The organism is Pseudomonas sp. W15Feb9B (assembly GCF_000828175.1).
GTDB classification, from domain to species: Bacteria; Pseudomonadota; Gammaproteobacteria; order Pseudomonadales; family Pseudomonadaceae; genus Aquipseudomonas; species Aquipseudomonas parakoreensis.
Window position 1 is genome coordinate 56,284 of the sequence record NZ_JTKF01000023.1, and the last position, 56,927, is coordinate 113,210.

Here is a 56,927-nt window from a genome sequence, read left to right on the forward strand (position 1 = left end):
ACGGTGCGGGGGATGCGCATGCCGGGGTGTTTGTCGCCGGGTTGGCGCAGGGCTTGGATGCGCATGAGGCGGCGCGGCGGGCGAATGCGGCGGCGGCTTTGGCAGTCACGCGATGGGGGCCGGCGACAGCGCCGGGGGCGGCTGAAGTGGATGGGTTTATCCGCGAGTCCTGCGGCGGCTGAACTGACGCTTTCGCTGGCAAGCCAGCTCCCACAGGTTTACAGGGTGAAACGCAAATTTGTGTACCCCGGAGTCACTGTGGGAGCTGGCTTGCCAGCGATAAGGCCATCAGCCTCACAACAAATATCAGCCGGCTTTGCGCAACGCCGCAATCAACTCATCCTTGCGCATCGAAGACCGCCCGGCGATATCCTTCGCCCGCGCCTCTTTCCTCAGACTGTCCACAGTCTGCGTCTCGCGCGACGCCTTGCTGTCGCGCGCATGTCCCTCGCGACTGGCCACCGCTCGCCGCGATGATTCTTTGCGATCTTCGGACTTGGCACTCGCCGGTTTCCTGCGTCCGGAGCCGCCAGCCTTTTCGCCACCGCCCGACTGTTTATTGACCGTCGCCCAGGCCCGCGCCTCGGCTGCATCCTTCGACACGCCTTTTTTCTCATAGCTGTCTTCGATGTGTTCGGCCTTGCGCTTCTGCTCGGCGGTGTATTTGTCTTTGCTTCCACGAGGCATGGGATTTCTCCTTGCACCAGTAGATGGGTTTCATGTGTAGGAGCTGCCGAAGGCTGCGATCTTTTGATTTTAAAAAGCAAGATCAAAAGATCGCCGCCAGCGGCAGCTCCTAAAAGATCATGTGTTCACACAACCACCGCTTCTAGACATCCAGCTTTCTCGCCGCTTCAACGCCCGCGGCACTGAGCTTGATCGGCAGATTCAACGAGTGTTCGCCGGCCTCGTTGCAGGTCACATGACCATGGTGAATCAGTCCGCGATCCTGCAGGGCGGCGAGGGCGCTGGCCACGACTTTCTCACCGCGATAGTTGTCCAGCACCTCTTTGCCCAATCCACTCGGATGGGCGTGCAGCAGGCGGGTAAGGACTTCTTTTTCCAGGTTTTTATCGACGTTCATGGTTACCTCTTCATGGATGTGAATAGGACGCTCGCGTCGGCGAACTACTGACCGCTGCCTTCGGAACCCGAGCCACCGGTGGTGGTTTTCGAGCCGATGCCGGGGCCGGCGTTATCGGGTGTTGCGGGGGCGTCGGGGGTGTTCATGCCACCCTGGCGGCCGGGGTCACTGCCTTGTGTGCGTGGGTCGGTGCCAGTCGCAGGTGGCTGGTTGATCAACGGAACCCCGGAGCCATCGGTGTTCATGCCTGGGGCACTGTTAATGGCCGGGGCGCGCGGTGATGGAACCGGATCGGCAGGACCGGTGCCCGCTGCAGTGGTAGAAGCGGCGAAAACCGCAGGGCTCAGCAGGGCGGCGAAAACGAGGGCAGTCAACCTTGACGGGATCATAGGGCTTCTCCAGTGATTGGAATCCTTACCTGTGTTTGGTCTGCCCCTGAATCGGATTGGTGCCTGATGATCGACGAACGGTCTATTGGCGAAGTGCGGCATCAATGCCGATCTCTTCCTTGAACTGCTCCATGAAACCCTTCAGACGCTGATGGCGGATCTGCGCCAGACGCTGACCAGCGCCAGTCTGGAAACCGTCGGCCAGGTGCAGCAGCTTGGTCTGAAAGTGGTCGAGGCAGAAGCGTGTGTCGTCGTAGTCGCGCTCCTTGGCTTCAGGGTCCAGCGGGTCATACAACGCACTGCCCATGCGCCCGGCGACGTAGAAGGTGCGGGCAACGCCGAGCATGCCCAGCGAGTCGAGCCGATCGGCGTCCTGGACCAGTTTCGCTTCGAGGGTCAGCGGGGTGATGTTGGCGGAAAAACTGTGGGCTTCGATGGCGTGGCTGACGGCGGCGATTTTGCTTTCGGGCCAATCCAGATCGGCCAACACGTTGGCGGCTTTGTCAGCGGCAAGGCGCGAGGCCTGCGAGCGCAGCGGCGAGTTCTTTTCGACAGCTACGCAGTCGTGCAGCAGCACGGCGGCGAGCAATACTTCGAAGTCGCCGCCTTCCTCGGCCTGCAAGGTGCGCACGGTGTGCCAGACCCGTTGCAAGTGAGGGAGGTCGTGGGCACCGTCGTCGGAGGTCTCCAGAGCGTGGGGCAGCAACTCGGCGGCGAGTGAGGTGAGCGGCGCAAAAGCAGTGGCGTTCATGAACATCCTTGCAGACTTACCTGAATTTTGAAGCCCATGATACTTCTGTGGTGAGGGGATTTATCCCCGATGGAGTGCAAAGCACTCCCCTTTTTCAAGGCTGCTGCGCACCCCATCGGGGATAAATCCCCTCACCACAAGGTTCTCTACCAGGTATGGAATGTGACGAGCGCCGCCCACGGCTTTAGTATGGCGCTTTCCCTTTTCCGACAAGGCCCGTTCATGACGATCGAAATCCGCCCGGCGACCCCCAGCGATGCGCCGCAAATCCTCGCCTTCATCACCGAACTGGCAGATTTCGAAAAGGCCCGCCACGAAGTGATCGCCAGCGTCACCGATATCGAGCGCAGCCTGTTCAGTGAAGGCGCCACGGCCCATGGTCTGATCTGCCTGCGTGACGGTGTGCCGATCGGTTTTGCGGTGTTCTTCTTCAGCTATTCGACGTGGCTCGGCAGCAATTGCCTGTACCTCGAAGACCTCTACATCACCCCCGAACAACGCGGCGGCGGTGCCGGTAAAACCCTGCTGCGGCATCTGGCGAAAATCGCCTGCGACAACGACTGCGGCCGCTTCGAATGGAGTGTGCTGGACTGGAACACCCCGGCCATCGAATTCTACAAATCCCTTGGTGCGCAGCCGCAGGAAGAGTGGGTGCGCTATCGCATGGATGGCAAGGTGTTGCGTGAGTTTGCCGAAGGGTAGTTAACCTGTAAGAAAAGATCGCAGCCTTCGGCAGCTCCTGCACTGATCCTTGTAGGAGCTGCCGAAGGCTGCGATCTTTTTTGCTTCAATCCCACAATGTGGGAATGATATTTATATATTGAGATTTTCCTTCGCCAAGGTTTATAGTCCGTCGCACTCACTGCCAAAAACAAAACAGGTGATGCGATGCAGGCGCAATTGATCGCGCTCGATTGGGGGACGACCTCATTACGTGCTTACAAACTCGCGGCGGGCGCAGTGGTGCTGGAGCAGCGTGCGCTGTCGTCCGGAATCATGCAGTTACCGAAGACGCCGCGAGTCATCAACGGTGGTGAATGCGCCGACGGTTTTGAATTGGCCTTCGAAGAGGCGTGTGGCGACTGGCTTGATGCGCAGCCGGATCTGCCGGTGATCGCCTGCGGCATGGTGGGCAGCGCCCAGGGCTGGCGCGAGGCGGCCTACTGCGAAACGCCGGCAAACGTCGCCAATCTCGGAAACTCCCTACAAACGCTGGTCAGCCTGCGCGGCACACGGGTGCATATAGTGCCGGGCGTGATCCAGCGCTCTCGTCTGCCCAATGTCATGCGCGGTGAAGAAACCCAAGTCCTCGGCGTACTGCAGAATCTGTCGGCCGAGGCGGGCGGCGATCTGTTGATCGGTCTGCCGGGCAGCCATTCCAAGTGGGTGGAAGTGATCGACGGCTGCATCACGCATTTCGATACGTTCATGACCGGCGAAGTGTTCGCCGTGCTCAGTGAACACAGCATTCTCGGGCGTACCCAGCAACAGGGTGCAGCATTCGATGGGCTGGCGTTTGACCGTGGCGTGCAAGTGGCGCTGTCGGCGGACGGCGAACTGGGTGTGCTCTCCACATTATTCAGTGCACGCACCTTGGGCCTGACCGGCGAACTGGCCCCGACGGCGCAAGCGGATTACCTGTCCGGGCTGATGATCGGCCATGAACTGGCGGCGCTTGCTGCGGTGCAGCGGCGTCGGCGCCACAGCGTGCATCTGCCCGCAATCATCCTTATTGGCAACGCGCAACTCTGCGCCCGTTACGGCCGTGCCCTCGAGGCTTGCGGTTTCGCTCGCGTCACGCTGGCCGAGCAGGCCACCGAGCGTGGCCTGTGGCAACTGGCTCTGGCCGCCGGGCTGCTCGATTCCTCATCCCGTTAACCCTGACTGGAGGCCTGACATGCTCAAGCAAGCATTGGCACAAAACGGTCTGATCGCAATCCTGCGTGGCCTGCATCCGCAGGAAGCCGCTGCTGTCGGAGAAGTCCTGTATGCCGCCGGATTTCGCGTCATCGAAGTACCGCTCAATTCCCCATCGCCGTATGAAAGTATCCGCATCCTGCGTCAGACCTTGCCCGCCGATTGCCTGATCGGTGCCGGTACGGTGCTGACCCCGGAGCAGGTCGAACTGGTGAAAGAGGCTGGCGGCCAGGTGATCGTCATGCCGCACAGCGATGCCAAGGTGTTGCGTGCAGCGAAAGCGGCGGGGCTTTACCTGTCGCCGGGTGTCGCCACGCCGACCGAAGCCTTCGCGGCGCTGGAGGAGGGCGCGGACATTCTCAAGCTGTTCCCGGCCGAGCAGATGGGCCCGGCGGTGGTCAAGGCGTGGCTCGCGGTGTTGCCTTCCGGAACGGTGCTGGCGCCGGTCGGCGGGATCACCCCGGACAACATGCAAGCGTTCATCGACGCCGGCGTGAAAGGTTTCGGCCTCGGTTCCGGACTGTTCAAACCGGGCATGACGGTTGAACAAGTGGCGGCCAACGCCAAGGCCTACGTGGCTGCCTGGAAGGCCCTTCGCTGAGATTTATCCGGCGCTGCGTGCGCTGCATCTAACAAGAGAGACAAACAGATGAAAATCACCAAACTCACCACCTTCATCGTCCCGCCGCGCTGGTGCTTCCTCAAGGTTGAAACCGATGAGGGCGTGACCGGTTGGGGCGAACCCGTGGTTGAAGGCCGCGCGCACACCGTCGCGGCTGCCGTTGAAGAATTGTCCGACTACCTGATCGGCAAAGACCCACGCAACATCGAGGACATCTGGACTGTGCTGTACCGCGGTGGCTTCTACCGTGGCGGTGCGATCCACATGAGTGCGCTGGCCGGTATCGACCAGGCGCTGTGGGACATCAAGGGCAAGGCCCTTGGTGTGTCGGTCAGCGATCTGCTCGGCGGTCAGGTGCGTGACAAGATCCGCGTGTATTCGTGGATCGGTGGCGACCGTCCGGCCGACACCGCACGTGCCGCGAAAGAGGCAGTGAGCCGTGGCTTTACGGCAGTCAAAATGAACGGTACCGAAGAACTGCAGTTCCTTGATTCCTTCGAGAAAGTCGATTTGGCCCTGGCCAATGTCGCCGCCGTGCGCGATGCGGTCGGGCCGAACGTCGGTATCGGTGTCGACTTCCACGGTCGGGTGCACAAGCCGATGGCCAAGGTGCTGATGAAGGAGCTCGACCCGTACAAACTGATGTTCATCGAGGAGCCGGTGCTCAGTGAAAACTACGAAGCGCTGAAGGAGCTGGCGCCGTTGACCAGCACGCCGATTGCCCTCGGTGAGCGGCTGTTCTCGCGCTGGGACTTTAAACGGGTGTTGAGCGAAGGTTACGTCGACATCATCCAGCCGGATGCCTCCCACGCCGGCGGCATTACCGAAACCCGCAAGATCGCCAACATGGCCGAAGCCTACGATGTGGCGCTGGCGCTGCATTGCCCGCTGGGGCCGATTGCGCTGGCGGCGTGTCTGCAACTCGACGCGGCTTGTTACAACGCGTTTATCCAGGAACAGAGCCTGGGTATCCATTACAACGAGAGCAACGATTTGCTCGACTACGTGAAGGATCCGCGGGTGTTCGACTACGACCAGGGCTTCGTGAAGATTCCGAACGGGCCGGGGCTGGGTATCGAGATCAACGAGGAATACGTGATCGAGCGTGCCGCCGTCGGCCACCGCTGGCGTAATCCGATCTGGCGCCATGCCGATGGCAGTTTTGCCGAGTGGTGAGTCTCTTCTGACCTACCCAAAATCCACTGTGGGAGCTGGCTTGCCAGCGATGACGGCGGCACATCCGACATTGATGTAACAGATGCACCGCTATCGCTGGCAAGCCAGCTCCCACAGGGTTCGGCGCAAGTTTTACGACTGTCCTCAAATAATCATAAAAAGAGGCACCCCCATGCCAACGCAAACCCTCACCGGGCAGGCGTCTTTAGTCACGCCCAGCCGCAAGCGATTTTTCATCATGGTGCTGCTGTTCATCACCGTGGTCATCAACTACCTCGACCGCAGCAACCTGTCGATTGCCGCGCCCGCGCTGACCAGTGAACTGGGCATCGACCCGGTTCACGTCGGGCTGATTTTCTCCGCATTCGGCTGGACCTACGCCGCGATGCAGATCCCCGGCGGCTGGCTGGTGGATCGGGTGCCGCCGCGCATTCTCTACAGCGTCGCGCTGCTGTTGTGGTCGCTGGCCACGGTGCTGCTCGGCTTCGCCGCGAGTTTCATTGCGCTGTTCGTGCTGCGCATGGCGGTCGGCGCGCTGGAAGCACCGGCCTATCCGATCAACAGCCGCGTGGTCACCACCTGGTTTCCCGAGCGCGAGCGGGCCACGGCAATTGGTTTCTACACCTCCGGGCAGTTTGTCGGCCTGGCGTTTCTGACCCCGGTGCTGGCCTGGCTGCAACATGAGTTCGGCTGGCACATGGTGTTCGTCGCGACCGGCGCGGCGGGCATTATCTGGGCGGCGATCTGGTACGCGGTGTATCGCGAACCGCGAGACTTCAAGGGCGCCAACAACGCGGAGATTGACCTGATCCGCGAGGGTGGCGGACTGGTAGACATCCAAGCGCAAGCAACCAAGGCCTCATTCAGCTGGACCGATCTCGGCATCGTCCTGAGCAAACGCAAGTTGTGGGGCATCTACCTCGGCCAGTTCTGTCTGAACTCGACGCTGTGGTTCTTCCTGACGTGGTTCCCGACCTACCTGGTGAAATATCGCGGCATGGACTTCATCAAATCCGGCCTGTTGGCGTCGCTGCCGTTTCTTGCCGCGTTCATTGGCGTGCTGTGTTCGGGGTTCTTTTCCGACCTGTTGATCCGCCGTGGCTGCAGCGTCGGCTTTGCGCGCAAGTTGCCGATCATTGGCGGGCTGCTGATTTCCACCTCGATCATCGGTGCCAACTTCGTTGAATCGACACCGCTGGTGATTGCCTTCCTGGCGCTGGCGTTTTTCGGCAACGGGCTGGCGTCGATCACCTGGTCGCTGGTCTCGACCCTCGCTCCGGCGCGGTTGCTGGGGCTGACCGGCGGGGTGTTCAACTTCATCGGCAACCTGTCGGCAATTGCCACGCCGATTGTCATCGGTTTCCTCGCCAGCGGTGATTCGTTCGCCCCGGCGATTACTTACATCGCGGTTCTGGCGCTGATCGGTGCATTGTCCTACGTGCTGCTGGTGGGCAAGGTCGAGCGTATCGAGTTGTAGTCGTCTGCGTCGGGCGACCATAATGCCGCCCGTTCCCTCGCTCAACGGTAAAGGCTGGATATGCAGGAAGACGCCCCGGAAAAAACCAAGGACGCCGCACCCACCGGCACCCAGACGCTGCTTCGCGGCCTGGGCGTGGTGCACGCGGTGGCCAGTGGCGCCCGCGATCTGAAAGAGATTGCCCGGCTGATCGGCACCACGCGCAGCACCACCCATCGTCTGGCCAGTTGCCTGGTGGACGAGCGCTATTTGCGCGTAGTGCCGCAAATCGGCTATCTGCTGGGGCCCAAGCTGATCGAGCTGGGGTTTCAGGCGCGTGAAGAGTTGCCGCTGGTGAGTCTGGCCGGGCCGTATCTGGACGAGTTGTCGGCGCTGACCGGCGACACCGTGCATCTGGGCATTCGCGAAGGCGACGAGGTCTTGTACCTGCTGAAGAATCCGGGGCGCAACGGCCCGGAAATGCGTTCGCGTGTCGGCCACCGCATGCCGTTGGCGCGCACCGGGATCGGCAAGGCGTTGATGCTCGATGATGCGCCGCAGGATTGGCAGCGCCTGTACGACATCAGCCTGCCGGCGGGTGGGAAAAGTCAGTTCTGGCCGCAGCATCCCCAGCAATCGTGGGAACAGCTCGAGCAGCGCATGACCGAGTACGTGGCCGGCGGCTACGCCTTCGATCTGGAGGACAACGAACCGTCGATCCGCTGCGTGGCGGCGCCGATTCGCGATGCGAGCAAGCGCATTGTCGCGGCGATCAGTATCGCCAGCACCGTGCCGTACATGCCGCTGGAAAAAATGGCCGAGCTGATCCCCCTGATCAAAGGGGTCACAGCCCGGCTCTCGGCGGAGCTTGGCTTGAAGGTTTAAAGCTTCAAGGTCGCCATGTCGATCACGAAGCGGTACTTCACGTCACCGGCAATCATCCGCGCGTAAGCTTCGTTGATCTGGCGGATGTCGAGCATTTCGATGTCGCAGGTGATGTTGTGCTCGGCGCAGAAATCCAGCACTTCCTGGGTTTCGGCGATGCCGCCGATCAACGAACCGGCCAGCACGCGGCGGCCCAGCACCAGGTTGGCAGCATGCACCGGCGGGTCGATCGGTTCGATCAGGCCGACCAGAATGTGCACGCCATCAAAGCGCAGGGTTTGCAGGTACGGGTTGAGGTCGTGCTGCACCGGAATGGTGTCCAGCAGGAAGTCGAAACGGCCCGCAGCGGCGGCCATTTGCTCGGCATCGGTGGAGACGATCACATGATCGGCGCCCTGACGACGGCCTTCTTCGGCCTTGCTCGCCGAACGGGTGAACAGCGTGACTTCCGCACCCATGGCCTTGGCGAACTTGATGCCCATGTGGCCGAGGCCGCCCATGCCGAGAATCCCGACCTTGTCGCCGGCCTTGACCCCGTAGTGCTTGAGCGGCGAGTAGGTGGTGATGCCGGCACAGAGGATCGGCGCGGCGCTGGCCAGATCCAGCTTTTCCGGAATGCGTACCACGAAGTGCTCGCTGACGACGATGCTGTCCGAATAACCGCCCATGGTGTTGCTGCCGTCGACCCGGTCCGGGGTGGCGTAGGTCATGGTCGGGCCTTCGAGGCAGTATTGCTCGAGGTTCTGCTGGCAGGCGGCGCAGGTGCGGCAAGAGTCGACCATGCAACCGACACCGACCAGGTCGCCGACTTTATGTTGAGTGACGTTGGCACCGATGGCGGTGACTTTGCCGACGATTTCGTGGCCGGGCATCAACGGATACACGGCGATGCCCCATTCGTTGCGCGCCTGGTGGATGTCGGAGTGGCAGACGCCGCAGTACAGGATCTCGATCGCCACGTCGTCGGCGCGCGGGCTGCGGCGTTCGAATTTCATCGGGGCGAGGGGAGTGGTGGCCGATTGAGCGGCATAACCGATAGCGGTGTACATAAGAAACCTCGCAGAAGCAGTGACAGGTGAGGTGGCGCATTTTGGGCGCCGACTGCCGCTGCGGCCATGACGATTCCTCCGGGTCTCATGCCTAATCCTCCGGCATGCAGGTCTGGGCAAGCGCATTGGCAAAAGGATCTGCGATGATGCTTGCATGCCTTTTTCCGTGACTTTTTTGAAGACCCCTCCGATGCAGTTGACTCGCCACCTTGATGCCAATGCCACGCTGGTTTCGCTGATCGAGCCGCTGGCGCTTTGCGACGGTTACAGCCAGACCGGGTTACCTGGTGTGCAGGTGCTGCGCGCCAGTTGCGACGTGGCGCGTGGCCCGCACATTTATGAGCCGAGCCTGATGATCATCGCCCAAGGCAGCAAACTGGCGTTCCTCGGCCCGCGCACCATGGAATATGGCGCCGGGCACTACCTGATTCAGGCGCTGCCGGTGCCGTTCGAGTGTGAAACCTTTGCCTTGCCGGATGCGCCGTTGCTGGGTGTATCGGTGGCCATCGACCGGGTGTTGCTCGGCGAACTGGTGCTGGCCATGGGGCTGGCGCCGGGGCGGCACATTCCGGCGCAGACACCGGAGTCGATGACCTCGGTGGTGCTCGACGATGACATGCGTGGCTGTGTCGAACGCTTGCTGCGTTGCCTGCACGATCCGCTGGAACGGCAGATTCTCGGACCGGCGCGGGTCCGCGAATTGTTGTTCACTGCGTTGCGCGGGCCGCAGGCCGATGTGTTGCGCGCACTGGTCGAACAGCAGGGGCAGTTCGCCCGGGTCGCGGCGTCGATCAGCCATCTGCATGCGCATTACACCGAGCCGCTGAATGTCGAGACGTTGGCCAGTTGCGCGAACATGAGCGTGTCGTCTTTTCACGAGCACTTCAAGCGCAGCACGCTGTTGTCGCCGGTGCAGTATCTCAAGCGCCTGCGCTTGCTCAAGGCGCAGACCTTGCTGGTCGCCGAAGGGCTGGGCGTGGCGCAGGTGGCGCATCGGGTGGGGTATCAGAGCACGTCGCAGTTCAGTCGCGAATACAAGCGCTACTTCGAGCGTAGCCCTGGTGATGAGCGCGTTGCCTGAGAGTTTGCGTAACCCTGTGGGAGCTGACTTGCCAGCGAAGGCGGTGATCCAGGCTGCCAAGATGTCGACTGACATGGCCCCATCGCTGGCAAGCCAGCTCCCACAGGGGATGATGTGATGCATTAAATTTTGGGCAACAAAAAGGCCCCCATTTCGGGAGCCTCGTTGTTCAGCGATGCGACTTACATGTTCGGGTAAGTCGGGCCGCCAGCGCCTTCCGGCGTGACCCAGGTGATGTTCTGCGAAGGGTCCTTGATGTCACAGGTCTTGCAGTGCACGCAGTTCTGGGCGTTGATCTGGAAGCGCTTTTCACCGTCTTCCTTGGTGATCACTTCATATACACCGGCCGGGCAGTAGCGCTGTGCCGGTTCGTCGTACATCGGCAGGTTGCGGCTCAGCGGAATGCTCGGGTCGGTCAGCTTAAGGTGGCACGGTTGCTCTTCTTCGTGGTTGGTACCGGAGATGAACACCGAGCTCAGTTTGTCGAAGCTGAGTTTGCCGTCCGGCTTCGGATAGTCGATCTTCTTGCAGTCGGCCGCGAGCTTCAGGCAGGCGTAGTCCGGTTTGGTGTCGTGCAGGGTGAACGGCAGTTTGCCGCCGAAGATATTCTGGTCCAGCCAGTTGAAGCCACCGCCGACAATCGCGCCGAACTTGTGGATCGCCGGGCCGAAGTTGCGGCTGGCAAACAGTTCGTCGTAGAGCCAGCTCTTCTTGAACGCGTCGACGTAAGTGGTCAGCTCTTCAGTGCCATCCTTCTCGGCGAACAGGGCGTCGGCCACCGATTCAGCGGCGAGCATGCCCGACTTCATTGCGGTGTGACTGCCTTTGATCTTGGCGAAGTTCAGGGTGCCGAGGTCGCAGCCGATCAGCGCGCCGCCCTTGAAGACCATTTTCGGCAGCGAGTTCAGGCCACCTTTGCAGATCGCACGGGCGCCGTAGCTGACGCGTTTGCCGCCTTCCAGGTACTGCGCCAGCACCGGGTGATGCTTGAGGCGCTGGAACTCGTCGAACGGCGACAGGTAAGTGTTGCTGTACGACAGGTCGACGATCAGACCGACCACGACCTGGTTGTTTTCCAGGTGATAGAGGAACGAGCCGCCGGTGTTTTCGGTGCCCATGATGTCCAGCGGCCAACCGGCGGTGTGCACCACCAGGCCTGGCTGGTGTTTGGCCGGGTCGATTTCCCAGATTTCTTTCAGGCCGATGCCGTAGTGTTGGGCGTCGGCATCGCTGTCGAGGTTGTAGCGCTTGATCAGTTGCTTGCCGATGTGGCCACGACAGCCCTCGGCGAACAGCGTGTACTTGCCACGCAGTTCCATACCCGGGGTGTACAGGCCTTCTTTCGGGTTGCCTTCGCGGTCGACGCCCAGATCACCGGTGATGATACCGCGCACGATGCCGTTGTCGTCGATCAGCGCTTCCTGAGCGGCGAAGCCCGGGTAGATTTCCACGCCCAGGTTCTCGGCCTGCTGGGCCAGCCAGCGGCACAGGTTGCCCAAAGAAATAATGTAGTTGCCTTCGTTGTGCATGGTCTTGGGCACAAAGAAGTCAGGGATTTTCTGCGCGCTGTCGGCGTTTTTCAGCACGAAAATGTCATCGCGGGTGACCGGCGTGTTCAGCGGGGCGCCGAGTTCTTTCCAGTCCGGGAACAGTTCGTTCAGAGCGCGTGGTTCGAACACGGCACCGGACAGGATGTGTGCGCCGACTTCGGAGCCTTTTTCGACCACGCAGACGCTGATTTCCTTACCGGCTTCGGCGGCCTTCTGCTTCAGACGGCAGGCGGCGGACAGGCCAGCGGGGCCGGCACCGACGATGACCACGTCGAATTCCATGTATTCGCGTTCCACAGGCTATCTCCTACTCAAGGCTCAACAGTTTTTTTTCTAATTTGGAGGTTCGGCGTCGCATCCGTTATTGCCTTTACGTTAACGTCAAGGGTAATAATGGGTAAACCACCTTTCTCTCTAGGCGGCGCATTATATCTACACCACTCGGAGCGTCCAATACAAACGTTTGTTTGAATCGGCTCCAGCCCAGAGAAATCAAAGAAGCGCGGCTTATGAACGGCCATTTTGCCGTATTGACCGGAATAGGCGTTCCGGTCAAGATACGGGCGGTTTTGCGCTCGCCGTAGGCAGACTGGCGGTTTCAAGAGCACCTCTAAAGACAGGGCACAGGCAGTTCAAGGTGATGCGCAGCGCAAGTCCGGCGCGCAGTTTACACACCGTGCGATTCAATGACCCGTTGGTCACCACTGACGAACGGTCATCGGCCCCCAGCCGGCGTTTTTAGAGGTGCCCTTGTGCCCGATGAGCATCAACCGCCAGGTTCGCCTAGGCGACTTTCTTTTCACCGGAGAGTAACGAGGAATCCATGAAGGTTCTTGTAGCTGTCAAACGCGTTGTGGATTACAACGTCAAGGTTCGCGTCAAGGCGGACAATTCCGGCGTAGACCTCGCCAACGTCAAGATGTCGATGAACCCGTTCTGCGAAATCGCAGTGGAAGAAGCCGTACGCCTGAAAGAGAAAGGTGTTGCGACTGAAATCGTCGTCGTCTCCATCGGCCCGTCCACCGCTCAGGAACAGCTGCGTACCGCACTGGCTCTGGGTGCCGACCGTGCCATCCTCGTCGAATCCGCTGAAGACCTGACTTCGTTGGCCGTGGCCAAGCTGCTCAAGGCTGTGGTAGACAAGGAACAGCCTCAGCTGGTGATCCTGGGCAAACAGGCGATCGACAGCGACAACAACCAGACCGGCCAGATGCTCGCTGCACTGAGCGGCTACGGTCAGGGCACTTTCGCTTCGAAAGTCGAAGTCTCCGGCGACAGCGTTGCCGTGACCCGCGAAATCGACGGCGGCGCGCAGACCGTTTCCCTGAAACTGCCGGCCATCGTCACCACCGACCTGCGTTTGAACGAGCCGCGCTACGCGTCCCTGCCAAACATCATGAAAGCCAAGAAGAAGCCTCTCGAAGTGCTGACTCCGGACGCTTTGGGCGTTTCCACCGCCTCCACCAACAAGACCCTGAAAGTCGAAGCGCCGGCTGCACGCAGCGCGGGTATCAAGGTCAAGTCGGTGGCTGAACTGGTCGAGAAACTGAAAAACGAAGCGAAGGTAATCTAAAAATGACTATCTTGGTAATCGCTGAACACGACAACAAAGTGCTGGCCCCGGCCACGCTGAATACCGTGGCTGCTGCTGCCAAAATCGGCGGCGACATTCACGTACTGGTTGCAGGTCAGGGCGCTGGCGCCGTGGCCGAAGCTGCGGCGAAAATCGCAGGCGTGAGCAAAGTCCTGAATGCTGACAATGCCGCTTACGCGCATCAGTTGCCGGAAAACGTTGCTCCGCTGGTAGCAGAGCTGGGCGCTGGTTACAGCCACATCCTGGCTGCCGCCACGTCCAACGGCAAAAACATCCTGCCGCGCGTTGCCGCTGCACTGGACGTTGACCAGATCTCCGAGATCATCTCGGTAGAAAGCGCCGACACCTTCAAGCGTCCGATCTACGCCGGTAACGCCATCGCTACCGTGCAATCGACCGCTGCGATCAAAGTGATCACCGTGCGTGCCACCGGTTTCGACCCGGTTGCTGCTGAAGGTGGTTCGGCGGCTGTTGAGGCCGTTGCTGCTGCGCACGACGCCGGCACTTCCAGCTTCGTCAGCGAAGAACTGGCCAAGTCGGATCGTCCTGAGCTGACCGCTGCCAAGATCGTGGTTTCCGGCGGTCGTGGCATGCAGAACGGTGACAACTTCAAACACCTGTACGCCCTGGCCGACAAGCTGGGCGCTGCCGTGGGCGCTTCGCGCGCTGCGGTCGACGCAGGTTTCGTACCAAACGACATGCAGGTCGGTCAGACCGGCAAGATCGTTGCGCCACAGCTGTACATCGCCGTCGGTATCTCCGGCGCGATCCAGCACCTGGCCGGCATGAAAGACTCCAAAGTGATCGTTGCGATCAACAAGGACGAAGAAGCGCCGATCTTCCAGGTGGCCGATTACGGTCTGGTGGCGGATCTGTTCGAAGCAGTCCCTGAGCTGGAGAAGCTGGTCTAATCCAGCGGCTTCACTTATAAAGAGCCCGGCCTTCTGGTCGGGCTTTTTTTTGTCTCGAATTTGAGTGGGAGCGTTTGCCATGGATCTGCGCCGCAGGTTGTTATTGGGATTGATCCTGTTGCCGGGGATGGCTGCGGCTGCCGGCAAATGCGAGCGCCTCGTCGTTACCGGCAGTCCGGACGCGCCGCCGTACTTGTGGCAGGACCCGCAGAATCCCAAACATCTGATCGGCGCCAGTGCCGACCTGTTGCAGCAAGTGGCCAAGGATCTGGGGATCAAGGTCGAGCTGCTCTACGCCGGCAAACGCGCGCAGGCCCTCGACGAAGTGCGCAGCGGGCGCATGGACATGCTGGCGGACACGCCGCTGATGTTCAATGAGCTGGAGAACCTCGACTACGTCTATCCACCGTTGCTCGAAAACGACTACCTGGTGTGGACGCGCAAAGGCTCGACGCTCGCCTACAGCGAAGCAAAAGACCTGCACGGGCACGCTGGCGGGTTGTCGGAAAAGTCTCGAATGACCCAGGCTTTTGGCACCTTCGCCGAGCAGAATCTGACCCTGACCCGGACGGCAAACATCACTCAGGCCTTTCAGAAACTTCTGCTGGGCGAAGTGGAATATGTACTCGCTGGGCGCTATTCGGGCATGGCTGCCGCGCAGGCATTAGGCATGGCCAATGATCTGCTGGCGTTCGAACAGCCGATCGACCGACCGGGATTGTTCCTCGCGGTTTCGCATAACTCGGCCTGCAACGATCCGTGGTTGCGCGGACAGCTCGCTAAAAAGATGACAGAATTGCCCGCGTCCGGACTGACCGAGGCCGCGCTGCAACGCAATATCGAGCGCTGGAAGGCCCAGCAGCAACAACCGCAGCCACCTGTCAGTGCCCCAAAACAGTAGGGATTCTTAGTGAGTATTCGACCTCTTTTCGCGGCCATGGCCGTTCTGGCCCTGGCCGGCTGCGCCAACGATCCGGCACCCCATGAGCAAATGCGCCTGACCGAGCAGGCCATCACCCAGGCCAAGGCTGTCGGTGCGACCGCCGATGAAATGCCGGAAATGAAACTGGCCGAAGACAAGTTCAACCGGGCCAAGGGCAACATGGCCGACGAGTCTTTCAAGAACGCCCGCATGCGCGCCGAACAGGCCGAGCTGGATGCGCGTCTGGCCGAAGCCAAAGTGCTGACGCAAAAAAGCGAAGAGCAACTCAACGTGCTCAACACCCGCATCATCCGTCTGCGCAAGCAACTGGGAGATGCCCAATGAGCCTCAAGTCCAAAATCCTCGGCGGGATGATTCTGGCCGGATGCGCAAGCCTCTATGGCTGCGCCGGTCAACACGGCGAAGCCGCATTGCAACAGGCTGGCAGTGACTTTCAGAAGGTCAAGGAAGATTCCAATGTGCTGCGTATCGCGCCGAAGGATGTGATCCGCGCCGGTGAGTCGCTGGCCCGCGCCGATCGCCTGTCCACCTATTGGGGCAGTGGCGCGGACGTGGTGCATTACGCCTACTTGAGTCAGCGCTACAGCGAAATCGCTCGCGAACACACCAATCTGGTGCTCAACGAAGAGCGCGCGGCGAAGCTTGAACTGGAGCGTCAGCGTCTGCAGCTGGCCCTGCGCGAGTCCAAACTGCTGAGCGTGCAGCAGCAGGGTAAATGGCTTGAGGAACAGATCGTGGCGTTGGCCACTACGCAGACCGATCGCGGCCTGGTGATGACCCTCGGCGATGTACTGTTCGACACTGGCGAGGCGGAGCTTAAGAACTCGGCCAATCGCGTGGTGTTGAAGATTGTGCAGTTCCTGCAACTCAACCCGAAACGTGTGGTGCGTATCGAGGGTTACACCGACAGCACCGGTGGCAAACAGGAAAACCTCAAGCTGTCGCGTGATCGCGCGCAAGCAGTAGCTGATGTGTTGATGGACCTGGGGATTGAGGACAAGCGGATTCAGGTCGAAGGTTACGGTGACGAATACCCGGTAGACGCCAACGCTTCCGAGCGCGGTCGGGCACAGAACCGTCGGGTGGAAATTGTCTTCTCCGACGAAAAAGGCCAGCTCGGCGCCGCCCGTTGAGGGCTGCGTCTCTGGAAAGCCCGGCCTGTCATGCAGCGCCGGGCTTTTTTACGACTGTCGAATAGCACGCAAATCCGTACAGTTTTGGCTGACACTGCACTGTACGGTCGACTATGGTGGCAACTGTCCCAGTACACTTCTAAACTGTTCCGGTATTGTTTCACACAAGAATAAAATGCCCGTGAAATCGAGTGCTGCGTCATGACCAATCTCTTGCTCTACCAACGTATTGCTCAACAATTGGCGGAAGACATCCGGCGCGGTGTCTATCAACCCGGAGAACGCGTGCCGTCGGTGCGCAAGATGAGTTCGCAGCTCAATGTCAGCCATGCGACGGTGTTGCAGGCTTATGCCAATCTCGAAGATCAGGGCCTGATCCGCGCACGGCCGCAATCCGGTTACTACGTGCACCAGACCCCGGCACTGACGGCGCCGACCCCGGACATCGCCCGGGTCGAGCGCCCAGGCCTGGTCACCCGCGCCAGTATTATTCAGCAAGTGTTGGTCGAGTCTCGCCGCGAGGGGGTCTTCCCGTTGGGCGCTGCGGTGCCGAGTGTCGATTACCTCCCGGTTCGCGCACTGCATCAGCAACTGGCCAAGGTCACCCGATTCCACAGCCCACGCGCCTTCAGCTACATGTTCAGCCCGGGTTTCGAACCGTTGCGCCGGCAAGTGGCAATCCGCATGCGCGACGCCGGGGTGGTGGTCGATCCGTCGGAAGTGGTCATTACCCACGGCTGTGTCGATGCGCTGCAGATGTCGCTGCGGGTGCTGACCCGTCCGGGAGATCTGATCGCTGCCGAATCGCCGACCTATTACGGTTTGCTGCAACTGGCCGATCTGTTGGGCCTGAAAGTGATCGAGATTCCCAGCGATCCGGCCACCGGCATGAGCCTCGAAGCTTTGCAGCTGGCGGCCAACCAATGGTCGATCAAGGCTTTGGTTCTGACCACGCGCCTGAGCAATCCGCTGGGCGGCACCATGCCGGAAGAACGGCAGAAACAACTGCTGCGTCTGGCCTCGGACTTTGATATCCAGATCGTCGAAGACGATATCTATGGTGAGTTGATGTTCGAACAGGGCCGCACCAAAGCCCTCAAGGCTTACGATCGACTGGATCGGGTGATTTACTGCTCGAGCTTTTCCAAAACATTGTCGCCGGGCGTGCGCGTTGGCTGGATGATTGCCGGCAAATATCAGCAGGAAATCCAGCGTCTGCAGACCTTCACCACGCATTCGGCGTGCAGCGTGACGCAGATGGCGATTGCCGCTTATCTGGAAAATGGCGGTTATGACCGGCATTTACGGTACATCCGCCAGGAATACCGGAAAAATCTCAGCGCGTTCCAGTTGGCGGTGCAGCAGTACTTTCCCGAAGGTACACAGATGACCCGGCCCACGGGCGGTTTCATCCTCTGGGTGAGTCTGCCGGGCAGGGTCAATACCCAGGAATTGCATGTCCGCGCATTGCAGCAGGGCATCAGCATTGCACCGGGGCTGATCTTCAGTAATACCGAGCAGTTCAATCACTGCATCCGCCTGAACTGCGGCACACCGTGGAATCGCGAGGCGGAAAGGGCGCTGATGACCCTCGGTCTGCTGGCGACTCAACTGTGTCAGGAAACGGCTGGCGGTTTCTGAACGGGGCGCGCGTCGTGCTTGTCTTGTGGCGCTCAACAGGCGAGCATATGGCCCTCTGCCGTTAGTGTTGTAGGGTTCATGAAAGCGATTTTGCCTGCTGCCTGGATATTGCTTGGTGTGTTGATGATGGGCCATGCGCCCGGTGTCATGGCAGCTGCCGTTCAGGAAAAGCCCGCAACGTCCGCGCCGGCAAACAAACCGGCGGCGAGCAAAAAAGCCGTTGCGGATAACAAAGCTGCGGCTAAAAAAGCCCCACAGAAGAAAGCCGCCGCGGTGAAGAAACGGCCCCCGGTCGCGTCCAAGTCGAAACCGGCCAGTGAGGTGGTGAAAACCAGATTGCCGCCGGCCAAGCTGGATCTGAGCCTGCCCAAGGACATGGTCCAGCAGCTAAAACCCGCCGGTACTGTATCGCTGCCCAAACACGAGGCGATCCTGCCGCAGATGTTCGGCGAGAAGAACAGCGGCTTCCAGCTCAATGGTCGCCTGCTCAGCAACGAAATGCAGTTGCAGCTGCGCAACGATGAGCGCCGTGATATCGAAGGCGCAGCACTGGATTTCGAGTTCAAGCAATAAATTCAATCGATCCGTGACCCGCGAACCAGACGCTTTGTCGGAGACTGGTCAGTCACATTCAGTTATCGGTAAAAACCCCGGTGCAGGGAATTTGAAACAACCGTTTTAGCGGTTACTCTGTCCGTGTCTCTTTAACACATTGCCCGTCGCGAGGACTTGCTCGTCATGAAATGCCGTGAAGGCTGTGGCGCTTGCTGTATTGCCCCCTCCATCAGTTCTGCCATTCCAGGCATGCCCAACGGCAAACCTGCCGGCGAACGTTGCGTGCAACTCTCGGTCGAAAACCTGTGCAGCATTTTCGGCCAGCCGGAGCGTCCGGCGGTTTGTTCAGGATTTGCCGCCGATGTCGAAGTCTGCGGCAGCAGCTCCGAGGAAGCGATCAAACTGATCGGCTGGTGGGAGCAGATGACGGCGGCGTGATGTGTCAAACGAACGGAACTTCAACAATAAGGAATAAGACTATGGGTTCGCTGCATCGTATCGCTGTGTTGTGTGGTTTGACCGCTGTGCTGGCTACTTCGGTGGCTCAGGCCGAGGACTGGAAGGTCGCCAAGGAACAGGACGGGATCAAGGTCTCGCTGGCTGAAGTACCGGGCTCGGATTACAAGTCCTATCAGGGCGTGACTCTGATGAAGACCACCGTGGCCAAACTGCGTGCCTTGCAGGAAGACGTGTCCGGAGCCTGTGCGTGGATCTACGAGTGCAAGGCCCAGAAGCTGCTCAAGCACGAGGGCGATCAGAGTTGGACCTATACGCAGTTCAACACGCCGTGGCCAGTCACTTCGCGTGATTCGGTGCTGCACATCACCACCGTGGAAGGTGCCGATGGCAGCCTGACCCGCAACCTCGAAGGCTTGCCGAAGTACGTTCCTGAAGAGAAAGGTTTTGTGCGCGTCACTCAGGTCAAAGGCTTCTGGAAGTTCGTGCCGAAAGGTGATCAGGTCGAAGTGACCTATCAAGTGCACACTGAGCCAGGCGGCAGCGTACCGGCCATGGTTGCCAACAAGTTTGTGGTTGATGCGCCGTTCAACACCCTTAAAGCCCTGAAAGAGCGCGCCGAGAAGTAATCCGCGCGCTTTGCGCAAAAACGCCCCGATCGATTCGGGGCGTTTTGTTTTGTCGTTATATTGTGTTTCCAGATATGCGCTGCACGAAATTTTCACAAAGCGTTCCTGACAATTCGCCCGCGCAATGCGTGCTGTCTGCGAACGATTGCCTTTATGAAAGAGTCGGGCAGCGGGGCACTAATCAATGGCAATGCTGCCGGTGATCGTGCAACATTTGCGCACCGCGCACGCCCCGGGGCCTGGAATGGCCAATAGAGGGCATGGCGCCGCTGTATTTTGCAACTTCAACTTCCAATGGGTCCTAAAACGACATGGCAAACCCGGACGCCCTGAATCAGCAGCGATCTTCCACTCGCCTGCTGCAACCGACCGTCAAATCGCATCTGGCCTACACCCTGTTGTGTGCCCTGGTCATGATGGTGATGTTTTCCGTGCTGCGCCTCGCGCTGCTGGTCTACAACCGCGAGATGATCCTCGATACCCCGGCTTCGACCTTCCTCGAAGCTTTCGCCAACGGCCTGCGTTTCGACCTGCGCCTGGTGGTCTACGTCTGCGTCCCGTTGCTGCTGGCACTGTTCAGTGCGCGGGCGATGGCTGCGCGTGGCTTCTTCCGTCTGTGGCTGACCGTGGCGTCCAGCATCGCGCTGTTCCTCGGCCTGATGGAGATGGACTTCTACCGTGAGTTCCACCAGCGCCTCAATGGCCTGGTATTTCAGTACGTGAAAGAAGACCCGAAAACCGTGATGAGCATGCTCTGGTACGGTTTCCCGGTGGTGCGCTACCTGCTGGCGTGGGTGATCGGCACCGTGATCCTGACCCTGGCTTTCAAGGGCGCCGATCGTGCAACCCGTCCGCGCGGCCCGTTCAGCGGCGGCAACGTCGGCACCCGCCAGGTGGCGCCGTGGTACACGCGTCTGGCGGTGTTTGTGGTGTGCCTGCTGATCTGCGTCGTGGCGGCCCGTGGCACCCTGCGTCAGGGCCCGCCGCTGCGCTGGGGTGACGTGTACACCACCGAATCGAACTTCGCCAACCAGCTTGGCCTCAACGGCACGCTGTCGCTGATCGCCGCCGCCAAGGACCGCATGGGTGAAGATCGCAACAACATCTGGAAAGCCACCCTGCCGCAGGAACAGGCGCAGAAAGTGGTGCGCGAGATGCTGGTGATGCCGGACGACAAACTGGTCGATGCCGACATTGCGGCGGTGCGTCGTGACTACACGCCACCGGCCGACAAGACCCTGCCGATCAAGAATGTGGTCGTGATCCTGATGGAAAGCATGGCCGGTCACTCGGTGGGCGCTCTGGGCGCGCCGGGCAACATCACGCCGTACCTCGACAAACTGTCGAAGGAAGGCCTGCTGTTCGACCGTTTCTTCTCCAACGGCACCCATACCCACCAGGGCATGTTTGCGACCATGGCGTGCTTCCCGAACCTGCCGGGTTTCGAATACCTGATGCAGACACCGGAAGGCAGCCACAAACTCTCCGGCCTGCCGCAGTTGCTCAGTGCGCGCAAGTATGACGACGTGTATGTCTACAACGGCGACTTCGCCTGGGACAACCAGTCGGGCTTCTTCAGCAACCAGGGCATGACCAACTTCGTTGGCCGTAACGACTTCGTCAACCCGGTGTTCTCCGATCCGACCTGGGGCGTGTCCGACCAGGACATGTTCGACCGTGGTCTGGTGGAACTGAAGGCGCGGGAAAACGGCAAGCCGTTCTATGCGCTGCTGCAAACCCTGTCCAACCACACGCCGTACGCCTTGCCAACGCCTTTGCCGGTGGAGCGCGTGACGGATCGCGGCACGCTCAACGAACACCTCACGGCCATGCGTTACGCCGACTGGGCCCTGGGTCAGTTCTTCGAGAAGGCGCGCAAAGAGCCGTACTTCAAGGAAACCCTGTTCGTTATCGTCGGCGACCACGGTTTCGGCAACGAGCGTCAGATCACCGAAATGGACCTGGGCCGCTTCAACGTGCCGATGCTGATGATTGCGCCGGGCATTCAGGAGAAGTTCGGTACCCGTGACCACACCGTGGGCACCCAGATCGACATCGTGCCGACCATCATGGGTCGTCTGGGTGGCGAAGTGCGTCACCAGTGCTGGGGCCGTGACCTGCTCAACCTGCCGGCCGGCGACACCGGTTTCGGTGTGATCAAGCCGTCGGGCAGCGAGCAGACCACTGCCATCGTCACCGCTGACCAGATCCTGGTCTTGCCGAAAGAGAAGGAAATGGCACCGAAGATCTACCAGTACCAACTGGGCGCGAACCCTTCTGCCGAGATCATTCCGGACGCACCGCGTACCGCCGAATTGAAACTCAAGCTTGAAGCGTTCCTGCAAACGGCGACCAAGAGCCTGATGGACAACACGGCCGGTGTGATCAACGGCAAGCCGGACTGATAAAACCGCTGCATAAAAAAGAGGCCCCTGAGGGCCTCTTTTTTTTGTCTTGGGGTTTTATATCCTGCCAAGTAACAGCAAGACCAACAGCACCACCAACACCACGCCAATAATGCCCGAAGGGCCATAACCCCAACTTCTGGAGTGCGGGAAGACCGGCAGACCACCGATCAGCAACAGGATCAGGATAATGATAAGAATTGTGCCCATGTCGATTTCCTTGTTTATAGCGTTCGAGAAGTCTTGGTATTCAAGGGCGACTGGAGGCTAACTAATTCCAGACGGCTTACAAATTCCGACCGGTGCGTATGAAAGAAAATTCAATGTTTTTTTAATGTATTTGGATGACTCGTTTATTTCCTTTGAAGCGCAAGACCAAAAGATCGCAGCCTTCGGCAGCTCCTACAGGGAACTGATGTAGGCGCTGCGGAAGGCTGCGATCTTTTGATCCTGTATTCAGCATTCTGATGGAGCGTGGGTGGCCAGTGTTCCTTCGCTACACTCCGCGCATCTCCTACAGAACAACAAGGCTGTCTGCTATGCAAAATCGCATGATGATCACGGGTGCGGGCTCAGGTTTAGGTCGCGAACTTGCACTGCGCTGGGCGCGTGAAGGCTGGCAGCTGGCCTTGTCCGACGTCAGCGAACCTGGCCTGCAGGAAACCCTGAAGCGGGTGCGCGAGGCCGGTGGCGACGGGTTCATCCAGCGCTGTGATGTGCGTGATTACAGCCAGCTCACCGCGTTTGCCCAGGCCTGCGAAGAGAAGCTCGGCGGCATCGACATCATCGTCAACAACGCCGGTGTGGCGTCCGGCGGGTTCTTCAGCGAACTGTCGCTGGAGGACTGGGACTGGCAGATCGCGATCAACCTGATGGGCGTGGTCAAAGGCTGCAAGGCCTTCCTGCCGCTGCTGGAACAGAGCAAAGGCAAGATCATCAACATTGCTTCGATGGCGGCATTGATGCAGGGCCCGGCGATGAGCAATTACAACGTGGCCAAGGCCGGTGTGGTGGCGCTGTCTGAAAGTTTGCTGGTGGAACTGGCGCAGCAGGAAGTCGGGGTGCATGTGGTCTGCCCGTCGTTCTTCCAGACCAACTTGCTCGACTCGTTCCGTGGCCCGACGCCAGCCATGAAAGCTCAGGTTGGCAAGTTGCTGGAAAGTTCGCCGATCAGCGCAGCCGACATCGCCGACTACATTTATCAGCAAGTGGCCGCCGGCGAGTTCATGATCCTGCCGCACGAGCAGGGACGCATGGCCTGGGCGATCAAGCAGAAGAACCCGCAACTGATCTACAACGAAATGACCACCATGGCCGATAAAATGCGCGCCAAGGCCAAACAAACCAACGGCTGAACTTGCCCCATGGGTGTCGCGTCGTTAGGGTGGCCGCAATAGTCACCCTGTCGAGAGGCATCAATGCTCAATTACCTGTGGTTCTTCCTCGCGGCGCTGTTTGAAATCGCCGGTTGTTTCGCCTTTTTCATGTGGTTGCGCCAGGGCAAAAGTGCCTTGTGGGTGATCCCGGCGCTGCTCAGCCTGACGCTGTTCGCCCTGTTGCTGACCCGTGTCGAAGCGGCTTACGCCGGTCGCGCCTATGCCGCCTATGGCGGGATCTATATCGTCGCGTCGATTGGCTGGCTGGCAGTGGTTGAACGGATACGTCCCTTGGGTTCGGACTGGATCGGCGTGGCGCTGTGCGTGATCGGCGCCAGTGTGATCCTGTTCGGGCCGCGGTTTAGCGCCGCGTGAGGCGAGACTGTTTAGCGATTTGCAGGAAACGTCTGACGGGCGCAGCGCTTGCGAGTGTAGGGCAAGACTGAATTGCTCACCACGCATTGTAGAGCGGGCGCGCACCGCGCATCTTCAGGGCTGGCTAACCCTTGAAGGACGAACTCCATGCTTGTACTCAGCCGTGTTGTGGGCGAGTTGATTTCCATCGGTGACGACATTTCCCTGCGGGTGTTGTCCGTCAACGGCTCCAGTGTGCGCTTTGGTGTCGAAGCGCCGCAGAAGATCAATGTGCACCGTTCGGAGGTCTACGAGCGGATTCAGCGCAAACAGGCCACCGAGAAGGTCCGCTAGTCGAACAGGTGCTTGGGCACGTCGTGTTTGAGCATCAGTTGGCATTGTTCGCTTTCCGGGTCGAAGACGATCAGCGCCTGGCCTTTGGTCAACGCCTGGCGTACGCGCAGCACGCGGGTTTCCAGCGGCGTGTCATCACCGTTGTCGGTGCCATCGCGGGTGACAAAGTCCTCGATCAGGCGGGTGAGGGTGTCGACTTCTAGAGCGTCGTAGGGAATCAGCATGGGCACCTCGGTTCAATCAATGGCGGGATGCTACGGCGATTGGTGGCTGGCTGCCAGTTTTGTGTGGGCAGTATCGGCCCTATCGCTGGCAAGCCAGCTCCCACAGAGTTTGATGGTGTACACAAACAACTGAGCCACCCCAAAAACTGTGGGAGCTGGCTTGCCAGCGATGGGGCCAGTCCAGCCACCACGGAAGCCCGGATCAGCTGTCGGAGCGCTGCCCCACCAGACTGTCCACCGACGGCACTCGCGTATCGCTCTCCATCTGCGTGTCGTGCTCGATCTGGTGACTGAAGCGATCCAGCGAAGCATTGGCCGGCGCGGCATCGCTGGCAAATACCGGCGGACTCAGAATGTACGCTCCAAGCAAACGACTGAGCGCCGCCAGACTGTCGATGTGCGTGCGCTCGTAACCATGGGTTGCATCACAACCGAAGGCGAGCAGGGCCGTGCGAATGTCGTGCCCGGCGGTCACCGCCGAATGTGCGTCGCTGAAGTAATAGCGGAACAGGTCGCGCCTTACCGGCAGTTCGTTTTCGCTGGCCAGCCGCAGCAAATGCCGCGACAGGTGATAGTCGTATGGCCCGCCGGAATCCTGCATCGCTACGCTCACCGCGTGCTCACTGGAATGCTGGCCCGGCGCGACCGGTGCAATGTCGATGCCGACGAATTCGCTGACATCCCACGGCAAGGCTGCTGCCGCGCCGCTGCCGGTTTCTTCGGTGATGGTGAACAGCGGATGACAGTCGATCATCAATTCCTGACCGCTGTCGACGATGGCTTTGAGCGCGGCGAGCAGCGCGGCGACACCCGCCTTGTCGTCGAGGTGACGGGCGCTGATGTGGCCGCTGTCGGTGAACTCCGGCAACGGGTCGAACGCCACCACGTCGCCGACACTGATGCCCAGTGAGTCGCAATCGGCCTTGGTTGCGCAGTAGGCATCCAGACGCAGTTCGACGTGATCCCAACTGATCGGCATTTCGTCCACGGCGGTGTTGAACGCGTGCCCGGAGGCCATCAATGGCAACACGCTGCCGCGAATCACACCGTTGTCGGTGAACAGGCTGACCCGGCTGCCTTCGGCAAACCGACTCGACCAGCAACCGACCGGAGCCAGGGTCAGACGGCCGTTGTCTTTCACTGCTCGCACGGCTGCGCCAATGGTGTCGAGGTGCGCGGAAACGGCGCGGTCGGGGCTGTTTTTCTTGCCCTTGAGCGTGGCGCGGATGGTGCCGCGACGGGTCATTTCGAAAGGGATACCGAGTTCTTCCAGACGCTCGGCGACGTAGCGCACGATGGTGTCGGTGAAGCCGGTGGGGCTGGGAATGGCGAGCATTTCCAGCAGGACTTTTTGCAGGTAGTTCAGATCCGGTTCGGGGATTTGAGTGGTCATGGAAACTCCTGATGAGTTGAGGCGCATCGATGGTTTCGATGAGGGAATTTGTGTTGCCTGTCAGGCCCTCATCGCTGGCAAGCCAGCTCCCACAGTGATGGGGTACACCGGTAAACGTGTGGGAGCTGGCTTGCCAGCGATGGGGCCGGTTCAGGCTCTAAATGATCAAGAAACAGCCGGCTGACTGTGCGGAAACAACAGATCGACAAACCGCTCCGCCGTCGGCTGCGGCTCGTGATTGGCCAGGCCAGCGCGTTCGTTGGCTTCGATAAACACGTACTCCGCTTGATCCGCTGCCGGCACCATCAAATCGAGGCCGACCATTGGAATATCCAGTGCCCGCGCTGCACGAACGGCGGCATCGACCAGAGTCGGGTGCAGAATCGCCGTGACGTCTTCCAGCGTGCCGCCGGTGTGGAGATTGGCGGTGCGGCGCACAAACAGGTGTTCGCCTGCCGGCAAGACAGTGCTGTAGTCATAACCGGCCGCATGCAGAGTGCGTTGGGTTTCGTGATCCAGCGGGATCTTGCTCTCGCCCCCAGTCGCGGCTTGCCGGCGTCGACTCTGCGCCTCGATCAATGCACCGATCGAATGATGGCCGTCACCGACCACCTCGGCGGGACGACGAATCGCTGCCGCCACCACTTCAAAACCGATCACCAGAATCCGCAGGTCGAGGCCTTCGTGGAAGCTTTCGAGCAGTACGCGGCTGTCAAAACGCTTGGCGGCTTCGATGGCCTGCTGCACCTCTTCGATGCTCTGCAAATCCACCGCCACGCCTTGGCCCTGTTCACCGTCGAGCGGCTTGACCACCACCCGCTGATGCTCATCGAGAAACGCCAGATTGTCGTCGGCGTTGCCTGCCAATTGCTGCGAGGGCAGCTTCAGTCCGGCGCCTTTCAACACTTTGTGGGTCAGGCTTTTGTCTTGGCACAAACTCATGCTGATCGCGCTGGTCAAGTCGCTCAACGATTCGCGGCAACGCACCCGACGTCCGCCATGGCTGAGGGTGAACAGCCCGGCTTCGGCATCATCCACCTGCACGTCGATGCCGCGCCGATGCGCTTCCTCGACGATGATCCGCGCATAAGGGTTGAAATTGGCTTCCGGCCCGGGCCCGAGGAACAGCGTCTGGTTAATGCCGTTCTTGCGTTTGATGGCGAAGGTCGAGAGGTTGCGAAAACCGAGTTTGGCGTACAGGTTCTTCGCCTGGCGGTTGTCATGCAGTACCGACAGATCCAGATAACTCAGGCCGCGACTCATGAAGTGTTCGATCAAGTGCCGCACCAGCACTTCGCCGACGCCGGGCCGCGAACATTGCGGATCCACCGCCAGGCACCACAGGCTGCTGCCGTGTTCCGGATCGTTGAAGGCTTTCTGGTGATTGAGGCCCATGACACTGCCGATTACCGCGCCGCTGTCTTCATCTTCGGCGAGCCAGTACACCGGGCCGCCCTGATGATGCGGAGTCAGGCGCGTGGCATCGATCGGCAGCATGCCGCGTGCCTGATACAGCAGATTGATTGCTTGCCAGTCGGCTTCGCTTTGTGCCCGGCGAATGCGGAAGCCGCGAAATACCCGGGTGGCCTGGCGGTAATCGCTGAACCACAGGCGCAGAGTATCGGACGGATCGAGAAACAGTTGCGTCGGTTCCAGCCCGAGAATCTGTTGCGGTGCGGCAACGTACAGGGCGATATCGCGCTCGCCGGGCTGCTCGTTGAGCAGTTCCTGCGCCAGCGTCGCCGGGTCAGGAAAGGTGTGACCGATCAGCAGCCGGCCCCAACCGCAATGCACGGCGATGGGGTCGGCGCCGAGTTCGCTGCCGTCTTCGGCCAGACGCGCCTGCAAACGTTCATACGACGGTGTCTGGCCGCGCAACAGGCGTTGGTTGATAGCCGTGGCGTGAGGTTTCATCAATCAGATTCCTTGTTCACTGAGCCACAGGTTCAGGGCCGCCAGTTGCCACAGTTTCGAGCCGCGCAAAGGCGTCAGTTGGCCTTGCGGATCAGTCAGCAGTTTGTCGAGCATGGCCGGGTTGAACAGGCCGCGATCCTGGCTAGGATCCAGCAGCAGTTCACGCACCCAGTTCAGGGTGTCGCCTTGCAAATGCTTGAGGCCCGGCACTGGGAAGTAACCTTTCTTGCGGTCGATCACTTCGCTTGGAATCACCAGACGCGCCGCTTCTTTGAGCACTTGTTTACCACCGTCCGGCAGCTTGAACTGACCGGGAATCCTTGCGGAGAGCTCAACCAGTCGATAATCGAGAAACGGCGTGCGCGCTTCCAGACCCCAGGCCATGGTCATGTTGTCGACGCGTTTGACCGGGTCGTCCACCAGCATCACCGTGCTGTCCAGACGCAGGGCTTTATCGACGGCAGCATCGGCGCCGGGTTGGGCGAAGTGTTCTTTCACGAAGTCGCCGGCCGCGTCATTCGCGGTCAACCATTTCGGTTGCACGGTGGCGGCGTAGTCGTCGTAGCTGCGGTCGAAGAACGCCGCGCGATAGGCTGCGTATGGATCCGCCGCACCGTCGACTTGCGGGTACCAGTGATAACCGGCGAACAACTCGTCCGCACCCTGGCCGCTTTGCACCACTTTGCAGTGCTTGGCCACTTCGCGCGACAGCAGGTAGAAGGCGATGCAGTCGTGGCTGACCATCGGCTCGCTCATCGCGCGGAACGCCGCGGGCAGTTGCTCGATGATCTCTTTTTCGTCGATGCGCAATTGATGGTGCTGCGTGCCGTAGTGTCTGGCGATCAGATCGGAATACTGGAATTCGTCACCGCGCTCGCCGCCAGCGTCCTGGAAGCCGATGGAAAAGGTCGACAGGTTCTCCACGCCGACTTCACGCAACAGGCCGACAAGCATGCTCGAATCGACACCGCCGGAAAGCAGCACGCCGACATCCACCGCCGCCCGTTGACGAATCGCTACCGCCTCGCGGGTGCTGTCGAGCACGCGGTCGCGCCAGTCTTCGAGGGTCAGGTTTTTCTCGTCGTCGTGCGGGCCGTAGGGCAGGGTCCACCAGGTTTTCTGCTCGGTGCGGCCATCGGCTTCGACGCGCATCCAGGTCGCTGGCGGCAGCTTTTCGATGCCCGCGAGCAAAGTGCGTGGAGCCGGCACCACCGCATGGAAATTCAGGTAGTGATTGAGCGCCACCGGATCGAGGATCGGGTTGATGTCGCCGCCCTTGAGCAGCGCCGGCAGGGCCGAGGCGAAGCGCAAACGCTGGCCGGTGCGCGACAGGTACAAAGGCTTCACGCCGAGGCGGTCACGAGCGATGAACAGGCGCTGGGCATCGCGTTCCCAGATGGCGAAGGCGAACATGCCGTTGAGTTTTGGCAGCAGCGCTTCACCCCAGGCGTGGTAGCCCTTGAGCAGCACTTCGGTGTCGCCACCGGAATAGAAGGCATAGCCGAGCGCTTCGAGTTCGGCACGCAGTTCCGGGAAGTTGTAGATCGCGCCGTTGAAGGCGAGGGACAAGCCCAGCTGGCTGTCGATCATCGGCTGAGCCGAGCCGTCCGACAGGTCCATGATTTTCAGGCGACGATGGCCGAGGGCAATCGGCCCTTGGGCATGGAAGCCCCACGCGTCGGGGCCGCGAGGGGCCAGGTGATGGGTGATTCGCTCTACCGCTGCAAGGTCTGCAGGTTGATGATCAAAACGTAACTCGCCAGCTAATCCGCACATAAAGTCCTTACCGGTTTTTCCGTTGGGGAGGGGGCATTCAAGTCTGGCCAAAATGGCCGGTACTCAGAAACTGACCCGCTGCAGATGTGGGAGTTTTAGAACGATGAGTTATAAGAGGCGGCGACTGACCAGCGGCCAGCCGCCGTTTTTCATTTGCCGCGGATTAACGTGCGCAAGGCGAAACGATTGGGATGGCAGGCCTCGGCGACGCTTTTGGGCAGCGGCAGCGGCTCGTTGTCCAGCCACGCCGCGAGCAGTTCGCCCGACAGCGGCGCGGTGATCAGCCCGCGTGAACCATGGCCGCTGTTGACGTACAGGCCATCGAGCCACGGGCAGTCGATGTCCGGCACTTGGCGCGCATCCTTGCTCAACGCGGCATAGGCCTCGGCGAAGGCTTCGCGGTCGGCGAGGGGGCCGACAATCGGCAGATAGTCAGGACTGGTGCAGCGAAATGCGGCGCGTCCTTCCAGGGTTTCCGGGGGCAGCTCATTGATGTGCAGACGCGCTACCAAATCGCTGGAGATCTCTTCGAGCATCGCCAGATTGCCCAAGTGTTCGGCGGTGGTCGGTGTCAGGTCGTCGCTGTTGAAGTCGAAACTGGCGCCGAGCGTGTGTTCGCCCAGACGTGTCGGGGCGACATAACCTTCGGCGCAGACCACAGTGCGCAGCGCCTGACTCTCGGCGGTTTGCGGCAGGCGCGTGATCTGCCCGCGAATGCGCTTGAGCGGCAGCTCGGCACTTTGCGCAAAGCGTTTGATCTCCGCTGCGCCGGCCAGCACCACCACCGGCGCGCTGGCGAGCACCCGTTCGCCGTCGAGGGCTTGCCACTGTCCCTCGACCCTGCGCAGTTCCAGCGCATCGTGATGCTTGAGCAGTTCGATGTTCGCCTGCGCGGCTTGCGCCTGGCACAGCGCGGGCGGATGCACCCAGCCCCCTTCGGGATAGTACAAACCGCCATGGGCCAGACCGATGCCGGCCTGAATCTCGGCTTGCGGCTGATCGAGCCAGTGCACCAAGTCTTCCGGGAACGCCGCGGCCAATTGCGCCTGACGCTCGGCCTCCTTGGCATTGAACGCCAATTGCAGCACGCCGCAATCGTCCCAGTCGGTGCCGCGTTGCAGGGTTTCCAGCAGGCGGCGGGTGTAGCCGAAGCCGCTGACGATCAGTTGCGACAACGCAGTGCCGTGGGCCGACAGCTTCAGGTACAGCACGCCCTGTGGATTGCCCGACGCCTCCTGCGCCACGGCCTCGTGACGTTCCAGCAGACCGACGTGCCAACCGCGCGCGGCGAGGCTGGCAGCGGTCGCACAACCGGCCAGCCCGGCGCCGATCACCAGCGCGCGCCGCTCGCCAGTCAGCGGAGCAGGGCGGGCGAACCACGGTTTGTCCGGCAGCGGTGGCGCGACATCCTGCGGCCAGCCGAGAAATTCGCCGCGCAGGATCTCCCACTTGTGGCCGATGCCCGGTGTGCGTTTCATCTTGAACCCGGCGGCGTTGAGCAAACGCCTGACCCAACCGGTGCTGGTGAAGGTACTGATGGTCGAGCCGGGGGCGGCCAGTCGAGCCAGTTCGACGAACAGTTCTGCGGTCCACATGTCGGGATTTTTCGCCGGGGCGAAACCGTCGAGAAACCACGCGTCAATCTGCGCATCGAGTTGCGGCAGCTGCTCCAGCGCATCGCCGATCAGCAGCGTCAGCGTGACCCGGCCGTTGCCGAGGACGATCCGCTGAAAGCCCTGATGGATTGCCACGTAATGGGTCAGCAGTTGATCGGCCAGCGGCTTGAGTTGCGGCCACAGGGCCAAAGCCCGTTGCAGATCCGCCGGACTCAGCGGGTACTTTTCGACACTGACAAAATGCAGCCGTGCTCCGGCCACCGCGTGCTGTTCAAACAGCTGCCAGGCGCAAAGGAAATTCAGCCCGGTGCCGAAGCCGGTTTCGCCGATCACCAGCCGCCCGTGCGCCGGCAACGCGGCAAAACGCTCGGCCAGGCGATTCTGTTCGAGGAACACGTAACGGGTTTCATCCAGCCCCGACTGGTCGGAAAAATACACATCATCGAACACCCGCGAGCGCGGGCGTCCCTGGTCATCCCAGTCGAGTTGGGCGTGGGGCAATACAGGTTTCATGGCAGGCTCGGCAACGACAAGGCGGCCATTCTAGCTGATCGGGCGGAGGGTGCTTGATCCATGGCAAGTGATCCTTGGATCGAATGCAGGATCATCACCGGCTTTTGTGGCGAGGGAGCTTGCTCCCGCTGGGGTGCGAAGCAGCCCCAAAACCAGCGATCGCAATTTGTCTGGAGGACGGTGGCTGCAGGTCTTGCGACTGCTGCGCAGCCGAGCGGGAGCAAGCTCCCTCGCCACAGTTTACTCATTCATCCCAATTGCCATGGTGTGCGGAATTTCTCCGTCGTGCCCGTGCCCAATCCGCTAGTCTTGCTGAATCCTGGAAGGAGCCGTCCCCATGTTTGAATCCGCCGAAATCGGCCATGCCATCGACAAAGAGACTTACGACGCGGCTGTGCCTGCCTTGCGTGAAGCACTGCTGGAAGCGCAGTTCGAGTTGCAGCAGCAGAAGCGTTTCCCGGTGATCATTCTGATCAACGGCATCGAGGGCGCCGGCAAGGGCGAGACCGTCAAGTTGCTCAACGAATGGATGGACCCGCGTCTGATCGAGGTGCGTACCTTCGATCAGCAGACCGATGAAGAACTGGCAAGGCCACCGGCGTGGCGTTACTGGCGGATGCTCCCGGCCAAAGGACGGATGGGCGTGTTCTTCGGCAACTGGTACAGCCAGATGCTTCAGGGCCGGGTTCACGGGCTGTTCAAGGATCCGCGTCTGGATCAGGCGATCAACGCCGCCGAGCGTCTGGAAAAGATGCTCTGCGATGAAGGTGCGCTGATCTTCAAGTTCTGGTTTCACCTGTCCAAGAAACAGATGAAGGCCCGCCTCAAGGCGTTGGCCGACGACCCGCTGCACAGCTGGCGCATCAGCCCGCTGGACTGGCAGCAATCGCAGACCTACGACAAGTTCGTCAAATACGGCGAGCGCGTGTTGCGCCGCACCAGCCGCGACTACGCGCCCTGGCACATCATCGAAGGCATGGACGCCAACTACCGCAGCCTCGCGGTGGGCAAGATCCTGCTGGAGGGCTTGCAGAACGCGCTCAAGCGTCCTGAGGTGCATACCGAAGAGGTCAATGCCGCCCCGTTGGGCACTGCCGTCGACGAACTCAACCTGCTCGACAGCCTCGACCTGAACCAGCAGCTGGAAAAGAAAGATTACGAAGAACAACTGATCACCGAGCAGGCGCGGCTGTCCGGGTTGATGCGTGACAAGCGCATGCGTCGCCATGCGTTGGTGGCGGTGTTCGAAGGCAATGATGCGGCGGGCAAGGGCGGGGCGATTCGCCGGGTGGCGGCGGCGCTCGATCCGCGTCAGTACAGCATCGTGCCGATTGCCGCGCCGACCGAAGAGGAGCGTGCGCAGCCGTATCTGTGGCGCTTCTGGCGACATTTGCCGGCACGCGGCAAGTTCACCGTGTTCGACCGCTCGTGGTATGGCCGGGTGCTGGTGGAGCGGGTCGAGGGCTTTTGCAGCCCGGCCGACTGGTTGCGCGCCTACAGCGAGATCAATGACTTCGAAGAGCAGATCGCCGACGCCGGGGTCATCGTCGTCAAGTTCTGGCTGGCGATCGACAAGGACACGCAGATGGAACGTTTCCAGGCCCGCGAGCAGATCCCGTTCAAGCGCTTCAAGATCACCGAGGACGACTGGCGCAACCGCGACAAGTGGGACGCCTACCGCGCCGCCGTGGGCGACATGGTCGACCGCACCAGCACCGAGATTTCGCCGTGGACGCTGGTCGAGGCCAATGACAAACGCTGGGCGCGGGTCAAGGTCCTGCGCACGATCAACCGAGCACTCGAAGAGGCGTTCGAGAAGTCCGACAAGCGCGCGAAAAAACACAAGGACTGAGCCAATGGGCACGCATACGCGGGGTGAATGATTGTCGCGGTCGGCGGCGGGGTGGACTTATTCTCGGTTGACTCTCTTCCGACAACAACAATTGAGGTATGCCATGCGTGAAGTGGTGATCGTCGACAGCGTGCGGACCGGCCTGGCCAAATCCTTTCGCGGCAAGTTCAACCAGACCCGCCCCGACGACATGGCGGCCCATTGCGTCAATGCGCTGCTGTCGCGCAACGACATCGACCCGGCCAGCGTCGAGGACTGCATTGTCGGCGCCGGCTCCAACGAAGGCGCGCAGGGTTACAACATTGGTCGCAACGTGGCGGTGCTCTCGCGGCTGGGCACCCATGTGGCCGGCATGACCCTCAACCGTTTTTGCTCCTCGGGTTTGCAGGCGATTGCGATTGCCGCTAACCAGATTGCTTCCGGTTGCAGCGACATCATTGTCGCCGGTGGCGTTGAGTCGATCAGCCTGACCCTGAAAAGCGTCAACACCGATCACCTGATCAATCCGCTGCTCAAACAGCAGGTGCCGGGCATCTACTACACCATGGGGCAAACCGCTGAAGTCGTGGCGCGTCGTTATGACGTGAGTCGCGAGGTGCAGGATCGCTATGCGTTGCAAAGCCAGTTGCGCACCGCCCAGGCTCAGGCGGCGGGGCTGTTCGATGACGAGATCGTGCCGATGGCGGTCAAATACCGGGTCGAGGACAAAAACAGCGGCGAGGTGCAGATCCTCGACGGCATCGTCGATCGCGACGACTGCAACCGCCCGGACACCACTTACGAAAGTCTCGCCGGACTGAAACCGGTATTTGCCGAGGACGGTTCGGTGACGGCCGGCAACTCGTCGCAGCTGTCCGACGGCGCGTCGATGACGCTGGTGATGAGTCTGGAGAAAGCCCTGCAACTGGGACTCAAGCCGAAGGCGTTTTTCCGCGGCTTCACCGTGGCCGGTTGCGAGCCGGACGAAATGGGCATCGGCCCGGTGTTCTCGGTGCCGAAACTGCTCAAGGCCAAGGGCCTGCAAGTGGCGGATATCGATCTGTGGGAACTGAACGAGGCGTTTGCTTCGCAGTGCCTGTATGCCCGCGACCGGCTGGAGATCGACAACGAAAAATACAACGTCAACGGCGGCTCGATTTCCATCGGCCACCCGTTCGGCATGACCGGCTCGCGGCAGGTCGGACATCTGGTGCGTGAGTTGCAACGGCGCAATCTGCGTTACGGCATCGTGACCATGTGCGTGGGGGGCGGGATGGGGGCGACGGGGTTGTTCGAGGCTGTTCGGTAAGTCTGAAGATAATAGTCGGCATTCAAGCCGTCATCGCTGGCAAGCCAGCTCCCACAGGTTCTGCAGGTGTTGCCTGTATTTGTGAACACCCTGGACACTGTGGGAGCTGGCTTGCCAGCGATGGGATCAACCTGATGACCGGTTGGAATCCAGAAGCTGCATCCGCGCGATGTACGCTTTTATTTCCTGCTCAGCCTTCTCCGGGGAAGCGAACGGCCCTTCAAGGGTGTTCTCCCGCGTGCAGAAAAACAGTTCACCATTGACCCTACACATCCGCTCACTGCGAAAGTGGGTGGCGGGGGCGCTGTCCTGGGCGCGCATTCCGTACATGATCGGCCTCCTTGGTTGATGCGCTGAAAGGGATCCAATGAGCTTATGCCTGAAGCACTTGGCGCGCCCGGTCAGCCGATCAACGGCAAAACGTCAATTTAATGCTGCGACCTGCACAGTTTCATTTGCGGCCTGACCGGAACTGTCCCTGTGTTGCGCCTGCGCGCGGGCCTAGAATGACCGCTCTCGTCAGCAGGCTTTGGGGTTCGCATGCACATTTCATCCGGTCGCTGGGTCTACGGTCTGTTCCTGGCGCTGCTGACGGCGTTTTTGTGGGGCATCCTGCCGATCAAGCTCAAACAGGTGTTGCAGGTGATGGACCCGATCACCGTGACCTGGTTTCGTCTGTTGGTCTCCGGTGGTTGCCTGTTTATTTATCTGGCGTCGGTCAAGCGTCTGCCGAGCCGCAAAGTCCTCGGCCCCCGGGGCGGCTGGCTGGTGTTGATGGCGGTGCTCGGGCTGGTGGGCAACTACGTGCTGTACCTGATGGGGCTCAATCTGCTCAGCCCCGGCACCGCGCAACTGGTGGTGCAGATGGGGCCGATCATGTTGCTGATCGCCAGCCTGTTTGTGTTCAAGGAGCGCTTCAGCATCGGTCAGGGCATGGGTCTGGCAGTGCTGCTGATCGGCTTCGTGCTGTTTTTCAATCAACGGCTGGCCGAGTTGCTGACGTCATTGTCGGACTACACCGCCGGCGTGTTGCTGGTGCTGTTGGCCTCGACCGTCTGGACGTTCTACGCGCTGGGCCAGAAGCAATTGCTCACGGTATGGAATTCGTTGCAGGTGATGATGGTGATTTACCTGTTCTGCGCTTTGTTGCTGACGCCGTGGGTGCATCCACTCAAAGCGCTGGAATTGAGCCCATTGCAGGGCTGGCTGCTGCTGGCTTGCTGTATGAATACGCTGATTGCCTACGGTGCATTTGCCGAGGCGCTGGCGCATTGGGAGGCGTCGCGCGTCAGTGCGACGTTGGCGATCACGCCGTTGGTGACCTTTGGCGCGGTGGCGCTGGCCGCGTGGATGTGGCCGGCGTATGTGCAGGCCGAGCAGATCAATGGTCTGGGCTACGGCGGCGCGGTGCTGGTGGTGCTGGGGTCGGCGCTGGTGGCGCTGGGGCCGTCGTTGATCGCCGGGCTGAAGGCGCGGCGGATGCGGGTGGCCTGAAAAGCAAAAGATCGCAGCCTGCGGCAGCTCCTACAGTTGGAATGCGTTCCCCTGTAGGAGCTGCCGCAGGCTGCGATCTTTTTGCTGTTAGCCTTTGGCGCCAGCCTCGATCATATTCTCCGGTCGCACCCAGGCATCGAACTCTTCATCGGTCAGATAGCCCAGTTGCAACGCCGCTTCACGCAAGGTCAGACCCTCGCCGTAAGCCTTCTTGGCGATTTCTGCCGACTTGTCGTAACCGATGTGCGGGTTCAGCGCCGTCACCAGCATCAGCCCACGTTCCAGGTGTTTGGCCATGACTTCGGCGTCGGGTTCAAGACCGGCAATGCAGTGCTGCTGAAAGTTGCTGCAGCCGTCGGCGAGCAGGCGGATCGATTGCAACACGTTATGGATGATCACCGGTTTGTACACGTTCAATTGCAGGTGACCCTGACTGGCGGCGATGCCGATGGTGACATCGTTGCCCAATACCTGACAGGCCAGCATCGACAGCGCTTCGCACTGCGTCGGGTTGACCTTGCCGGGCATGATCGAGCTCCCCGGTTCGTTGGCCGGCAGTTTCACTTCGGCAAAGCCAGCGCGAGGGCCGGAGCCGAGCAGGCGCAGGTCGTTGGCGATTTTCATCAACGCCACGGCGAGGGTCTTCAAGGCGCCGGACAGGCTGGTCAGCGGCTCATGCCCGGCCAGCGCGGCAAACTTGTTCGGCGCGGTGACGAACGGCAGGCCGGAGAGAGCGGCGAGCTCGGCGGCAATCGCTTCGCCAAAACCGTGCGGCGAATTCAGGCCGGTGCCGACGGCGGTGCCACCCTGTGCCAGTTCGCACACCGCCGGCAGTGCCGCACGGATCGCTCGCTCGGCGTAATCCAACTGCGCTATGAAACCGGACAACTCCTGACCGAAGGTGATCGGCGTCGCGTCCATCATGTGCGTGCGACCGGTCTTCACCAGTTTCATGTGGCGCGCCGCCAGTTCGGCCAGACCACCGGACAGCTCGGCGATGGCCGGCAGCAATTGCTCCTGCACGGCTTTGGCCGTGGCGATGCTCATGGCGGTGGGGAAGCAATCGTTGGAGCTTTGCGAGCGGTTGACGTGATCGTTGGGGTGCACCGGCGTCTTGCCGCCGCGCGGGTTGCCGGCCAGTTCGTTGGCCCGGCCGGCGATCACTTCGTTGACGTTCATGTTGCTCTGGGTACCGCTGCCGGTCTGCCAGACCACCAGCGGAAACTGGTCGTCGTGCTGGCCGTCGAGGACTTCGTCGGCGGCCTGCTCGATCAGGCGGGCGATGTCGGCGGGCAGGTCGCCGTTGCGGTCGTTGACCCGGGCGGCGGCTTTCTTGATCAGGGCCAGCGCGTGCAATACCGGCAGCGGCATGCGTTCCTGACCAATGGCGAAGTTGATCAGCGAGCGTTGCGTCTGAGCACCCCAGTAGGCGTCGTCCGGGACTTCGATCTGGCCCAGGCTGTCGGTTTCGATACGGCTCATCGTGCACACTCCTGTTGGTCTGTTTGCGCAGTTTAGGCCCGGTCAGGCCCAGGTGGTTCCCTCGAACCGATTGTTGACCGGCAAAACCCCGCCAATCAAGCACGGCAAGGCCCGGGGGTTGAGCCACGAGGTTTTTTAGGCGCAGAATGGTCGCCCTTGGGGTTTGACCTCGCCTAGCTGAAAAGGAAACTCGATGACTCGTCTTCGTGCCATCTGCACCGCGGTTGCACTGGTTTGCGCCAGCGGCCAGGTGCTTGCCGATACCGCCAGCCACAACGCCAGTGCTGAAGCTTTCCTGACCCTGGCGCACGCTGACAAGCTGGGCACTCCGGTGTACATGCAAGTGCAGCAAATGTTCGCTCAGCGTTTTGAACAGACCAAAGCCCCGGAATCCAAAAAAGCCGTACTGGAAACCTACCAGGCCAAGGCCAACGCCGCGCTGGACCAGGCCATCGGCTGGAACAAGCTCAAGCCTGACATGGTCAAGCTCTACACCAGCAACTTCAGCGAATCGGAGCTGAAAGACCTGGTCGCGTTCTACCAGTCGCCACTGGGCAAGAAAGTCCTGGAAAAAATGCCGCAGCTGACCCAGCAATCGGCCCAGATGACCCAGGCCAAGCTGGAAAGCGCCGTGCCAGTCGTCAACAAGCTGCTCGACGACATGACCAACGAGCTGGCACCGAAAGGCGCTGCGCCGGCCAAGAAGAAGTAAGCGGAGTTCGTGATGAGCATGCAACAACGCATCGAATCGACGCTGGCTCTGCTTCAGCCTGAGCATTTGCAGGTGCTGGACGAAAGCCACATGCACAGTCGCGGGTTGCAGACCCACTTCAAGGCGGTGGTGGTCAGCGCGCAGTTCGAAGGCCTGAACCGGGTCAAGCGCCACCAGAAAGTCTACGGCACGCTCGGCGAGCTGATGGGCGAGTTCCATGCGTTGGCGCTGCACACCTACACCCCGCAGGAATGGGCCGAAGTCGGCGCCGCCCCGGCGTCGCCGACCTGTGCCGGCGGTAGCAAACACTGAGGATTGCGAGGGCTGCTGTGGCGAGGGAGCTTGCTCCCGCTGGAGTGCGCAGCACTCCCAAGGTGCGAGTTTTGCGACTGCTTCGCAGCCGAGCGGGAGCAAGCTCCCTCGCCACAGAGTTTCTACAGATCCTAAAACCACCGTGTTTTTGCTAGAATCCGCAACGCGCCGCTCAGCCGGCGCGTTTTTTTTGAATCCGGTTCACCCTTTGCGAGGGTAGCCACCTGGAGAAATACCCATGACACAACCGATTGTCGTGGCGGCACTGTATAAGTTCGTCACCCTCGAAGATTACGTTGACCTGCGCGAGCCACTGCTCAAAGCGATGGTCGACAACGGCATCAAAGGCACGCTGCTGATCGCCGAAGAAGGCATCAACGGCACCGTGTCCGGCAGCCGCGAAGGCATCGATGGCCTGCTCGCCTGGCTGAAGAACGACCCGCGCATGATCGACATCGACCACAAAGAGTCGTACTGCGACGAGCAGCCGTTCTATCGCACCAAGGTCAAGCTGAAGAAAGAGATCGTCACCCTCGGCGTCGAAGGCGTGGACCCGAACAAAAAGGTCGGCACCTACGTCGAACCGCAGGACTGGAACGCGCTGATCAGCGATCCGCAAGTGCTGCTGATCGACACCCGCAACGATTACGAAGTGGCGATCGGCACGTTCGAAGGCGCCATCGATCCGAAAACCACCAGTTTTCGTGAATTCCCCGACTACATCAAAGAGCACTTCGACCCGGCCGTACACAAGAAGGTCGCGATGTTCTGCACCGGTGGCATTCGCTGCGAGAAAGCCTCCAGCTACATGCTGGGTGAGGGTTTCGAAGAGGTTTACCACCTCAAGGGCGGCATCCTGAAGTACCTCGAAGAAGTGCCGCAGGAAGAGACCAAGTGGCAGGGCGACTGCTTCGTCTTCGACAACCGCGTGACCGTGCGTCACGACCTCAGCGAAGGCGACTACGATCAATGTCATGCCTGCCGCACTCCGGTCAGTGTTGAAGATCGTGCCTCCGAACATTACGTGGCCGGCATCAGCTGCCCGCATTGCTGGGACAAGTTGAGCGAGAAAACCCGCCGCAGCGCCATCGATCGGCAGAAGCAGATCGAACTGGCCAAGGCGCGCAACATGCCGCACCCGATCGGCTACAACTATAAACAAGCATCCACCGAGGCCTGATCATGACTGCGCGCCTGCTCTATGTGATGGATCCGATGTGTTCCTGGTGCTGGGGGTTCGCTCCGGTCGCCAAGGCATTGGTCGAGCAGGCGCACGCAGCGGGAGTGGAGCTGCATCTGGTGGTCGGCGGCTTGCGCACCGGCAGCGGTGCGGCGCTGGAACCGACCACGCGGCGCTACATCCTTGAGCATTGGCAGGCGGTCACCGAGGCCACCGGTCAGCCGTTCAAGTTCGACGGCGCCTTGCCTGACGGTTTTGTCTACGACACCGAACCGGCCTGTCGCGCAATCGTTACCGCGCGCAGCCTGGCACCGGATTGCGCCTGGAAACTGGTCGGCCTGATCCAGCAGGCGTTTTACGCTGAAGGTCGCGATGTTACCCAGGCCAGTGTGCTGGTGGAGCTGGCTGAAAAGGCTGGCGTGCCGCGCATCGAATTTGCTGCCTTGTTCGATCATGCCGACCAACACAAAGCGACTCAGGCGGATTTCACTTGGGTGCAGGATCTGGGCATTGCCGGATTTCCGACCCTGCTTGCCGAACGCAATGGCCAACTGGCCTTGCTGACCAACGGCTATCAACCGCTCAGTGAGCTGTCGCCGTTGCTCGGCCGCTGGCTGGAGCGCGCAGCCTGTGCCTGACCGGGCCGATGACACGCCAGCCGTAAAGCGTGTCGACCGGCTGAGCTGGACAGAAGTCCGGCGCCTGGCACTGCATCACAAAAAGTCCCTGTGGATCGCTAACGGCGTGGCCGTGCTGGCGACGCTGTGCAGCGTGCCGATTCCGTTGCTGTTGCCGTTGCTGGTGGACGAAGTCCTGCTCGGCCATGGCGATGCCGCGCTGAAAGTCATGAACCATGTGTTGCCGTCGATGTGGCAGCAGGCGGCGGGCTACATAGGTCTGATGCTGCTGGTCACCCTGACGCTGCGTTGCAGCGCCCTGTGTTTTGGCGTGTTGCAGGCGCGGCTGTTTGCCCGGCTGGCGAAAGACATCGTCTACCGCATTCGCGTGCGCCTGATTGAACGCCTCAAACGTATCTCCCTCGGCGAATATGAAAGCCTCGGCAGCGGCACCGTGACCACGCATCTGGTCACCGATCTGGACACCCTCGACAAATTCGTCGGCGAAACCCTCAGCCGGTTTCTGGTGGCGATGCTGACCCTGGTCGGCACCGCGAGCATTCTGATGTGGATGCACTGGAAACTGGCACTGCTGATCCTGCTGTTCAACCCGTTGGTGATCTACGCCACGGTGCAGTTGGGCAAGCGGGTCAAGCACCTGAAGAAACTGGAGAACGACAGCACCTCGCGTTTCACTCAGGCCTTGAGCGAAACCCTCGATGCGATCCAGGAAGTGCGCGCTGGCAATCGTCAGGGCTTCTTCCTCGGGCGACTCGGCTTGCGCGCGCAGGAAGTGCGTAACTACGCGGTCAATTCGCAGTGGAAAACCGACGCGTCGAACCGCGCCAGTGGTCTGCTGTTCCAGTTCGGCATCGACATCTTCCGCGCGGCGGCGATGCTCACGGTGTTGTTTTCCGACCTGTCGATCGGGCAGATGCTCGCGGTGTTCAGTTACCTGTGGTTCATGATCGGCCCGGTCGAGCAACTGCTCAATCTGCAATACGCCTACTACGCGGCGGGCGGTGCGTTGGCGCGGATCAACGAACTGCTGGCGCGGGCTGACGAGCCGCAGTACCCGGGTGGTGTCGATCCGTTCAAGGGCCGTGAAACCGTGGGCATCGAGGTGCAGGGACTGAGCTTTGGCTATGGCGACGAGTTGGTGGTGGATCAGATGAATCTGTCCATCGCTCCCGGTGAAAAAGTCGCGATTGTCGGTGCCAGTGGCGGCGGCAAGAGCACGCTGGTGCAGTTGCTGCTCGGGTTATACACGCCGTTGTCCGGTACCATTCGTTTCGGCGGTTCGACCCAGCAGGAAATCGGCCTGGAGCTGATTCGTGAAAACGTCGCGGTGGTGCTGCAGCATCCGGCGCTGTTCAACGACACCGTCCGCGCAAACCTGACCATGGGCCGCACCCGCAGCGACGAAGCTTGCTGGCAGGCGCTGGAAATCGCTCAGTTGGAAGCGACCATCCGGGCGTTGCCGGACGGTCTCGACAGCATCGTCGGACGTTCCGGCGTGCGCCTGTCCGGCGGTCAGCGCCAGCGTCTGGCAATTGCGCGGATGATCCTCGCCGAGCCGAAAGTGGTGATCCTCGACGAAGCCACCTCGGCCCTCGATGCCGCTACCGAATACAACCTGCATCAGGCCATGGCGCGCTTTCTCAGCGGCCGCACCACGCTGATCATTGCCCATCGCCTGTCGGCGGTGAAGCAGGCCGATCGGGTGCTGGTGTTCGATGGCGGGCAAGTGGCCGAGGATGGCGACCACCAGCAACTGATCGCCGACGGCGGCCTCTACGCCAAGCTCTACGGCCACTTGCAGCGTCTGTAATCAGCCCCACAGCACTTGCAGCGCCGCCTCCTCGCCGTCATGGCCAAATTGCTTCATCACCACCGAACAGGATTCGCACGGGCGCATGGTCGTCGCGATGTCGACCGAGCGAATCTCCTTCGGATCGGGGTATTTCTCGCGCAGCACGCTGATCAGTTTGCTTTCGCTGTCCAGCGAGGTCGGCCGGCTGGTCTGCGTTGGCTGATAGGTTTTCAGATCCTTGATGGTCAGCGGCACGGCCAGCAATTGCCCTTGCTCGGTGACCTCCAGCGAGGTGCGCGGGAAGGCCGGGTTGTAGTCGATATTGATGTAAGTGGTGTTGCCGATCCGCACATGATTGGCACCCATGTGGCGAAACAGCGGCAGGCGCTGGGTGCTGCCCTGAGCGCCGGAGACGCTGACGTAGACTTCCCGTTTGCCGCTGGCCGTGGTGACTTCGGCATAGGCGATGTTACGTGCGTTGAGCGGCCGTTCACGCACGGGTAACAGGTTGTGCAGTTTCTGCATGGCACTGTCGATACGCAGTGCTGCGTTGTTGTTGGCCGGGTTGATCGTCGGTGACAGGAACAACGTGTCGAAAATCTCTGCGGTTTTCTGCCGAAAGGCTTCCGGCGCTTCCTTGCTGCGCGCCCACGTGACGGCGCCTTCGGGCAGGCGGGTGACGATCATCCGCGTCGAGTGATCGAACATCAGCGCCTCGCCCGGGCTGGTGTCGACTTTCAGCCATTTCAGATTGTTGGCCGGACTGGCTGTGGTGCCGATGGGAATTGCGATCTGCTCCATGGTCTTCATCGCGCGCTGCACCGATTCGAGGCCATGGATGCGCACGATGTTGTTGGCGTGCAGCGAGCCGGTGTAGACGGTCAGCAATTCCGCACCGAGACTGCCGTCGGCCAGTTCGGCGGGGGCCAGGCGTTTGAATGTCAGATGCCTGCCCGGGACTTCGCCTTTGGCGAAAGTGGCGAGGTAGTACTCATGGTTGTTGACCCGGAAAAATACATGGGTGGCCGAATCGTCGAAGGCCGGCAGCAGCACTGCGCCGACCTGATGTGAATCATTGATCCCGTCGTAGGTACCGCCGGTTTTTATCCGGGCATAAATACCTTTGCGAAACTGCAGCGTGGCTTGAATCTGCTGTCTTGGCACCAGCCTGCCCTGATTGAAGCCCAGACGACGCAGGTCACCGGTGAACAGCCGCGGGCGGTTATCGATGATTTGATAAAGCTTGGCATCGACCGCCAGGAACATTCCTTCTTGCCGGGGCAGGGCGGCGGGCTCCGAAATCCGCTCGCCAAACCACGGCGCGTAACCTTTTTCCTTGTCAATCGTGCCAAGGCCGGGCGTCGGAGCCGGTTCTGCAGTGACGTAGCTGACGCGGCAGTCGCCCGCGCCCGGTGCGCGACGTACCCGGCACGGCAGCAGCGTCCAGTGCTGACTGTCATCAAGCAGATCGACCCGGCGCAGTTCATCGCCGTCGAGTCGATAGGGCACCTTATCGATCAGTACTGTGATGCGTCCGCCAGCCTCGGGCATGAGCTCGATGCGCGTATCGGGCGCCAGCTCTATATCGAGCTGATTGTCGGTTTTTTTCACGACGCTGTAGTGCGAACGCCCTAGCGAAAAGTCGTGTTCGTGAGCGAGCAACTGAGGCCCGTAAGGACGATCGGACATCGGATCAAGCAGGTGATACCGGGAGTCGCCGACAGCAACGTTGCGCACCGGTACATCGTCAATGCCTTTGACCACGGCCAGATGATCGGCAGGGTTCAGTGCTTTCCAGCGCCCGGCATCCAGTGCCTGAGGCAGGCTGTGCATCAAGTCGTAGTCAGCGCTTCTGCCGGCCAGTTTTTTCAGGCGCATGACGGCGCGGTGTTCCAGATGCGCCACGGCCCGTACTGTGCCGATTGCGCCTCGGCCGCCAAGCTTGAGCAAGGCAGGCACAGCGTCCAGCGGATTGAAGTTTCTCAAGCTCGAAACCAGCAGGTTCTTCGACAATTGCGCCATGCGTGGCAGTGCGACGCGAATCGCCATTTTTCCTGCCACCGCAGTGAGGCGGATACTGCCGGCAACAAACTTGCCCAGGGGAATCGCAAACGAGACGATATCGAGGAACAGGCCGAGTACGCCCAGTGCGCGTTTCTCCGGGCTGTCCGATTGCAGGTCTTCGAGACTGCCCCAGAACGGAATAAAACCCTTGAGGGCATGAATCCAGTGCGTTTTGCTGGTGTCTTGTTCGAAGCGGGTTTTTCCCCAGGCGTCGCTGCGCAGTGCCTGTTCGTCGACATAGAACAGCTGCGTCGCGATGACAGAGGCGATTTGCGCAGTGCGCGGCGAGGTGAAGCTCAGGTTCGGCGAGCTGTCCTGATGGGCCGCCGGGATCATCGAAACCGGGAGAGGCTCGCCCAGTGGTTCGAGGATGGCGATGCACATGGCGTCGGTGGCGGGGGGCGAGCCGTTCCAGTGTGCTTCTCGATCGAATGGCAGGCGGCGGGCGACGATGCGAGTGATGCTCTGGGCCCTGGTGCGTCCACGTTTGGGCGGCAGTGGTGGCAATAACACACCGCCCATACGGGTACTATCCAGATCTGTACGTTGGCGAATGATGCCGGCGCGCGGCAGGCATTCGTAGAAGCGTGATAAGCCCTGATACGTCACTTGCAGGAAGAAACCCATGCGTGCCCGAAGCGGCAGGATGTTTTCCGGTGTTTCCAGGTGAGCCTCGATGTGCCGCGTCTTATCCCTGAGGCTGTGAATCCTCACTTGGCCGTGTTCCAGTGCCCGGCGGTCAGCCCATGGCAGAGTGACCAACAGCGACTTGATCAAATATTCATAGGCTTTGCGGGTCTTGCTCAGATAATCGTCGAACTGCCGATCGAACACTGTCCTGATATCGGGCAGGGTGCACTTGCTCGGGAAGCGTGAAACACGTTTGCCTGGTTGATGTCCGGTGTCGACAAAACCACTGTGCAGGCTGCCTTCCGGATTCAGGCTGATCCATTCGCTGGCGTTGCGGCCATCGCTGCTGACGTACCAGCGCGTTTCGTTGTTCAGCCCGCCAGAGGCATAGACCTCCAGCAGCGGCCAGGTGTGCAATGCCACTTCCTCGGTATCGATAATGCTGCGTCGGGCGCGGTTGCGCGCTGAGTGATGGTAGCGCTTGAGGCGAATTGTCGTGTGATCGGACAGATCGTTGGTCAGCGCCTTGTCCAGTTCCTGTTGCGCCAGGGCGAGTCTGCGTGGCGGCTCGATGTCCAGTTGCAGGATCGCCGCGTTCAGTTGTTTCTCGTGGTCTTCCAGAGCGTTCAGCGGCGCGTGACCGTTGGAGGCTTCGCCCGCGACAGCCAGCGCTCCGGTGGCTGCGGTCCAGGTACGTGCAGCAGCCACTCGGGTCATGGCGATCAGGGTTTGCAGGTCGCTGCTGGCGTTGTGACTTTTGTGCAGCGGCAGATCGACCAGTTGCTGGAAGCTCAGATACTCCAGCGACCGTGGATCAAGAGCATGAGCAAGGTGCACGCCATGCACGAAATTGACCCAGACCACCGAGCTGGCGTAAGGCAGGTCGTCAGGGATGTCGCGCACTTGAAATTCCGGTCCGAATTGCGCCAGGCAGGCCCATCCCAGCAGGTGTTTCTCGATCATCGTCGAGGTTCGGTCAGAATCCTCCAGATGCTGTAAAAAGTCCCGGCGAATGGTGGCGTAGCCGGCTCCGTAGTGAGCGCGTTGTTCGAGCGCAAAACCGGCCACCTCGGTCGAACTGCGGTTGCCAGGCAGGTCGTACCACAGGCACAAGGCTTCGAGCAGTAAACGCAGGCCGATATCGGGGACGGTCAGTTCATCGGGTCTGGAGCCGTACCATTGCAGCCTTTGCAGCAAGCGCTGGCCCAAGTCATGGGCTTGGGGGGTGTCGAGCAGGCGCTCCAGGCAGGTGGCGGGCTGCTGCTCCAGTTGCTGGACGGTAAAAGGAGGCGTGACTTCGCTGGCCAGACTGTCAATGGCAGACAGGGGTTTACCGATGAGCCAGTCGCCCATCACGTCGTGAATCGCGGCTTTGTCCTCGTCGCTCATCAACACCGCGAGCGTCGGGTGATGTCGCAGATTCAATCGGTGGCTGGCGCGCTGTTCTTCGACTTTGCCGATCAGCCGGGTCAGTGCCGTGGCGTCCGGTGCGTCCGCAAATGTGAACCCGGACTCACGCAGCCGTTGTGACAGCGGCTGCAGCCTGTCGGAACGCAGGTGTGCGCCTATACTCAGCAACGCTCGCTGAAACCTTTGAAGGCTGCTGGAGGCCTGGCTGACGCTCTCGATGACATAACGGGCGACGCTGCCATCGGGACGGTGGAAGGAGAAGTTGCATTGATCAGCCGTGGCGTCGACTTGCAGCAGGGCTCCTCTGGAGGTCTGCAGATAGGCAGTCAATTGCGGTTCGCCGCTGTTTTCGAACAGCGTTTGCAGCATGTTTTGCGCCTGCTCTTGCGCTGCGCCCAGGCGTGAATGGGCCTGGGGCGCCAGGTAGTAGGACTCCAGTGAAGTCGAAGCGTCGAGGACCGCGCGCAGGGCAGTGATCATTGCGCGGTATTCGTCCTGTTGGGCAGTATGGCGTTGCAGCGCGGTTGTAAGTGACTGCATGGAAAACGGCTCTGGATGATTGAAAGCCGTCAGTGTCGAAGTATCGCGCACCTCGGGTGCGGTACTTATGTATCGTCGGTTGCAAGCTTCCTGGCTTGCCGGAAGGGGGAACGCCCCCTAGTCTGGCTTTAGCGGTTTCCCCTTGATGATGGCAGTACGTGCGCAAAGGACCTCATGAAGCAAAAAAGGACACTCGGAACGCCACGGTTGTTGGGCATCGTCTGGCCATTTATTGCCGTCGTGTTATTTCAGGCGTTATTGGGGGGCGTGAGTCTCTACGTCCTGTCGGCCGTGCGTGGCTATGTCGCCGGTGAAAGTCTCTGGTCCAAGGGCCAGAAGGACGCCATCTATTACCTGAACCTGTATGCCGACAGCCGTGACGAGGCGATCTTCCTCAAGTACAAGGACGCGATTGCGGTGCCCCAGGGCGGTCACCAGTTGCGTCTGGCGCTGGATCGTCAACCGCCGGATCTGCAGGCGGCGCGGGAAGGGATTCTCAAGGGTGGCAACCATCCCGATGACGTTTCGAGCCTGATCTGGCTGTACCTCAATTTCCGTCATTTCAGTTATCTGGAAACAGCGATCGACCGCTGGACCATCGGCGATGCCTATCTGGTGCAACTGGACAATGTCGCGCGCGAGATGCATCAGGGCATCAGCAAGAATGTCGCGACGCCGGCTGATATCCAGCACTGGAAAGCGCAAATCTTTGCCATCAATGACGGTGTAACGCCGGCGGCCAAGGCTTTCAGCGATGCCTTGGGCGAAGGCTCGCGGATGATCCTGCGCCTGCTGCTGTTCACCAACCTGGCCACGGCGCTGGGGTTGATCGTGCTGGCACTGTTGCGCACCCACAAACTGCTCAAACAGCGCCATGCCTTTGCTCAGGCGCTGCAACTGGAGAAGGACCGGGCGCACATCACCCTGCAATCGATTGGCGACGGAGTCATCACCACTGATGTCAATGGTGCGATCGATTACATGAATCCTGCGGCAGAAGCCATGACGCACTGGAAGTCCGAGCATGCGGCGGGGCTGCCTCTGGCCGCGCTGTTCAATCTGCTGGACGACAACGCGCAGGCAGAAGGGCTGACGCTGATCGAGCATATCCTCAGCGGGCAACTGGTCGGCGGCAGCGAACATTCCAAACTGATTCAGCGTCTGGACGGCAGCACGGTTTCCGTGACGCTGGTGGGCGCACCGATCCGCAATGCCGAGAAAGTCAGTGGCACAGTGTTGGTGCTGCATGACATGACTCAGGAACGGCAATACATCGCCAACCTGTCGTGGCAGGCCACCCACGATGCCCTGACCGGTCTGGCCAACCGCCGTGAATTCGAATATCGCCTGGAGCAGGCCCTGCACAACCTGACGCGCCAGCCCGGTCGGCATGCGCTGATGTTCCTTGATCTGGACCAGTTCAAACTGGTCAACGACACCTGCGGCCATGCCGCTGGCGATGAGTTGCTGCGGCACATCTGCGCGTTGTTGCAATCGGGCTTGCGCGAGAGCGACACCCTGGCACGGCTGGGCGGCGACGAGTTCGGCATCCTGCTGGAGAACTGCGCCCCGGACGCTGCCGAGAAAATTGCCGAGAGCTTGCGTCAGACAGTGCAGAACCTGCATTTCGTGTGGAAGGGGCGACCGTTCCTGACCACGGTGAGTATCGGTCTGGTGCACATCGCCCAGACCCCGACCACCCTCGAAGCCTCATTGCGCGCGGCTGACATGGCTTGCTACATGGCCAAGGAAAAGGGCCGTAACCGGGTGCAGGTTTACCACGCAGATGACTCCGAACTGTCTCTGCGCTTCGGCGAAATGGCCTGGGTGCAGCGCTTGCACATGGCTCTGGAAGAAGACCGCTTTTGCCTTTACGCCCAGGAAATCGCGCCACTGGGCCCCGCAGCTGATGGCGGCGGGCACATCGAAATACTCTTGCGTCTGCATGACGAGGCCGGGCGGATGATCCTGCCGGACAGTTTCATTCCGGCGGCCGAACGTTATGGCCTGATGAGTCAACTGGACCGCTGGGTTGTAGAAAATGTTTTTAAAGTCATTGCCCAATGTATTGCCGAACAACATCAAGGGCCTTTGGCAATGTGTGCGATTAATCTTTCAGGCATTACTATCGGAGATGAGGCGTTCTTGCACTTTCTGCGTGAACAGTTTGTTAATTACGCCATACCTCCTGAAATGATTTGTTTTGAAATTACCGAAACCAGTGCAATTGCCAATCTTGGGAGTGCAATTCGATTTATTAATGAACTCAAAGGCTTAGGTTGTTACTTCTCGCTTGATGATTTTTGTGCCGGAATGTCTTCATTCGCTTATCTGAAACATTTGCCTGTAGACTTCCTGAAGATCGACGGAAGTTTCGTAAAGGATATGCTGGACGACCCGATTAACCGCGCAATGGTCGAAGTGATCAATCACATCGGGCATGTCATGGGTAAGCAGACAATTGCCGAGTTTGTAGAAACAACCCAGATCGAGCAGGCATTGCTTGAAATCGGGGTGGATTACGCTCAGGGTTACGTCATCGAACGCCCGCAGTTGTTTACCTGCGACAGTTTGCAAAGTCGGCCCGCCAGACCGCAGCCGTTGTTATTCAAGGCGCCTGGCACGTTCCGTTGAAATCTCTTGCCGATCCTTACAATCACAAATCAAAAGGAGCCGAACAGTGATCGACACATTCAACCGAACCGGACCACTCATGGAAGCTGCAAGTTATCCCGCCTGGGCGCAACAGCTCATTACGGATTGCAGCGAGAGCAAGCGCCGGGTTGTCGAACATGAACTGTACCAGCGCATGCGCGATAACAAGCTCAGCGCCAGGACCATGCGCCAGTACCTGATCGGGGGATGGCCGGTCGTTGAACAGTTTGCGTTGTATATGGCGCAGAACCTGACCAAGACCAGGTTTGCCCGCCATCCTGGGGAGGACATGGCGCGCCGCTGGCTGATGCGTAACATCCGTGTTGAACTCAATCATGCTGATTACTGGCTGAACTGGAGCCGCGCGCACGGCGTCAGCCTTGAGGATCTTCAGGCTCAGCAAGTGCCGCCGGAACTGCATGCGCTGAGTCATTGGTGCTGGCATACGAGTTCGGCGGATTCGCTGATCGTTGCCATCGCTGCCACCAACTACGCCATCGAGGGCGCAACCGGAGAGTGGTCGGCGCTGGTGTGTTCCACTGGCGTTTACGCTGCGGCATTCCCGGAAGAGGAGCGCAAGCGGGCGATGAAATGGCTGAAGATGCATGCCCAATATGACGACGCCCATCCATGGGAAGCGCTGGAAATCATCTGCACGCTGGCGGGGATGAACCCGAGCCAGGCAATGCAGACCGAGCTGCGCCAGGCGGTGTGCAAGAGCTACGACTACATGTACCTGTTCCTTGAGCGCTGCATGCAGCTGGAGACCACGGAGCGCGCGATCCACGGTCGTGAACGTCTGGCGTTGGCAGAGAGCTGATTCAAGGTCTGAGGTGTAGCAAAAATGTGGGAGCGAGCCTGCTCGCGAAGACGGCGCTTCAGTCAGCACGGTTTTGACTGATTCACCGCTTTCGCGAGCAGGCTCGCTCCCACACTGCTGTGTGCTGTCTGAGAGTATTCAGCCAGCCATTGCCAACCGATTACGCCCTTCGCGCTTGGCCACGTACAGCGCACTGTCGGCCCGACGCAGCAGACTGTCCGCTGACTCACCCGGCAGCAGAGTGGAGCAGCCAAGGCTCACGGTCAGGTCGATCAATTGGCCGTCGGCGAAGTATTCCTCAGCCTGCGCGGCATGGCGCAATCGCTCGCCAACCATTTGCGCCGCTTCCCGGCCGGTGTTCGACAGCAGGATCAGAAACTCTTCCCCGCCATAGCGAAACACCATGTCGACGTTGCGCAACTGGCTCTTGATCGAGGCTGCCACCGCTTTGAGCACGTCATCACCGGCGCTGTGACCGTGGCTGTCGTTGACCCGTTTGAAGTGGTCGATGTCGAGCATCAGTACCGATAGTGGTTGCAGGTGCCGACGTGACATGTCGATCTCGCGCTGCAGGGTCTGCTCCATGGCGATCCGGTTGCCGGTTCCGGTCAGCGGATCGCGCAACGCACTTTGCGTCGCAGCGCGGTAGAGCAGGGCGTTGCGCATCGGGAATAACAGCGACGACAGCAGCGATTCGAGGTTGCCCTGATCCTGCTCACTGAAGCGCTGGTTGCGGCGAAACACCAGCTCGCCCAAGTGCTCGCCTTCGTGGCTGAGGCTATAGCTGACGGAATGGTGACCGCGGGCACCGAATTCCAGGCGCAGGTCGCTGCCTGAATGCACATAACTCAAGGCGTCCAGCGGCACCAGGCGCTGAACTTCGCGAAAAAACAGACCGAGGATTCGTTGCGGCTCAAGACTGGTTTGCAGTTGCAGGCTCATTTGCTGGCGCAGTTGCGCGAGGCTGGCCGGGCGTTCCAGAAGCGGAGGCAGCTGACCAAAGCCCAGGCGTTGCAATTTGGCACTGTCAAAGTCAATTGCATTGGTCTGGGAAGGTGATTTCATATGGCGTGAGCCCCTAAGCAGTAAGTCTGTCTTACAGGCTGGGTGAGAGCGGCTATGGGCTGCGCGTCATACTGATCCATCAGTCCCGTAGGACATTTGGCGTAAGTTTAGTCTGCCGGATGTCGATTAGTCAGCTATCGAAATCGGCCTTGCCCCAGTGCCTTCACACGGCGTGCTTTGAGGGAAATTAGAGCGAAAGTCGTGCCATTCAGTTCAGGATTATTAAAACTGTTATGAATCAATAGGATGGCATTTTGCTTTGGGCGGGAGTGGCAGATATTTGACTGGAATATCACGGCGAAAAGCGGCAAAGGTGTGCCGCGACGGTAATCCGCCACGGCAACAAAAGCGACGTATGGCAGTTATTGCGCGTTGAATGCCTGGCCATTGATGCCCGTACTGTCCGGGCCCATCAGGTACAGGTACACCGGCATGATCTCTTCCGGGGTCGGATTGTTCAGCGGGTTTTCCCCCGGATAGGCCTGTGCGCGCATGCTGGTACGCGTACCGCCCGGGTTGATGCTGTTGGAGCGCACAGGTGCTACGCCATCGACTTCGTCGGCCAGCGTCTGCATCAGGCCTTCGGTGGCGAACTTCGACACACCGTAGGCGCCCCAGTAGGCCCGGCCCTTGCGCCCGACGCTGCTGGAGGTGAACACCACCGAGGCATCCTGCGACAGCTTGAGCAGCGGCAGCAGGGTGCTGGTCAGCATGAACATGGCGTTGACGTTGACTTGCATGACACGCATGAAGTTTTCGCCCGACAACTGTTCGATCGGCGTGCGCGGGCCGATGATCGAGGCGTTGTGCAGCAGACCGTCGAGGTGGCCGAACTCGGTTTCGATCATCGCCGCCAGCTCATCGTATTGATGGGGCAGGGCGGTTTCGAGGTTGAACGGGATCACTGCCGGTTGTGGGTGGCCGGCTGCTTCGATTTCGTCGTAGACCTGCGTCAGATTGGCTTCGGTCTTGCCCAGCAACAGCACGGTGGCGCCATGGGCGGCGTAGGTTTTGGCAGCCGCCGCGCCGATGCCACGGCCGGCACCGGTGACCAGAATGACCCGATCCTTGAGCAGTTCGGGACGGGCGGTGTAATCAAACATAAAAACCTCTCCATAAGGCGAATGCTGAACTCTGTGGCGAGGGAGCTTGCTCCCGCTCGGCTGCGGAGCAGTCGTAGTGCCAGCCAGTGCGGTGTGCCTGAGAAAATGCGCACTCAGGTAAAAATGGGGCCGCTGCGCGACCCAGCGGGAGCAAGCTCCCTCGCCACAGGGGGGGGGCGGGTCAGCAGCTGCACAGCGCGCTGTCGAGCACCTTGCGCAACTCCAGTGGATGATCCACCACCACATCCGCGCCCCAGTGCCGCGGGTTGTCGTCCGGATGGATATAGCCATAGGTCACGGCGGCGGTTTTAGTGCCCGCATCGCGCCCGGATTCGATGTCGCGCAGATCATCGCCCACAAACAGTACGGTGGACGGATCCAGATCAAGCATCTTGCACGCGAGGATCAGCGGCTCCGGATCCGGCTTGCTGTTTTTCACGTGGTCCGGGCAGATCAACAGCGCCGAGCGCTCGGCCAGCCCCAGTTGCTGCATGATCGGTTCGGCAAACCGCACCGGTTTGTTGGTGACCACGCCCCAGATCAAGTTGCCCCGCTCGATGTCGGCCAGCAACTCGCCCATCCCGTCGAACAGCTTGCTGTGTACCGCGCAACCGGCCAGATAGCGTTCGAGGAATTCCTGGCGCAGTTCTTCGAAGCCCGGCGATTCCGGATCCATCGAGAACGTCACCGCGACCATGGCTTTGGCGCCGCCGGAAATTTCGTCGCGGATGTGCTTGTCGTTCATCGGCGGCAAGCCGCGATCCGCGCGCATCGCCTGACAGATGGCGATGAAATCCGGCGCGGTGTCGAGCAGGGTGCCGTCCATATCGAAAAGGACTGCTCTGATGGCCATCGGCTTATTCCTCGCGCAGGGTCTGGATCATGTAGTTGACGTCAACGTCGTTGGCCAGCTTGTAGTGCTTGGTCAGCGGGTTGTAGGTCAGGCCGATGATGTCCTTGACGGTCAGGCCGGCGATGCGGCTCCAGGCTCCCAGCTCGGACGGGCGAATGAATTTCTTGAAGTCGTGGGTGCCGCGTGGCAGCAGCTTCATGATGTATTCGGCACCGACGATGGCGAACAGGTACGCCTTCGGGTTGCGGTTGATGGTCGAGAAAAACACTTGGCCGCCGGGCTTGACCATGCGGTAGCAGGCGCGAATCACCGACGACGGGTCCGGTACGTGCTCGAGCATTTCCAGGCAGGTTACGACGTCGAACTGCTCGGGCATTTCTTCGGCAAGGGCTTCAGCGGTGATCTGCCGGTACTCGACGTTGACCCCGGATTCCAATTGATGCAGTTGCGCGACCGCCAGCGGCGCTTCGCCCATGTCGATGCCCGTTACGGTGGCGCCGCGCTGGGCCATGGCTTCGCTGAGAATGCCGCCGCCGCAGCCGACGTCGAGAACTTTCTTGCCGGCCAGATTGACCCGCTCGTCAATCCAGTTGACGCGCAGCGGATTGATGTCGTGCAGTGGTTTGAACTCGCTTTCACGGTCCCACCAACGATGGGCCAGGGCTTCGAATTTGGCGATTTCGGCGTGGTCGACGTTGCTCATGATCTATTCCTCGAAAAACTTGAAAAAGGCTGTAGCCGCGAAGTCTGCTCCGCGGTGTTTACGATTCTGAGTGGCCGCTGATGCGCTGGCCCCAGGCCCGGGCGGTGGCGCCCAGCTGTTGTTCGTCCAGGCGGGTCAGGCGCCGGTCGTCGAGTAACTGTTTGCCGGCGACCCACAGGTGTTTCACGCAGTCGCGGCCGGTGGCATAGATAAGCTGTGACACCGGGTCATAGACCGGTTGCTGGGCCAGGCCGGACAGGTCGAAGGCGACAATGTCCGCGGCCTTGCCGATCTCCAGCGAACCGACCTGTGCCTCAATGCCCAGAGCCCGGGCCCCGTTGAGCGTGGCCATGCGCAGCGCGCGATGGGCGTCCAGCGCGGTGGCCGAGCCGGCGACGGCTTTGGCCAGCAGCGCGGCGGTGCGGGTTTCGCCGAGCAGGTCGAGGTCGTTGTTGCTCGCTGCGCCATCGGTGCCGACGGCAACGTTCACACCAGCCTGCCACAGACGCTCCACCGGGCAGAAACCGCTGGCCAGCTTCAGGTTCGATTCCGGGCAGTGGATCACGCTGGTGTTGCTTTCTACCAGCAATGCCAGATCGTCATCGCTGATCTGGGTCATGTGCACCGCCTGGAAGCGCGGGCCGAGCAGGCCGAGGCGAGCGAGACGGGCCAGTGGTCGCTCGCCGCGATGCTCCAGCGATTGCTGGACTTCAAAGGCGGTTTCGTGGACGTGCATGTGGATCGACGCGTCCAGCTCTTCGGCGATCACACGGATTTTTTCCAGGTTCTCGTCGCCCACGGTGTAGGGTGCATGAGGGCCGAAAGTGATCTTGATCCGTTCGTGATGCTTCAAATCGCCGAACAGCTCGACGCCCTGACGAATGGCCTCATCGGCGCTACTGGCGCCGGGGATCGGGAAATCGAGGATCGGAATCGCGATCTGCGCGCGAATGCCGCTGTTGTGCACACGCTCACTGGCGACTTTCGGGAAGAAGTACATGTCCGAGAAGCAACTGATGCCACCCTTGATCTGCTCGGCAATCGCTAAGTCAGTGCCATCACGGACGAAATCTTCATCGACCCATTTGGCTTCGGCCGGCCAGATATGGTTTTCCAGCCAGGTCATCAGCGGCAGGTCGTCGGCCAGGCCACGGAACAGGGTCATCGCCGCATGTCCGTGGGCGTTGATCAGGCCCGGGCTGAGCAACACGTCCGGCAATTCGCGGACTTCAGTGGCGTTACACTTCAATGCTTCGGCGCGCGGGCCGATAAACACGATGCGACCGTCACGGATGCCCAAGCCATGTTCCTTGAGCACAACGCCTGCAGGTTCGACGGGTACCAGCCAGGTCGGCAGCAATAATAAGTCGAGCGCAATGGCAGGTTTCGGCATCGAGGGTCGGTTCCAGTGCTTTTGTAAAGGATGGCGAAGTATACCCGAGCGTCTTCGCGGGGGGATCGCTATAATCGGCGGCTTTTGTTCATGAGTGCGGGGTGAGGGATGCGCGATCGACTGTTGGCTGCGGAGAAAGTAAAGGCCATCGATTGGCGAGATGGCGCGCTCCACCTGCTGGATCAGCGCATTTTGCCGTTCGAGGAAACCTGGATTGCCTACACCAGCGCGGCCGGTGTGGCTGAGGCGATTCGTTCGATGGTGGTACGTGGCGCACCGGCGATCGGCATCAGTGCGGCCTATGGCATTGTGCTGGCGGCCCGCGCACGGATCGCTGAGGGGGGTGACTGGTACGCGGCGCTGGAAGAGGATTTCGCCTTGCTGGCCGATTCCCGGCCGACAGCGGTCAATCTGTTCTGGGCGCTGAATCGCATGCACGATCGCCTGGACCGGCTGAAAGAAAACGCCGATCCGCTGGCGGCACTGGAAGCTGAAGCCATCGCCATTCATGAAAGCGACCGCGAAGCCAACCTGACCATGGCTCAGCTCGGTGTCGACCTGATCCGCAAGCATCAGGGCAACGCCCAGGCGATTCTCACTCACTGTAATACCGGCGCCTTGGCCACCGGTGGTTTCGGTACCGCACTGGGGGTGATTCGCGCGGCCTATCTTGAAGGCATGGTAGAGCGCGTCTACGCCGATGAAACCCGCCCGTGGTTGCAGGGTTCGCGCCTGACCGCCTGGGAGCTGGCGAACGAAGGCATCCCGGTGACGCTCAATGCTGACTCCGCCGCCGCGCACATCATGAAAACCAAAGGCGTGACCTGGGTGATCGTCGGTGCTGACCGCATCACTGCCAATGGCGATGTGGCGAACAAGATCGGCACCTACCAACTGGCGGTCAACGCAATGCACCACGGCGTGCGCTTCATGGTGGTGGCACCGAGTTCGACCATCGACATGCATCTGGCCAGCGGCGACGACATTCCGATCGAGGAGCGTGATGGCGCCGAGTTGCTGGAGGTCGGTGGCAAGCGGGTGGGTGCGGACGTTGAAGCGTTCAACCCGGTGTTCGATGTGACGCCGGCCGATCTGATCGATGCGATCGTCACTGAAAAAGGCATCGTCGAGCGTCCGGATACGGCGAAACTGGCTCAGTTGATGTGCCGCAAACGCCTGCATTGATTGGCTTTG

The 56,927-nt window shown here is 60.6% G+C and carries 52 protein-coding genes (1 of these 52 running past the window's edge); 32 read left to right on the top strand and 20 right to left on the bottom strand.

Annotated elements, in window-relative coordinates; genetic code table 11:
* Nucleotides 1-182, top strand: partial view of a PfkB family carbohydrate kinase gene (locus tag OC71_RS12350; protein WP_041069237.1) — the final stretch only. The gene continues 748 nt to the left of window position 1, outside the view; only the last 182 of its 930 coding nucleotides appear in the window; its start codon lies off the left edge, out of view; it ends in the stop codon at nt 180-182.
* 124 nt (nt 183-306) lie between these two features.
* Here OC71_RS12350 and OC71_RS12355 read toward each other — a convergent pair whose 3' ends face one another.
* From OC71_RS12355 to OC71_RS12370, 4 genes are all read right to left on the bottom strand, one after another.
* Complete coding sequence (locus OC71_RS12355; protein ID WP_041069240.1) at nt 307-687, bottom strand: Rho termination factor N-terminal domain-containing protein; 381 nt, start codon at nt 685-687, stop codon at nt 307-309.
* Between the two features lie 142 nt (nt 688-829).
* Nucleotides 830-1,084 carry a hypothetical protein gene (locus OC71_RS12360; RefSeq protein ID WP_007961959.1) on the bottom strand — a complete coding sequence of 85 codons (255 nt, stop codon included), beginning with the start codon at nt 1,082-1,084 and terminating at the stop codon, nt 830-832.
* A gap of 44 nt (nt 1,085-1,128) precedes the next feature.
* Nucleotides 1,129-1,473, bottom strand: coding sequence for a hypothetical protein (locus tag OC71_RS12365; protein WP_041069243.1), 345 nt, complete (start codon nt 1,471-1,473; stop codon nt 1,129-1,131).
* Nucleotides 1,474-1,555: 82 nt separating this feature from the next.
* A complete protein-coding gene (locus OC71_RS12370) occupies nt 1,556-2,224 on the bottom strand; it encodes an HD domain-containing protein (RefSeq protein ID WP_041069246.1) in 669 nt (222 codons plus the stop codon).
* A 222-nt stretch (nt 2,225-2,446) separates the two neighbouring features.
* On the opposite strand from OC71_RS12370, the gene OC71_RS12375 reads away from it, so the two are divergent.
* The 6 genes from OC71_RS12375 to OC71_RS12400 all read left to right on the top strand — a co-directional run bounded on the left by OC71_RS12375 (nt 2,447) and on the right by OC71_RS12400 (nt 8,280).
* Entirely contained in the window at nt 2,447-2,926 is a 480-nt protein-coding gene (locus tag OC71_RS12375) for a GNAT family N-acetyltransferase (protein ID WP_007961964.1), read from the top strand.
* A 186-nt stretch (nt 2,927-3,112) separates the two neighbouring features.
* On the top strand, nt 3,113-4,102 hold the full coding sequence (locus tag OC71_RS12380) for a 2-dehydro-3-deoxygalactonokinase (RefSeq protein WP_041069249.1): 990 nt from the start codon (nt 3,113-3,115) through the stop codon (nt 4,100-4,102).
* Nucleotides 4,103-4,121: 19 nt separating this feature from the next.
* Complete coding sequence (locus tag OC71_RS12385) at nt 4,122-4,742, top strand: 2-dehydro-3-deoxy-6-phosphogalactonate aldolase (protein ID WP_041069252.1); 621 nt, start codon at nt 4,122-4,124, stop codon at nt 4,740-4,742.
* Nucleotides 4,743-4,790: 48 nt separating this feature from the next.
* Nucleotides 4,791-5,939: a galactonate dehydratase gene (dgoD, locus tag OC71_RS12390; protein WP_007961968.1), complete on the top strand. Its 1,149-nt coding sequence runs from the start codon at nt 4,791-4,793 to the stop codon at nt 5,937-5,939.
* Between the two features lie 172 nt (nt 5,940-6,111).
* Nucleotides 6,112-7,416 (top strand): MFS transporter, encoded by a 1,305-nt coding sequence (locus tag OC71_RS12395; protein WP_041069255.1) that lies wholly within the window; start codon nt 6,112-6,114, stop codon nt 7,414-7,416.
* Nucleotides 7,417-7,476: 60 nt separating this feature from the next.
* Nucleotides 7,477-8,280, top strand: a complete 804-nt coding sequence (locus tag OC71_RS12400; RefSeq protein WP_041069258.1) for an IclR family transcriptional regulator — start codon at nt 7,477-7,479, stop codon at nt 8,278-8,280.
* Here OC71_RS12400 and OC71_RS12405 read toward each other — a convergent pair.
* Complete coding sequence (locus OC71_RS12405) at nt 8,277-9,329, bottom strand: NAD(P)-dependent alcohol dehydrogenase (RefSeq protein ID WP_041069261.1); 1,053 nt, start codon at nt 9,327-9,329, stop codon at nt 8,277-8,279. The two genes, OC71_RS12400 and OC71_RS12405, sit on opposite strands and share 4 nt — an antisense overlap.
* Before the next feature lie 190 nt (nt 9,330-9,519).
* Between OC71_RS12405 and OC71_RS12410 the strand changes: the two genes are divergently transcribed.
* A complete protein-coding gene (locus OC71_RS12410) occupies nt 9,520-10,410 on the top strand; it encodes an AraC family transcriptional regulator (protein WP_007961974.1) in 891 nt (296 codons plus the stop codon).
* A 182-nt stretch (nt 10,411-10,592) separates the two neighbouring features.
* On the opposite strand, the gene OC71_RS12415 is transcribed toward OC71_RS12410, so the two are convergent.
* Complete coding sequence (locus tag OC71_RS12415; protein ID WP_041069264.1) at nt 10,593-12,257, bottom strand: electron transfer flavoprotein-ubiquinone oxidoreductase; 1,665 nt, start codon at nt 12,255-12,257, stop codon at nt 10,593-10,595.
* A gap of 526 nt (nt 12,258-12,783) precedes the next feature.
* Between OC71_RS12415 and OC71_RS12420 the strand changes: the two genes are divergently transcribed.
* From OC71_RS12420 to OC71_RS12465, 10 genes are all read left to right on the top strand, one after another.
* Complete coding sequence (locus OC71_RS12420; protein WP_003226982.1) at nt 12,784-13,533, top strand: electron transfer flavoprotein subunit beta/FixA family protein; 750 nt, start codon at nt 12,784-12,786, stop codon at nt 13,531-13,533.
* Between the two features lie 2 nt (nt 13,534-13,535).
* Complete coding sequence (locus OC71_RS12425; protein ID WP_041069267.1) at nt 13,536-14,465, top strand: electron transfer flavoprotein subunit alpha/FixB family protein; 930 nt, start codon at nt 13,536-13,538, stop codon at nt 14,463-14,465.
* Between the two features lie 79 nt (nt 14,466-14,544).
* A complete protein-coding gene (locus tag OC71_RS12430; RefSeq protein ID WP_041069270.1) occupies nt 14,545-15,366 on the top strand; it encodes an ABC transporter substrate-binding protein in 822 nt (273 codons plus the stop codon).
* 9 nt (nt 15,367-15,375) lie between these two features.
* A complete protein-coding gene (locus OC71_RS12435; RefSeq protein WP_177327913.1) occupies nt 15,376-15,732 on the top strand; it encodes a DUF4398 domain-containing protein in 357 nt (118 codons plus the stop codon).
* Nucleotides 15,729-16,541, top strand: a complete 813-nt coding sequence (locus OC71_RS12440; protein ID WP_041069276.1) for an OmpA family protein — start codon at nt 15,729-15,731, stop codon at nt 16,539-16,541. Before OC71_RS12435 ends, OC71_RS12440 begins: the two co-directional genes overlap by 4 nt.
* 201 nt (nt 16,542-16,742) lie before the next feature.
* Nucleotides 16,743-18,182: a PLP-dependent aminotransferase family protein gene (locus OC71_RS12445; protein WP_003226969.1), complete on the top strand. Its 1,440-nt coding sequence runs from the start codon at nt 16,743-16,745 to the stop codon at nt 18,180-18,182.
* 78 nt (nt 18,183-18,260) lie between these two features.
* A complete protein-coding gene (locus OC71_RS12450) occupies nt 18,261-18,755 on the top strand; it encodes a hypothetical protein (protein ID WP_041069280.1) in 495 nt (164 codons plus the stop codon).
* Between the two features lie 165 nt (nt 18,756-18,920).
* On the top strand, nt 18,921-19,175 hold the full coding sequence (locus OC71_RS12455) for a YkgJ family cysteine cluster protein (protein ID WP_041069283.1): 255 nt from the start codon (nt 18,921-18,923) through the stop codon (nt 19,173-19,175).
* Between the two features lie 41 nt (nt 19,176-19,216).
* The gene (locus OC71_RS12460) at nt 19,217-19,822 is read left to right on the top strand and encodes an START domain-containing protein (RefSeq protein WP_041069286.1); all 606 of its coding nucleotides are present in this window, start codon (nt 19,217-19,219) and stop codon (nt 19,820-19,822) included.
* A 311-nt stretch (nt 19,823-20,133) separates the two neighbouring features.
* Entirely contained in the window at nt 20,134-22,227 is a 2,094-nt protein-coding gene (locus OC71_RS12465; RefSeq protein ID WP_041069289.1) for an LTA synthase family protein, read from the top strand.
* Nucleotides 22,228-22,284: 57 nt separating this feature from the next.
* On the opposite strand, the gene OC71_RS26850 is transcribed toward OC71_RS12465, so the two are convergent.
* A complete protein-coding gene (locus OC71_RS26850; protein ID WP_169432680.1) occupies nt 22,285-22,443 on the bottom strand; it encodes a DUF3309 family protein in 159 nt (52 codons plus the stop codon).
* A gap of 323 nt (nt 22,444-22,766) precedes the next feature.
* Here OC71_RS26850 and OC71_RS12475 point away from each other — a divergent pair, with 323 nt between their 5' ends.
* From OC71_RS12475 to csrA, 3 genes are all read left to right on the top strand, one after another.
* Nucleotides 22,767-23,582, top strand: coding sequence for an SDR family oxidoreductase (locus OC71_RS12475; protein ID WP_041069294.1), 816 nt, complete (start codon nt 22,767-22,769; stop codon nt 23,580-23,582).
* A 63-nt stretch (nt 23,583-23,645) separates the two neighbouring features.
* The gene (locus tag OC71_RS12480) at nt 23,646-23,978 is read left to right on the top strand and encodes a YnfA family protein (RefSeq protein WP_041069297.1); all 333 of its coding nucleotides are present in this window, start codon (nt 23,646-23,648) and stop codon (nt 23,976-23,978) included.
* A 147-nt stretch (nt 23,979-24,125) separates the two neighbouring features.
* Nucleotides 24,126-24,311, top strand: a complete 186-nt coding sequence (gene csrA, locus OC71_RS12485; RefSeq protein WP_041069300.1) for a carbon storage regulator CsrA — start codon at nt 24,126-24,128, stop codon at nt 24,309-24,311.
* On the opposite strand, the gene OC71_RS12490 is transcribed toward csrA, so the two are convergent.
* The 5 genes from OC71_RS12490 to mnmC all read right to left on the bottom strand — a co-directional run bounded on the left by OC71_RS12490 (nt 24,308) and on the right by mnmC (nt 31,747).
* A complete protein-coding gene (locus OC71_RS12490) occupies nt 24,308-24,535 on the bottom strand; it encodes a YheU family protein (protein ID WP_003192759.1) in 228 nt (75 codons plus the stop codon). The two genes, csrA and OC71_RS12490, sit on opposite strands and share 4 nt — an antisense overlap.
* A 202-nt stretch (nt 24,536-24,737) precedes the next feature.
* Complete coding sequence (locus OC71_RS12495) at nt 24,738-25,928, bottom strand: osmoprotectant NAGGN system M42 family peptidase (protein ID WP_041069309.1); 1,191 nt, start codon at nt 25,926-25,928, stop codon at nt 24,738-24,740.
* 165 nt (nt 25,929-26,093) lie between these two features.
* Nucleotides 26,094-27,842 (bottom strand): N-acetylglutaminylglutamine synthetase, encoded by a 1,749-nt coding sequence (gene ngg / locus OC71_RS12500; protein WP_041069311.1) that lies wholly within the window; start codon nt 27,840-27,842, stop codon nt 26,094-26,096.
* Nucleotides 27,843-27,845: 3 nt separating this feature from the next.
* Nucleotides 27,846-29,618: an N-acetylglutaminylglutamine amidotransferase gene (locus tag OC71_RS12505; protein WP_041069314.1), complete on the bottom strand. Its 1,773-nt coding sequence runs from the start codon at nt 29,616-29,618 to the stop codon at nt 27,846-27,848.
* A 149-nt stretch (nt 29,619-29,767) separates the two neighbouring features.
* Nucleotides 29,768-31,747: a bifunctional tRNA (5-methylaminomethyl-2-thiouridine)(34)-methyltransferase MnmD/FAD-dependent 5-carboxymethylaminomethyl-2-thiouridine(34) oxidoreductase MnmC gene (gene mnmC, locus OC71_RS12510; protein ID WP_041069317.1), complete on the bottom strand. Its 1,980-nt coding sequence runs from the start codon at nt 31,745-31,747 to the stop codon at nt 29,768-29,770.
* Nucleotides 31,748-32,084: 337 nt separating this feature from the next.
* Here mnmC and pap point away from each other — a divergent pair, with 337 nt between their 5' ends.
* Both pap and OC71_RS12520 read left to right on the top strand, forming a co-directional pair.
* Complete coding sequence (gene pap / locus OC71_RS12515) at nt 32,085-33,599, top strand: polyphosphate:AMP phosphotransferase (RefSeq protein ID WP_041069320.1); 1,515 nt, start codon at nt 32,085-32,087, stop codon at nt 33,597-33,599.
* Nucleotides 33,600-33,702: 103 nt separating this feature from the next.
* Nucleotides 33,703-34,887, top strand: coding sequence for a thiolase family protein (locus OC71_RS12520; protein WP_041069323.1), 1,185 nt, complete (start codon nt 33,703-33,705; stop codon nt 34,885-34,887).
* Between the two features lie 126 nt (nt 34,888-35,013).
* On the opposite strand, the gene OC71_RS12525 is transcribed toward OC71_RS12520, so the two are convergent.
* Complete coding sequence (locus OC71_RS12525) at nt 35,014-35,217, bottom strand: DUF6316 family protein (protein WP_041069325.1); 204 nt, start codon at nt 35,215-35,217, stop codon at nt 35,014-35,016.
* 210 nt (nt 35,218-35,427) lie between these two features.
* Between OC71_RS12525 and OC71_RS12530 the strand changes: the two genes are divergently transcribed.
* Complete coding sequence (locus OC71_RS12530) at nt 35,428-36,381, top strand: DMT family transporter (protein WP_041069328.1); 954 nt, start codon at nt 35,428-35,430, stop codon at nt 36,379-36,381.
* 87 nt (nt 36,382-36,468) lie between these two features.
* Here the strand turns inward: OC71_RS12530 and OC71_RS12535 are convergent, their stop codons facing one another.
* A complete protein-coding gene (locus tag OC71_RS12535) occupies nt 36,469-37,863 on the bottom strand; it encodes a class II fumarate hydratase (RefSeq protein WP_027612406.1) in 1,395 nt (464 codons plus the stop codon).
* A 193-nt stretch (nt 37,864-38,056) separates the two neighbouring features.
* Between OC71_RS12535 and OC71_RS12540 the strand changes: the two genes are divergently transcribed.
* The 5 genes from OC71_RS12540 to OC71_RS12560 all read left to right on the top strand — a co-directional run bounded on the left by OC71_RS12540 (nt 38,057) and on the right by OC71_RS12560 (nt 42,515).
* Nucleotides 38,057-38,575, top strand: coding sequence for a DUF2059 domain-containing protein (locus OC71_RS12540; RefSeq protein WP_003226938.1), 519 nt, complete (start codon nt 38,057-38,059; stop codon nt 38,573-38,575).
* Between the two features lie 12 nt (nt 38,576-38,587).
* Nucleotides 38,588-38,887 carry a BolA family transcriptional regulator gene (locus OC71_RS12545; protein WP_041069332.1) on the top strand — a complete coding sequence of 100 codons (300 nt, stop codon included), beginning with the start codon at nt 38,588-38,590 and terminating at the stop codon, nt 38,885-38,887.
* 238 nt (nt 38,888-39,125) lie between these two features.
* Complete coding sequence (locus tag OC71_RS12550) at nt 39,126-40,067, top strand: rhodanese-related sulfurtransferase (RefSeq protein ID WP_041069334.1); 942 nt, start codon at nt 39,126-39,128, stop codon at nt 40,065-40,067.
* A gap of 35 nt (nt 40,068-40,102) precedes the next feature.
* The gene (locus OC71_RS12555; RefSeq protein ID WP_174377216.1) at nt 40,103-40,705 is read left to right on the top strand and encodes a DsbA family protein; all 603 of its coding nucleotides are present in this window, start codon (nt 40,103-40,105) and stop codon (nt 40,703-40,705) included.
* Complete coding sequence (locus OC71_RS12560; RefSeq protein WP_041069340.1) at nt 40,698-42,515, top strand: ABC transporter ATP-binding protein; 1,818 nt, start codon at nt 40,698-40,700, stop codon at nt 42,513-42,515. The genes OC71_RS12555 and OC71_RS12560 overlap by 8 nt, the downstream gene beginning before the upstream one ends.
* On the opposite strand, the gene OC71_RS12565 is transcribed toward OC71_RS12560, so the two are convergent.
* Nucleotides 42,516-47,141: a deaminase domain-containing protein gene (locus tag OC71_RS12565; protein ID WP_041069342.1), complete on the bottom strand. Its 4,626-nt coding sequence runs from the start codon at nt 47,139-47,141 to the stop codon at nt 42,516-42,518. It abuts the gene before it with no gap.
* A gap of 174 nt (nt 47,142-47,315) precedes the next feature.
* On the opposite strand from OC71_RS12565, the gene OC71_RS12570 reads away from it, so the two are divergent.
* Nucleotides 47,316-49,775, top strand: coding sequence for an EAL domain-containing protein (locus OC71_RS12570; protein WP_041069346.1), 2,460 nt, complete (start codon nt 47,316-47,318; stop codon nt 49,773-49,775).
* Nucleotides 49,776-49,854: 79 nt separating this feature from the next.
* A complete protein-coding gene (locus OC71_RS12575; RefSeq protein ID WP_371260386.1) occupies nt 49,855-50,616 on the top strand; it encodes a TenA family transcriptional regulator in 762 nt (253 codons plus the stop codon).
* Nucleotides 50,617-50,754: 138 nt separating this feature from the next.
* Here the strand turns inward: OC71_RS12575 and OC71_RS12580 are convergent, their stop codons facing one another.
* The 5 genes from OC71_RS12580 to OC71_RS12600 all read right to left on the bottom strand — a co-directional run bounded on the left by OC71_RS12580 (nt 50,755) and on the right by OC71_RS12600 (nt 55,733).
* A complete protein-coding gene (locus tag OC71_RS12580; protein WP_041069352.1) occupies nt 50,755-51,681 on the bottom strand; it encodes a GGDEF domain-containing protein in 927 nt (308 codons plus the stop codon).
* 362 nt (nt 51,682-52,043) lie between these two features.
* On the bottom strand, nt 52,044-52,784 hold the full coding sequence (locus tag OC71_RS12585; protein ID WP_003226924.1) for a YciK family oxidoreductase: 741 nt from the start codon (nt 52,782-52,784) through the stop codon (nt 52,044-52,046).
* Nucleotides 52,785-52,965: 181 nt separating this feature from the next.
* Nucleotides 52,966-53,637, bottom strand: a complete 672-nt coding sequence (gene mupP, locus OC71_RS12590; protein WP_041069355.1) for an N-acetylmuramic acid 6-phosphate phosphatase MupP — start codon at nt 53,635-53,637, stop codon at nt 52,966-52,968.
* A gap of 4 nt (nt 53,638-53,641) precedes the next feature.
* Nucleotides 53,642-54,340, bottom strand: coding sequence for a bifunctional 2-polyprenyl-6-hydroxyphenol methylase/3-demethylubiquinol 3-O-methyltransferase UbiG (ubiG, locus tag OC71_RS12595; RefSeq protein WP_041069358.1), 699 nt, complete (start codon nt 54,338-54,340; stop codon nt 53,642-53,644).
* 58 nt (nt 54,341-54,398) lie between these two features.
* Nucleotides 54,399-55,733 (bottom strand): TRZ/ATZ family hydrolase, encoded by a 1,335-nt coding sequence (locus OC71_RS12600; RefSeq protein ID WP_041069362.1) that lies wholly within the window; start codon nt 55,731-55,733, stop codon nt 54,399-54,401.
* A gap of 108 nt (nt 55,734-55,841) precedes the next feature.
* Here OC71_RS12600 and mtnA point away from each other — a divergent pair, with 108 nt between their 5' ends.
* Nucleotides 55,842-56,918, top strand: coding sequence for an S-methyl-5-thioribose-1-phosphate isomerase (gene mtnA, locus OC71_RS12605; protein ID WP_041069365.1), 1,077 nt, complete (start codon nt 55,842-55,844; stop codon nt 56,916-56,918).
* Nucleotides 56,919-56,927: the final 9 nt, after the last annotated feature.

Excerpts from the sequence above, each read along its gene's own strand:
- OC71_RS12565 (WP_041069342.1), bottom strand. The coding sequence starts at position 47,141 with ATGCAGTCACTTACAACCGCGCTGCAACGCCATACTGCCCAACAGGAC.
- OC71_RS12530 (WP_041069328.1), top strand. The coding sequence starts at position 35,428 with ATGCACATTTCATCCGGTCGCTGGGTCTACGGTCTGTTCCTGGCGCTG.
- OC71_RS12375 (WP_007961964.1), top strand. The coding sequence starts at position 2,447 with ATGACGATCGAAATCCGCCCGGCGACCCCCAGCGATGCGCCGCAAATC.
- mnmC (WP_041069317.1), bottom strand. The coding sequence starts at position 31,747 with ATGAAACCTGTATTGCCCCACGCCCAACTCGACTGGGATGACCAGGGA.
- OC71_RS12480 (WP_041069297.1), top strand. The coding sequence starts at position 23,646 with ATGCTCAATTACCTGTGGTTCTTCCTCGCGGCGCTGTTTGAAATCGCC.
- OC71_RS12575 (WP_371260386.1), top strand. The coding sequence starts at position 49,855 with ATGGAAGCTGCAAGTTATCCCGCCTGGGCGCAACAGCTCATTACGGAT.
- OC71_RS12395 (WP_041069255.1), top strand. The coding sequence starts at position 6,112 with ATGCCAACGCAAACCCTCACCGGGCAGGCGTCTTTAGTCACGCCCAGC.
- OC71_RS12505 (WP_041069314.1), bottom strand. The coding sequence starts at position 29,618 with ATGTGCGGATTAGCTGGCGAGTTACGTTTTGATCATCAACCTGCAGAC.
- OC71_RS12465 (WP_041069289.1), top strand. The coding sequence starts at position 20,134 with ATGGCAAACCCGGACGCCCTGAATCAGCAGCGATCTTCCACTCGCCTG.
- OC71_RS12525 (WP_041069325.1), bottom strand. The coding sequence starts at position 35,217 with ATGTACGGAATGCGCGCCCAGGACAGCGCCCCCGCCACCCACTTTCGC.
- OC71_RS12430 (WP_041069270.1), top strand. The coding sequence starts at position 14,545 with ATGGATCTGCGCCGCAGGTTGTTATTGGGATTGATCCTGTTGCCGGGG.
- OC71_RS12545 (WP_041069332.1), top strand. The coding sequence starts at position 38,588 with ATGAGCATGCAACAACGCATCGAATCGACGCTGGCTCTGCTTCAGCCT.
- OC71_RS12385 (WP_041069252.1), top strand. The coding sequence starts at position 4,122 with ATGCTCAAGCAAGCATTGGCACAAAACGGTCTGATCGCAATCCTGCGT.
- ubiG (WP_041069358.1), bottom strand. The coding sequence starts at position 54,340 with ATGAGCAACGTCGACCACGCCGAAATCGCCAAATTCGAAGCCCTGGCC.
- OC71_RS12540 (WP_003226938.1), top strand. The coding sequence starts at position 38,057 with ATGACTCGTCTTCGTGCCATCTGCACCGCGGTTGCACTGGTTTGCGCC.
- OC71_RS12555 (WP_174377216.1), top strand. The coding sequence starts at position 40,103 with ATGTGTTCCTGGTGCTGGGGGTTCGCTCCGGTCGCCAAGGCATTGGTC.
- OC71_RS12410 (WP_007961974.1), top strand. The coding sequence starts at position 9,520 with ATGCAGTTGACTCGCCACCTTGATGCCAATGCCACGCTGGTTTCGCTG.
- OC71_RS12585 (WP_003226924.1), bottom strand. The coding sequence starts at position 52,784 with ATGTTTGATTACACCGCCCGTCCCGAACTGCTCAAGGATCGGGTCATT.
- OC71_RS12420 (WP_003226982.1), top strand. The coding sequence starts at position 12,784 with ATGAAGGTTCTTGTAGCTGTCAAACGCGTTGTGGATTACAACGTCAAG.
- ngg (WP_041069311.1), bottom strand. The coding sequence starts at position 27,842 with ATGAAACCTCACGCCACGGCTATCAACCAACGCCTGTTGCGCGGCCAG.
- OC71_RS12405 (WP_041069261.1), bottom strand. The coding sequence starts at position 9,329 with ATGTACACCGCTATCGGTTATGCCGCTCAATCGGCCACCACTCCCCTC.
- OC71_RS12455 (WP_041069283.1), top strand. The coding sequence starts at position 18,921 with ATGAAATGCCGTGAAGGCTGTGGCGCTTGCTGTATTGCCCCCTCCATC.
- OC71_RS12460 (WP_041069286.1), top strand. The coding sequence starts at position 19,217 with ATGGGTTCGCTGCATCGTATCGCTGTGTTGTGTGGTTTGACCGCTGTG.
- OC71_RS12570 (WP_041069346.1), top strand. The coding sequence starts at position 47,316 with ATGAAGCAAAAAAGGACACTCGGAACGCCACGGTTGTTGGGCATCGTC.
- OC71_RS12580 (WP_041069352.1), bottom strand. The coding sequence starts at position 51,681 with ATGAAATCACCTTCCCAGACCAATGCAATTGACTTTGACAGTGCCAAA.
- dgoD (WP_007961968.1), top strand. The coding sequence starts at position 4,791 with ATGAAAATCACCAAACTCACCACCTTCATCGTCCCGCCGCGCTGGTGC.
- OC71_RS12355 (WP_041069240.1), bottom strand. The coding sequence starts at position 687 with ATGCCTCGTGGAAGCAAAGACAAATACACCGCCGAGCAGAAGCGCAAG.
- OC71_RS12550 (WP_041069334.1), top strand. The coding sequence starts at position 39,126 with ATGACACAACCGATTGTCGTGGCGGCACTGTATAAGTTCGTCACCCTC.
- OC71_RS12365 (WP_041069243.1), bottom strand. The coding sequence starts at position 1,473 with ATGATCCCGTCAAGGTTGACTGCCCTCGTTTTCGCCGCCCTGCTGAGC.
- OC71_RS12600 (WP_041069362.1), bottom strand. The coding sequence starts at position 55,733 with ATGCCGAAACCTGCCATTGCGCTCGACTTATTATTGCTGCCGACCTGG.
- mupP (WP_041069355.1), bottom strand. The coding sequence starts at position 53,637 with ATGGCCATCAGAGCAGTCCTTTTCGATATGGACGGCACCCTGCTCGAC.
- pap (WP_041069320.1), top strand. The coding sequence starts at position 32,085 with ATGTTTGAATCCGCCGAAATCGGCCATGCCATCGACAAAGAGACTTAC.
- OC71_RS12475 (WP_041069294.1), top strand. The coding sequence starts at position 22,767 with ATGCAAAATCGCATGATGATCACGGGTGCGGGCTCAGGTTTAGGTCGC.
- OC71_RS12495 (WP_041069309.1), bottom strand. The coding sequence starts at position 25,928 with ATGACCACTCAAATCCCCGAACCGGATCTGAACTACCTGCAAAAAGTC.
- csrA (WP_041069300.1), top strand. The coding sequence starts at position 24,126 with ATGCTTGTACTCAGCCGTGTTGTGGGCGAGTTGATTTCCATCGGTGAC.
- OC71_RS12440 (WP_041069276.1), top strand. The coding sequence starts at position 15,729 with ATGAGCCTCAAGTCCAAAATCCTCGGCGGGATGATTCTGGCCGGATGC.
- OC71_RS12360 (WP_007961959.1), bottom strand. The coding sequence starts at position 1,084 with ATGAACGTCGATAAAAACCTGGAAAAAGAAGTCCTTACCCGCCTGCTG.
- OC71_RS12380 (WP_041069249.1), top strand. The coding sequence starts at position 3,113 with ATGCAGGCGCAATTGATCGCGCTCGATTGGGGGACGACCTCATTACGT.
- OC71_RS12370 (WP_041069246.1), bottom strand. The coding sequence starts at position 2,224 with ATGAACGCCACTGCTTTTGCGCCGCTCACCTCACTCGCCGCCGAGTTG.
- OC71_RS12445 (WP_003226969.1), top strand. The coding sequence starts at position 16,743 with ATGACCAATCTCTTGCTCTACCAACGTATTGCTCAACAATTGGCGGAA.
- OC71_RS12425 (WP_041069267.1), top strand. The coding sequence starts at position 13,536 with ATGACTATCTTGGTAATCGCTGAACACGACAACAAAGTGCTGGCCCCG.
- OC71_RS12520 (WP_041069323.1), top strand. The coding sequence starts at position 33,703 with ATGCGTGAAGTGGTGATCGTCGACAGCGTGCGGACCGGCCTGGCCAAA.
- OC71_RS12450 (WP_041069280.1), top strand. The coding sequence starts at position 18,261 with ATGAAAGCGATTTTGCCTGCTGCCTGGATATTGCTTGGTGTGTTGATG.
- OC71_RS12490 (WP_003192759.1), bottom strand. The coding sequence starts at position 24,535 with ATGCTGATTCCCTACGACGCTCTAGAAGTCGACACCCTCACCCGCCTG.
- mtnA (WP_041069365.1), top strand. The coding sequence starts at position 55,842 with ATGCGCGATCGACTGTTGGCTGCGGAGAAAGTAAAGGCCATCGATTGG.
- OC71_RS12535 (WP_027612406.1), bottom strand. The coding sequence starts at position 37,863 with ATGAGCCGTATCGAAACCGACAGCCTGGGCCAGATCGAAGTCCCGGAC.
- OC71_RS12400 (WP_041069258.1), top strand. The coding sequence starts at position 7,477 with ATGCAGGAAGACGCCCCGGAAAAAACCAAGGACGCCGCACCCACCGGC.